Source organism: Pseudomonas sp. AK106, assembly GCF_053903055.1.
This window is the reverse complement of record NZ_CP096426.1, coordinates 3,926,720-3,984,390: the sequence shown is the minus strand read 5'-3', so window position 1 is coordinate 3,984,390 and position 57,671 is coordinate 3,926,720. Positions and strand designations below refer to the sequence as shown.

Below are 57,671 nucleotides of genomic sequence, written 5' to 3'. Positions count from 1 at the left end.
AAGCGGGCAGGGGATGTCGCGGCACGTTACGGCGGTGAAGAGTTTGTCATGCTGCTGCCCGAAACGGACCTGGCGGGTGCGTTGAGTGTGGCCGAAAAGGTCAAGTCATCCATCACGGACAACTGCATAGAGCACTCAGCCAGCCCGCTGGGCAAACTCACGATCAGCTCGGGCGTGGTGGTGATCGATGCACCCGAGAAAGAGGGCTATACAGCCGCGCTTGAAGAAGCCGATCGACTCCTTTACTTCGCTAAAACCAAGGGTCGCAACCGTGTCGAGGGACGATTGATTCAGGGGGCGTGTGCGGATAATCACCTTGCCGAGGGGTTACCCGCAACGCTGGTTATTTAAGCGCAGTCCATGGCTGCATCGCTTCACACGATAAGTGCTGCAGGCAGCGATAAAGAAAGAAAACGCATCGACAATTCCTTTCAAATAACAGCCTTTGATGAGCGGAAATCAGCGCACTCAGAGATGTTTTTTGACTTCTTTATCCAGATGCTTATCCGCTTTATGACGTTCCTCGTCGTCATGTTTAACGCCTTTATCCACTTCGCTGGCGTCGTGCTTGACGCCTTTGTCGGCTTCCTTGGCATCGTGTTCTACGCCCTTGTCCAACTCCCGATTGTCGTGACGGGTACCTTTTGCCACGTCGTCTTCGGCGAGGGCCAAAGGAACAACGGACGCAGTCATCAGTGCAGTGATGAGCGCAGACGAAACGAGCTTGTGCATGGTAATACTCCTGAACGAACGTCGAGGTCCTCATGACCCCATCGCTTTTCAGCGTAGACAAAGTTCCGCAACATGGAAGTCGTTTGGCAATGTCACGCCCACGCCCACGCGCACCAGGACAGCCGGGTATGTCACCACCGCCGCGCCCATTGCCTTTTTGTGCTCGCTGTCGATGGGCGTTGTCGTCGGAGGGCTGCTGTCGTGGCAAGTCACGGTCATTGGCCTCGCGCTTGTCTGCGCCGCCCTTGCCGGACTGGCGCTTACCTTTCCCACACCGCCTTCAGCTTCGTTGTCCTCTTCCAGAATAAGCCGAGCCATGTACAAGGAGCGCTTGACGTCGCTGTCGGCCAGTCCCGGCACCCGCCCGCTAATGGCGGCGTACTTTTGCTGGTCGATTGGCGTGTACGTTTTTCTGGGGCTGTATCCGAGCTGGCTGGTGCAGCACGGCCTGTCCTCATTCGGCGTCGATACCGTCGGCTCGGTCATCTTTATTGGCGAGGTCGGCGGACTGTTCGGCGCGATGCTTTCCGCCAGGCTTGCCAGTCGGTTCAACAATCCGTTGCGCCTGTGCGCCGTCGCCTCGATGGCGATCGCGGTGGTGATTCAGGTGATCCCATGGGGCGAGGGCTCGCCGTTTACGCAAGGCGCCGCCTACATGGCTTTCGCGTTCGGCCGAGACCTGATGCTGGCGTTGATCCTGGGCGATGCCATGGGGCTGGTTGAAGCGTCGCGCAGGGGAAGTCTTAACTCATCGCTCAACGCGGTCTACCAAACGGGCGGCACGCTGGGGGGATTGTTGAGTGCCTGGCTCTATGGCTTGAGCACCGGGTACTTTGCGAATGTCGTGGGCGCTTCGCTGGCGTTCGTGGCGTCTGCGGTTTTGCTGCACGGTATCTCGGGGGCGAGGATTCGTTCCTGAGGTCGCCACGGGAGTGTGTACTGCCATTTGTAGTCGGTGAGCCTGAAGCGGGCGCCTGACGCCCGCCCGCAGTGCTTGCATTGCCCCCACGACTATCAGGCGTTTTAAAAAAGAGCGAAAGCGCGTGATTGCATTGCTCTGTGCGCGGAACCGATCGGCCCTCCAGCGCCACACAAGGGCAACCCACTCACCACGCGAACCTCACAGCGATCGCCCCGTGACAACATCCAACACGCCTGCACCTGTGCAAGCGGCCATGAGTGGGCTTGGGGCACTGCCAACCGACCTTTCAGTTTGGAGAAAAAACGTGAAATTACCCGGAATCGGCGCCTCGTCGCCCAAGACGCCTGACATTACCCCCCATGCCTCCAAGCCGGACGCCAAACCGACGCCCGACGCGGGCAAACCGACGAATAGCCCCAATGACTCCGGTAACGGCGGCAGCCGCGCCACCGGTAACTTCAGCAACGTGGCCCAAGGTACCGGGGCTCTGGCCAGCGGCGGCGCGGCCATCTATCGGGCTGACCAAAGCACGCAGAATTCCCAATACGCCGCTCAGTCCCCCACAGGCGCGGTCAACTATGGCGGCCCTGCCGGGAGTGGCGCGCCGGCCGCTTTGCAAAACCAGTCTCTGGCTGAGCTAAGCCCGGGGCTGAGCAACAACGGTGAGGCCTCGAAGCCGTCTTCTCCCTTGATGCAGCTGCTTGATAAGTTAATCGGGGCGCTGTTGCAGCCGTTCGGTGGCGGGGCGAGTGCGCATTCCGCCGGCGATTCTGCCCGCACCCAGACCAAGGACGCCCCTGTGGCGGAGAAAGGCGATGACAAGAACGGACTGGCTTCGGCCGCTGGCGAAGTGGGCAAAGCGCTGTGGATGGTCCCCGGCTTGAGTAACGTCATGACGGGGATCGGTGAGTCTGATGGCAGCGCTGGCGGGATGATCAAAGGCGGGGTCGAAGGCGGGGTGCACACCGCCAAAGGCGCGGCCGAAGGCCTGATCGGCGGTGGCGGCAACCCGGCAGCCATGGCGGCTGGCGCCTATGCCGGCGCCTTGTCAAAAACCGAAGCTGCGCCAGAAGAGGTGCGCAACGTCGCGGGCATGCTCTAAACGATTCCTGCCGCATGTTTCTCTTATGGGGACATGCCTGGCAGGGCCTGAATCAGGGTACTGAGGATCATCTCCGACAACAGAAACCTTGTAAAAACTGGTCTTTGAGATACGCCACCAGAGCAGTGACAGCCCTGGGAATTTGTGGCGAGTAAGGTCGAACCAGATTGATCTCGTCCGAGAACGCCCCCTTGAGTTGCCAGTGCTCAAGTAGTTGAACCAGAGAACCTTCCCCCCAACGCTGCCTGAGCGTTGATGTTGTTGCCGAGCGAAAGCGACAGGTGCAGTCAACCTGAGAAGCCCACGCACAGCGCCTGCGGAGTCCCTGACGTCTAAAAAACGTTTGGCGATATGCACGTTGGCGTCGCGTACCTCTGCGATCAGTTCGCTGCCTGCATCGTCCCCTTCAATAGCAGTGTCTGTGTGGCGGAAGTCCGCGACCCTGCTTATCCCGTCAAAAAGTACCGCTCCGTGCTCGAAAAGGGCAGAGGCGTAGGGTGGACTAAAGCGAATCCATCTCCGCGCGCGTGATGCTGCACGTTTGATGGCAAATAACAGCCGGATTCAAGCTGCGAAGAAAGCTGTCGATAAGAGTGATGTCGGAATGATATCGACCAGATTGTTCACGAAAAAAACTAAAAGCCGGAGCGAAGGATGCTCCACTGTCGAAGTGCACACCTATGTTTAGCAAACTCAGTATTACCCAAAAGCTCTATCTCAGTTTCGCCGCGATCGTGGTGATTCTGGGCATTCTTGTCTTCAGTGCCTATCGTGGTTTTGGTCAGGTCGACAGCGCAATTAACAGCAACGTCCACACGTATCGTGTGTTAAATCAGTCCCAGATGGCCCTTGAACAGTTGATCAATATCGAGACCGGGATGCGCGGCTTCGTGATTACTGGCAAGGACAACTTTCTTGAGCCGCAAATTGCCGGTGAAGCCAAGTTTTCCGATGCGTTGGCAACGCTCAAATCATTGACGATTGATAACGCCGAACAACAGAAACGGCTGGCTTCATTGGCGCAGTTACAAACACGCTGGCTGGACGAAGATGTTCATTCGATCATTGCTCAGCGTCGTCAATTGGCACAAAGCGGCAACTCCGATGATTCGGTTGATCAGCGCATCGACAGTGGCGCGGACAAAGCCAAAATGGATGGCATGCGCGGGATCATTTCAGATATCTCGCAGACGGAAGAAGCCCTGCTGGCACGGCGCACTCAAGAGATGAACGACGCCAAGGATCGCGCGATCACGATCCTGATGGCCGGTGGTCTGATTGCCGCCGTTCTGGCAATCATTCTGGCTTACGCCTTGGGCCGCACGGTCCGTGCCCGCCTGCAGGTGGCTATCGACGCGGCAACCGCAGTCGCCGAGGGCAGACTGGACACGGTAATCGATACCAGTACCAGCGATGAACTGCCGAAGGCGTTTGCTCGTATGCAAGCTCGCTTGCGAGAAATGATCCAGCAGATCAATCAAGCTGCCAGCCAGTTGATCGAGTCCGTACAGAACATCTCAGGGGCGTCGCAGCAGCTTTCCGGCGCGGTGAGCGAACAATCCAACGCAGCATCAGCGATGGCGGCCACGGTTGAAGAGCTGACGGTCAGTATCAATCATGTTTCCAATAACGCGGGTGAGGCCGGTGGACTTGCCAGTCGCTCTGGTCAGCAATCGTTGGATGGATCGGCCGTTATCCAGAACACCCTTACCAGCATGAATGGTATCGCCAAGACCGTGCAGCATGCGTCGACCAAAGTGTCGGAGCTGGGTCAACACTCCGAGCAGATTTCCACCATCGTCAGTGTCATTCAGGGCATCGCAGATCAAACCAATCTGCTTGCCCTCAATGCGGCCATTGAGGCGGCGCGGGCGGGGGAGCAGGGTCGCGGCTTTGCAGTCGTGGCCGACGAGGTGAGGTTGCTGGCGCAGAACACCGGTAAATCCACCAAGGAAATTGCCGGGATGATCGACAAGATCCAGCTCGGCGTCCGCGATACCGTGGAGAGCATGCGCAGCGGCGTGATGGAAGTTAGCCAGGGCGTGGAGATGGCGGAGTCGGCAGGCAAGGCGATTACCGAAATCAGTGAAAGCTCTGGCCAGGTGCTCGTGGTCGTCGAACAGATATCGCTGGCATTGCGTGAGCAAACAGCGGCCAGTCAGGACGTCGCCCGTAACGTCGAGCGATCTGCACAGATGTCCGAGCAGAATAATCTGTCCGTGCAAGACCTTTTGCGCAGCAGCCATGATCTGAATCAGCTGGCGATAGGGCTCAAGCAGGAAGTGGGTCGGTTCCGTCTGTAGGGCTGTCAGAAATGATGTGTTCTTGAAGATGAATGCGGAAGGCTTGCCGGTATGCCGGGCAGAAGAACACTGCCCTGGCGTCCCCCGTGAGCTTCCCGGCTGGTCTATTGGCGGGCTAAGCAGTCGCGCGGGATCCGGGTGAGGTTCGGCTGGGTGCACAACCCGATCTTTACCATGCCGGTTCGAGGTGACTTTTTTCACCCTTAAAGACTCACCCTGAACAGGCCGCCCCAGCGAAGACGCTGGGTGCTGCATGAGCGCTAACCCGTGATGGCCTCATATATTTCTCTTTCGATACATAACAGGCTTGCAACTGGGTATGTATTGTCCGACACTCTCGCTATCGGCTTCGACAATATACAGGCGCCATTGCGGTGACTATCGAAGGTGCATTGGATTAAGTATTTCTATATAGCCCGCGTCGCGACAACGGTATATAAGAAAAGGTCCAAGTCGGCAGACGGGCGGCATGTATTAATCCCGGCACCCCCGGAAACACTGGGGCAAACGCCCATTAAGTTGCTCAAGAAGTTTCCACTCCCAACGAAATAAAAACCCCTAATCGACTGTTCATAACTTCAGAAGTTTCACACTGAATAATTAAACATTCTTTTTGGCCATCTGTGTTTGCAGTCATCCCTATTAGTGTTAATAATCCCGACTGCTCCGGGAAGCAAGGCAATGCGCCATCTCACAAGAAGTGAATATCAAGTCTGAATTCTGATTAAGTCCCCGGCCCAATAAACTCAATTCTCAGTTCGTTCAAGACGCAATGACGCCTTGAGCAGCGAGTAGGCGCGGAACATCCGTGTGAGGAGGGCATCATCGCTCGTAGTCATTCCGGGATTAAAATCCTGTCGATTTTCGGTACACGTCCGGAAGCCATCAAGATGGCCCCGCTGGTAAAGGCACTGGCTGCAGAGCCGGGTATTCACTCGCAGATCTGCATCACCGGCCAACACCAGAGCATGCTCAAGCAGGTGCTGGAGCTGTTCGATCTGAAAGCTGATTTCACGCTCGATGTGATGACGCCGCATCAGACCCTCAACTCGCTGACAGCCGCGCTGTACGGAGCCATTGATCCGGTGCTGGAAATCACCCGGCCGGACCGTGTGCTGGTGCATGGCGACACCACGTCCGCCATGGTCGCGTCGATGTGCGCCTTCCATCGCCGGATCCCTGTGGGGCATGTCGAAGCCGGTCTTCGCACCGGTGACATCTACAGCCCATGGCCTGAAGAGATGAACCGCCGGTGCATCGATCTGAGTGCCGACATGCTGTTCGCGCCGACCGATGAATCGCGCCGCAATCTGCTGGGCGAGCGCTTGCAAGGGCGTTCCTACGTGACCGGTAACACGGTCATCGATGCCCTGCAGTTGACGGCTCAACGCATTGATCAGAACGCTGAACTGCGTACCCGGCTGGATCAGCAATTCTCCTTCCTGCGCAACGACCGCAAAGTGCTGCTGGTGACCGGCCATCGTCGGGAAAACTTCGGTGACGGCTTCCTGGATATTTGCAAAGCCTTGCGTCAACTGGCCCAGCGCAGTGATATCCAGATCGTCTACCCGGTGCACTTGAACCCGAACGTCCTGGGCCCGGTGACCGAGCATTTAGGCGGACTGGCCAATGTGCATCTGATCGAGCCGCTGGATTACCTGGCGTTCGTGCGTCTGATGCAGCGCGCCCACGTGATCCTTACCGATTCCGGCGGCGTGCAGGAAGAGGCGCCAAGCCTGGGCAAACCGGTACTGGTCATGCGCGATGTGACCGAACGGCCTGAAGCTGTTGCGGCGGGCACCGTGCGGCTGGTCGGCACTTCTCCGGACTCGATCATCAGCGGCGTCAACGCGCTGTTTGACGACGACCTGCTGTGGCGCCGCGCGTCCCAGGCGGCCAACCCGTACGGTGACGGCAAGGCCAGTTCGCGCATCGTTGATGCCTTGATGGGCCGCCCGGTCAACGACTTCGTGGTCGGCCAGTTGCACGTGCCCAGATACCTCGAGTACGGGCACAGCGCCCCGGCACGGGACGACAACCGCCCGTCGTCCACGTACCAGTAACAAACGCCCGACCCCTCTATTAGCTTGAGATCTGCCTGAATGAAGTCTTCCGTTGCCACCCAAACGGGCGCACTTAGCGCCCTTGTCTGTGGCGTGAGCCTGCTCGCGCTCATGCCCAACTTTGCCCTGGCGGCGGACAGCCCGCTCACCGAGGCGATCAACCGACTCAATGCCGATACGCTGCAACACCGGGAGATTCGCCTGAGAGATCTGGGCATCGACGCCCCCATCGTGCTCGGCTCCACGGATTCGCGCCGCGAACTGTACCTGCCGGTTCCGGCGGGTGTGCCGTTGTCCGATGCGTCGCTGAACTTCGATGCCAGCTACCTGAATGGGGAGGGCGGTCGCAACACCCTGCTGTTGTCCCTGGATGGCTATCCGGTACGGGCCGAAGGCCTCAGCGAAGCGCAAGGCAACGCCAGCTCCACGCTCGGCGTGGACAAGGCCGCTCGCAACAGCGGTTCGGTACGTTTGGGCGTGGCCTGGTCGTCGATCGTTTCTCGCGTGCTGTGTGAAGACGAACGCGCGATTGGCAACGTGTTGCGCATCGAACCCGACACCCGCCTCAATTACAGCTACGACGCCAACCTGTTGCAGGACGTCGGCGCTGCCTGGACCGCATTGCCGGCCAAGCCGGGCATCATGGTCGCGCCGGGCAGCCTGGCAGTCGGCACGTACGACGCCGCCTGGCGCCTGGGCGTTGCACTGGAACGGATCGGCAAACACGCGCGCATCCTGTCGTTCCCTGCCGTGCAGGACAGCGTTGACCTGAGCGCACTGCGCATTCCGGCCGAACTGCAGAGCATTCCGGCCTTCGCCAGCCTCAACGGCAAGGGCCCGCATGCTCTGGCCAACCCGGCGGAAATCGGTGCATTGCTGATGCTCGGCCAGACCCCTGACGTGCAGGCCGACCTGGCGATCAACGACCCGCAATTGCTCAAGGCGATCAACGAATCCCTGGACGCCTTGCAAAGCCAGATTCAAGGTGTGGACGCCACAGCTGCCAGCGCGTTCACGCAATGGCGCGAGCGTCACGTGAACGCCGGTTTGGCCGCCAAGGGCACGGATAACGTCCGTCTGGCATTGCTCGGCACCCGTCCGGTGCTGATGATCGCCCCTGAATCGACCGGCAAGGCCATGGCCCTGTTCAGCAGCGCCTGGAACAAACTGGCCCGCAGTCGCACGCTGACCGTCAGCGAAGCGCAGATGCCATTGAGTGCCGACGGCCGTGTGGCCCTGACCAATCTGGGCGGAAACCCCGGCACCATCGACGTGCTCGCCAAGTCCGACTGGAGCGCCTCCTTCCCGCTGGGCAGCGTGGCCTACGACGGTCGCCTGCCGGTCAAGGCCGTGATGGATGTGTCCGCCGCCCCTGGCGCTTCGGACACCGCTCCTGTGGCGTCACTGTTCCTCAACGATTACCTGATCGGCGCGCAACAGTTGCTTGCCAACGGTGAGAAACAGCGCATCGAAGCGCGTATCCCGAGCTACGCCCTGGGTTCCAAGAACGTCCTGCGTGTCTCGTTCCAGCGTCAGCCCGTCAGTGATCGCTGCCTGGAAACGCCGCAAGCGTTCCCGGTTTCCGTATTGCCGACCAGCCACATCGTGCTCGACAAAATTTCACTGGATGACGGTTTCTCCGGCATGGCCGCCCGTTACGCCACGAACACGCAGATCCTCGTGCCCCAGGCTTACCTGGATCACCCGGCCAGCAGCTTGCCGCAGGTGATCTCGGTGGCTGACGGTGCGGGCGTTTCGCCGCTGCGCGCTGAACTCAAAGTCAGCAGCGATCCTAAAGCCACGGTCACGCCGGACAAAGACTTCCTGGCCTTCGAGCTGCCGCTCAAGGACAGCAAGGAATCGGTTCGCGTCGATGACCAGGGTCGCCTGCGCATCAACCACCAGGATCAGCCGCTGCTGGACCTGTCGCCGCTCAACCACCTGGCGTCATTGCAGGCCGTGGATGCCGGTGGCCAGCACGGTCTGGTCTATCGCGTCCTGGGCAGCGATGCCCCGGTATTCGCCAAGCCCGTGCTGTTGACCCGCGGCGACGTGTCAATCCTGGGCGACAACGGTGTCGTGAACACCTTCGACAGCAAGGATCCGAGCGGTAGCCAGTTCATCGACAAAGAGGAGCCCAAGGGCCTGGACGCCTGGCGCACGCCTTCGCTGTTGTGGCTGATTCCCGGCGGCATCCTGTTGGTGCTTATCCTGATGTTGGCTGGCCGTAGCGCCCGTCGCAATCGCCAGTAACGGAACCCTTCGATGACGTCGCTTTATTGGCCCTACTGGCTGGCTCATTACTACAGCTTCCTGGAAGTCGCGACCATTGTGGTCGCGGTGCTGATCCTGATTTCCAGCCTGGACGATCTGTTCATTGACTTGTGGTACTGGTCTCGCCGCCTGTTTCGCAAGTTCACCGTGGACCGCAAATACCGGCCACTGACCGCCCAGCAATTGCTGGACCGGGATGAGCAGCCACTGGCGATCATGGTTCCGGCCTGGCTGGAATACGACGTCATCGCGCCGATGATCGAGAACATGGTGTCGACCCTGGACTACCAGAACTACGTGGTCTTCGTCGGCACTTACATCAACGACCAGCGCACCATCGATGAGGTGGAGCGCATGCGTCGGCGTTACAAGCAATTGCACCGTGTGGAAGTCCCCCATGCCGGGCCGACCTGCAAGGCTGACTGCCTGAACTGGGTGATTCAGGCGATTTTCCTGCATGAACAAACCCACGGCATGACCTTCGCCGGTGTCGTGCTGCACGACAGCGAAGACGTGCTGCATCCGCTGGAACTGCGCCTGTTCAACTACCTGTTGCCACGCAAGGACATGATCCAGCTGCCGGTCGTTTCCCTGGAACGCAACTGGTACGAATGGGTGGCCGGTACGTACATGGACGAGTTTGCCGAATGGCATGGCAAGGACCTGGTGGTCCGCGAAAGCATGACCGATACCGTGCCCTCGGCCGGCGTCGGTACCTGCTTCTCGCACCGGGCCCTGAGAGTGCTGGCCGGGGAAACCCAGAACCAGCCGTTCAACACCGACAGCCTCACCGAGGACTACGACGTTGGCGCACGCCTGGCCAAGGTCGGCATGAACGCCATCTTCGTGCGCTTCCCGGTGGAATTCCGGGTGCTGCGCAAATCGTGGTTCCGCAAACCCTACGAATCAACCCTGAAGATGCCGCTGTGCGTACGCGAATTCTTCCCGGACACCTTCCGCACGGCGTTCCGCCAGAAAGCGCGCTGGACCCTGGGCATCGGCCTGCAAGGCTGGGAGCAGATGGGCTGGAACGGCTCGCTGGCCAACCGTTACCTGCTGTTTCGCGACCGCAAGGGCGTGGTCACAGCGTTTGTCAGCATCCTGGCCTACGTGATCCTGGTGCAACTGGTGGCGCTGATTATCCTGCGCCAGAGCGGGCTGTGGAACGTAAGCTTCCCGACGCCGTTCGAATCCAACGGCTGGATCAAGTACCTGCTGATTGCCAACGGCCTGGCCCTGGGCTGGCGCATCCTGCACCGCTGCTACTTCACCACGGTGCTGTACGGCTGGCAGCACGGCTTGCTGTCGCTCCCGCGCATGGTGGTGGGCAACTTCGTCAACTTCATGGCCGCCTCTCGGGCGTGGCGCATGTTTCTGGTGGGCAAGGTGCTCAACCGCAAGCTGGTCTGGGACAAGACCATGCACGACTTCCCGTCCACCGACCTGGTCGCTGCCGCACCGCGCAAGCTGGGCAGCGTGTTGTTGTCCTGGCAGGCTATCAACGACAGCAATCTGCAAACCGCACTGGACGAACAACAAACCCGCCACATGCCACTGGGCCGCATTTTGCTCAGCCACGGCTGGCTGGATGACGAAACCCTGGCGGAAGCCATCGCGTTTCAGAACGATCTGCCGCGGGTGTTCGATGTGGCCCACAAAGCCAATCCATCGCTGCTGGCCGACGAGTTCGCCCTGCGCTGGCGTGTTGTGCCACTGGGGACCAACGAGGAGGGCCGTGGGCAGATCGCCGTCGCCAGCCCGCTGTCTGCTGAAGGCCTGCAACAGATCAGCGATGAGCTGGGCAGCGAGCCGGTGCAGCTGATTGCCCGTGAAAGCGAGATCGTCGCGCAACTGCGAAACGTCTATGCGCTCGACGGCCAACCGGTGCCCAACGCCCGCGCGCCGATGCTGGGCGACTTGTTGATCGAAATGGGCCTGCTGGACCGCGACGTGTTCAACCGCACCATGCTCAATTACCGCCCGCAGCACCACGGGCGCATCGGCGACTATCTCGTCGACAGCGGCGTGCTGCCTCGGACCACCATCGAACAGGCCGTGGCCCGTCAGCACAGTCATTACCCAACGGAGCTCCCGGCATGAACCGCCCTTTCCTGACGCTCATGGCCACGGGGCTGACCCTTTTGCCTGCGCTGGTGCATGGCGAAATTCTGCCGCTGCCGTTGACCGGTCCCGCGTATCAGGCTGCCAATGAGGCCTACAGCGCCTACGATCGCAAGGACTACGACCTGGCCATCGCCAAGGCCCGCGAAGCCTTGCGTCAGCGCGCCGATGTCACCCGTCTGAACCGGCTGATCGTGCAGGCGCAACGAGACAAGGAACAACGCGACAACCCCAAGCGCTACCCGCAGTCGCCTTCGCGCCCGGCCCCCGGTTTCAGCGCGGCGGCCCAAGCGTTCAAGGCCTACGATCGCGAAAACTTCGGCGTCGCCGCGCAGGCCGCTCGCAAAGCGATCACCCAGGCACCCAGGCGCATGGATTACCGCCTGCTGCTGATCGAATCCCTGCAACGCCAACAGCATCTGGAGGAGGCCGATCAGGCCACCACCGAAGCCCTGCGGGTGTTTCCGGATGACGACACCTTGCTGATGCGTCGCGAAGCGGTTCGCCGTCAACTCGCCGCGCCACTGGCCATCGCCGGTTATCGCGCGCTGGAACAAGGCAACCTGCCGCTGGCCGTGGATCAAGCCCGCAAGGCCGTGGCCTGGGCACCGGAAATCGGCGCTCACCAGCAGTTGCTGATCAGCGCGCTGATCGCCAACAAGGATTACCGCGCCGCCGAACTGGCCGCCACCGGCGCGCTGGCCCAGGACGATGGCGAAACCGCGCCATGGATTCTGCGCAGCTACGCCCTGGATCGTCAGGGCAAGACCCAGGCGGCACAGGCTGACCTGAACCGGGCCTTGTCCATTGAAGGCTTGCTGGACTCTGAGGTGCGCGAGATTCGCTTTTTCGCCGCCGACCTGGCGCTGGCCAACAACGAGCCGCAGCAGGCTCTGGATCAATTGCAAAAACTGCCCGCCGACACGGGCGGTGAAGTCGCCCGCCGTCGCGCCGCCGCCCAGGTTGCGTTGCGCCAGAAGGACAATGGCCTGAAAACCGCGACGCGTTTTCCCGCCCCGGCCCTTAACTGCCAGGAAAGCGCATTCGGCCTGATCTGCGATATCTGGCCGGGCAACCAGCGCGATGGCGGCACGGACACGGCTGTGCAGGCTTACGCTGCGCTGGCCCGCAAGGACGCCGCTTCGGCAGCGGCCCTGGCCAGCGAAGCCATTCGCCGGGCGCCGCAGAATCCGGCATATCGCAGTCTCTTGGTCAGCGCCCTGACCGAGCAGAAGCGCCTGCCCGAAGCCATATCTGCGGCCAGCGATGGCCTGCAAGCCAATGGCGACGACGCCCGTCTGCTGGCCCAGCGCGGTCGGTTGAAGCAGCAGACCGGTGACGATGCCGGTGCCCGCAAGGACTTCACCCAGGCCCTGGCCTTGGGCAGCCTGCCCACGTATGAAGAAGCCAGTCTCTATGCTGCGCTGGGTCAACGTCGTACGGCGCGGGAACGCCTTCAGGTCGCCCGCGACGCTGGCGAACTGGATGGCATGAGCGATCTGCAAGTGGCTTACCTGTCGGTACAGGCCGGCGACGATGACAGCGCCCATGAGTCATTCCGCAAGGCTGACGCTGCCGCGCCTCTCGCGCCGACAGCGACTCAGGACGCGGCCTACAACGCGATGCGGGTCAGTGACGACGAACACGCTGTCGGCTATTTCAAGCGGGTTATCGACGCCAAAAATAGCGGCGAACTGGACATGACCGACCAGCAGCTGTTCGACACCCGTCGCGCCGTGGCCGATGTGTCGCGCACCTGGGGCCTGACCAGCACCACCAGTTATCGCGGCAACAGTTCCACCAGTGGCCTGAGCTCGGCGCCCAGCACTGGCAGCAATAATGGCAACAGCGGCAGTGGCAGTAGCAGTAGCAGCAACGACAGCCTGCAGAACAGCACCGAACTGTCGTGGCGCCCGCTGGGTTACCGCAACGCCCGTTTCGTCGAACTGTATGGCCGGGTCACCGACACGCTGTGGAGCAAAAACAGCGATTCGGACACCGGCCTGGATGCACTGCAAGGCGCTTTGGGCGTGCGGGTCAAGCCGTTCACCTCGTTGAACGTCATGGCGGCCGTGGAACGCACCTTTCCCCTGGGTTCTTCCGACGTCGACGGCGACTGGCTGTTGCGCCTGGGTTACGGCTCCAGCATCGGCACCGATTTGCGGGTTGATGTCCCCAGTTGGTGGACGTCGCAGTTGTTCGCCGAAACCGGTCATTACGTCAACGACTCGCGCAATTACATCAACAGCGAATGGCAGGGTGGTCGCAGCTACGCCATTGGCGGCGCCGGCTCGCGCTGGGTGACGTTCCCCCACGTGGTGGCCGCGTTCGACTACGACTCCAAGATGGACAGCGAAACCCGCTCCGACGGCAGCACTGACTACTCTTCCGGCCATGCGGCTGGCGTCGGCGTCGGTAACAACGTGCGCTACTGGTTCCGGGAAGACGCGTACAACGCGCCGCGCTCCTATGTGGATTTTTCGCTGCAATACCGAGTGAAAGTGTCTGGCGATGACCGCGCCAAAGGTGTTTTCGCTCGTCTGACTTACTCTTATTGAGGACGGATATGCACCCTCGTATGTATTGGCTGATGTCCCTCGGACTGAGCCTGGGCATGGCGTCGACAGCGGCTCAGGCTGCTTCGGAAATCGCTCAACTCTATGCACCGAAACTGCCGGAAGGCTCTTCCTGGGTGCGGGTGGTCAATCCCGCCGACGGCGCCGTGCAAGTGAGCGTGGATCGCAAGCCCGGCGTTGCCCTGTCTGCGCAGTCGGTGGTGGCCAGTCCTTTCCAGGTGGTGGACTCGCGGCAACCGCTGCGCATCACGATCAACGAACGTGAGCTCAAGGGCCTGAACGTCCCGAAAAACGCCTTTGTCACGGTGATTCTGGGCAGCGATCCTGCAGCGGCCCCCCGGCTGGTGATCGACCCGCAGCCGCGCGGCAAAGACTTGCGTGCCGAACTCAACGTCTACAACCTCAGCGCCGGCTGTGAGAAAGCCGATATCAAGCTGGCCAACGGCTCCAGCGTATTCAGCCAGCTGCCGCTCAACGGCCAGGCGCAGCGCACTATCAATCCGGTGCAGGCGACGCTGATTGCCAGCTGCGATCAAAGCGCCAGCCTGCCGCTCAAGCTTGAGCCATTCAAGGCCGGTGACCGTTACAGCCTGTTCCTGGTCGGCTCACGCCAGACCCCCCGCCTGATTGGCCTCGTTGACCAGACTGCCCCATGACCTCTTTAGTAAAACCTCGCCATATCCTGCGCCGCCCTCCGGTATCCGGCCTGATTGCCGGTGTGCTGCTGAGTCTGTCCGGCGCCGCTGCCCAAGCCGATTCCGCAGTGATCACCGGGCAGGGCGGTTGGTTATTTCCTGCGTGGGAAAGCCTGAACACCGTCGATCACGCCGGCATTGCCCGGGATATCGCCCTGATCAAAGACGTCCAACACCAACTTGAGCGCGAGAAAATCGAGCTCGTGGTGCTGGTGGTGCCGATGAAAGCGCCGTTCTACGCCCAGCGCCTGCCTGCCGACCACCCTCTGAGCCCGGCCGTGGTGCAGCGCTACGACCGCTTGCAAGGCGAACTGACGAAGGCTGGCCTGACGACGCTGAACATCAAGCCGATACTCCAAGCCACGGAGCAGGGCAAGCAGACGGCGTTTTACCGCGCTGATTACCACTGGACCGCGTGGAGCGCCGAAAACACGGCCGATGCCACTGCGAAACTGATCACCGGACGCTATCGCCTGCAGGGTGAACCCGGCGGCGGTGCAGTGCTGGGGGAGTGGTTCGACAAGCGTGCGTTCGGCGATCTGGCCAGCAACTTCCTGCCGTCGATCAAGCGCAAAGCCATCGGCCGAGACATTTACACCGTGCGCCATCAGGTCGAGAAAGACCTGCTGATCGACGACGCCCCGGCCCCTGTTCAGGTCATCGGCAACAGCTTCGTGCAGCCTTACCTCGGCTATACCCAAAAGCTGTCCAACGCCCTGGACCGCCCGGTCACGCTGACCTGGAACCCTGGCGACGTCGGCCCGTGGGCGACACTGCTGCAATACCTCGAATCACCGGACTTTGCTCAGCACAAGCCGCAGGTGATCGTGTGGCAATTCAACGAGGGCCAGTTCCACCTTGGCCCCGATGCAGCCGCCCAGTGGAATGCCAAGGGAGTGACGTCGTTGGGCCAGTGGCGCCAGCGCATCAACAAGGCCCTGCCTTGAAGATTCTCCCGGGGCACCTCGGGCGTGCGACTCTAGCTGTCCTGCTGTTCGCAGCGACACTGGTCACAGGCACCGCCATGTTTTACGTCACCACGCAAAAACGGCTGGACCCTGGGATCGTTGGCATCGTCTGGCAGCCCGATAACAAAACAGTGGGCATCAAGGGGCAATGGGACCAGCTCGGAGCCAAAGAATTGCTGGTGCAATGGACCGTGGTCGACGATCAGGCGTTTGTGCCTGGCACCGGTCTGCCCAGCGTGCCGGTCCTGCCCGATTGGGCACGTATCGCCAAAGAGCCCTGGGCTCAGGATGTGATCATAGGCCTGGCGGGATACTTCAGCGAAAACCGCTCCCGGGACAACATCGAGCAACTGGCGGCCGTCTCGGAGCGCATCGCCAAACTGCCGACGCCGCTGCACGTGACCGGCTACTACTTCCCGGCCGAAGTCGACCCCAGCTGGACCCGTGCCAAGGAGCTGCCTGCGCTGCTGGCCAAGCTTCCGCGTCCGTTATGGATAAGCGTCTATGACGGCGCCAACATCGGCCCGGCCGCCACAGCAGACTGGCTCAAGCAATGGCTGTCAGACGACATCGGCGTGTTTTTTCAGGACGGCGTCGGGGTCTACGCCCGTACTGCACCGGTAGCCCGCACCTACGCCGACACCCTGCGCGAACGCTTGGGCAAGGACCGCGTCCGCATCATCGTCGAAGCCTTCCGCCCTAACTACGGCGGCGGTTTCCGCTCCGCAACGGCCGCCGAACTCAAACCGCAGCTCGCCGCCTATGACGGCTACCCGCTGTACCTGTTCGATGGCCCGCATTACGTGACGCCGGCGTTGGTGAAAGCGTTGGCGAAGTAATTATTCACGTCCCGTTTCGCGCGTGGGAGACGTCACCAGACGATGGGGGTGTCGTCCCAGGCCCAAAAGGTCCCGCTGTCGGCCGGCCCATGTGCGCCCACCACCTCAAGAATACGGTCCGCCGAGAACGCCGGTTCGAACAACTGGCCCTCAGGCACGTTCCCCTGGAATGGCCGGGACAGCTCGGTGTCAGTGGTACCTGGGTGTATGGCCAGGACAGTCGACGCAGGGTTCAACCGTTTCAATTCAATGCTGGCCGTGTGCAGCAACTGGTTGAGCGCCGCTTTGCTGGCTCTGTAGCTGTACCAGCCCCCCAATCGGTTATCGCCAATAGAACCAACCCTTGCCGAGAGCGCCGCGAAGGTAGAAGGTTGTTTGCGCAATAAAGGGAGGAGGTGTTTAAGCAGCAGGATCGGCGCGAACGTGTTGGTCCCAAAGCTGGCTTGCAGGCTCGCAAGCGTCAACTGAGCCAGACCCTTTTCTGGTTTTGCGCCGTCCTGATGAAGAATGCCCAGCGCGCTGATAACCAGGTGCAGATGGTCGCATCCGGCAAGCGTCTCGCTCACGAGCGCTTCGAGGGATTGCTCATTGCGCGCGTCGCAGTCGACTCGCTTCAGGCGCTGGCCATAGCGTTCTGCAAGCGCTGCCAGTTCTGATGAGGTGCTGGCGTTTCGCGATACTCCCCATACCTGCGTCACATCATCGCGAGCCAGCAACGCCGCACACAGTGCCAGGCCAATACCCCGGCTGGCGCCGCATATCAGCACATGAGCTTCGCTGTTCAGTTCAGGTATCAAACGCATAAGGCACCTTGAGGGGCGTGGCTGAAGTGTTTTTATGACCCTGAGTCAGGTTTTGACGTTCAGGTTTCGTGGCGTTCGGTTATGGACTAGCCTCTTCGCCAACCGTGATCATGGCACAGGACATTGGCTCATTCTCATGGGCGCTCTACACGCCTTAGCCTGGAGATAAAATCATTTATGGAAAATAAACTGGCCTCCAAGACAGCCGTCGTTACCGGCGCGGCTCAAGGCATCGGTGCCGCCATTGCAAAACTCTTCGTGCAAGAAGGTTGCTTCGTTTACGTCACGGATATCAACGAAGCGCTTGGTCGTGCGGTTGTAAGCGCGTTGGGGGGGGGGCGCGCCTGTTTTCTGCGTCTGGATGTGCGGCGTGAAGAAGATTGGCAACGATTGGCCGGGCAGATTTCAAATGACGGCCGCCGTTGGGATGTTCTCGTGAATAACGCGGGCATCACCGGATTCGAGGATGGCGCTGTGCGGCATGACCCGGAACATGCACGGCTGGAAGATTGGCGTTCGGTGCATCAAACCAATCTCGACGGTGTATTCCTCGGATGCAAATACGCCATTCGCTCCATGCGCCCGTCAGGCGCCGGTTCCATCGTCAACATCTCCTCTCGCTCCGGTCTGGTGGGTATTCCAGGTGCCGCCGCGTATGCGTCGTCCAAAGCTGCCGTCCGCAATCACACTAAAACGGTGGCGCTTTACTGCGCCGAACAAGGGCTGAAGGTTAGATGCAACTCGATACACCCGGCGGCCATTCTGACCCCCATGTGGGAACCCATGTTAGGCAGCGATGCCGGTCGCGAAGCGCGAATGGCTGCGCTGGTTCGAGACACGCCGCTCAGGCGATTCGGAATGGCTGAAGAAGTGGCCGCTCTGGCCTTGTTGCTCGCGTCGGATGAAGCCACGTACATCACGGGCAGTGAGTTCAACATTGATGGTGGGCTGTTGGCCGGAACGGCTGCGACTCCCGCAATCGTAGATGACAGCGAAACCTAGGCATTAATGTCGCGGGGGCGAGAGACGGTTCTGCCCGATAACGGGCCATCGCTGGCAGCAGCCTTTGACCCCTCGGCAGTACAAAAATGTAGTACATGGCGGGGAACCGATCTGCGTGCTGGTACCACACACAGCTACGAACATGCCTTGCCTGCTTGTAACGCCCCAGGTAGCAGCTTTCCACGTGCCAGGGCGCTTTAGAAGAAGGCGCTGACGGATTGGTGATTTCATGCTCACAGACCCCAACCTGCGTTTTTCTACGCCGTCTCGCTCGCCCCGGGCCCGCAATGCGCCCGCCGACACGACGCTAAACGGCCTCCCGCCAATGGGGGACGACACCCGCTCCTGGCTGACCGAAGTGGCCCGCGCACTGGGCCTGTCGCCCCAGGCAGCCGCCACTTTCACACGCTACGGCATGCTGACGCTGTCACCCTTGAACGTGGTGATGGTCCGCCAGCAAGAGGAACCGCCCAGATGGTCCCTGCTGGGGTTCATTCAGTCGCCGACCGGGATCAGCCCTTTGCTTTGGCGCGAGGCCCTGCTGCGCGCCAACTGCGTGAGCATGGCCCTGGACACCTGCGTGTGGGCCCAGGATGCAAGCGGCGCCACGCTGCTGGTCAAGCAATTGCCCTTCTACCACCATAACGACAGCCAGGCGCTGATCAAGGCTCTCGAGCAGATGCAAGCGCTGGGGGCCAGCCTGCTGGTCACGCTGATAGCTGCCGCCAACGCCAGCGAGAATCCTCCCGAACAGCCCTCGGCGGATATGGCACCGGCCAACTCGCAATTGGCGCAGCTGGGCGAGAAGGTCGACGCCATCGCTCAGCAGCAGATCAACGACCAGTGGCACCGCCCTTTGCTTGAGCGGGCCTTCACCGCTTTGCAAGTGCCGCTGCCAGGCCAGGCGTTCGGTAGCGTGGGCTCGCTTAAGGTGAATGATCGCTACATCGACATCATCGCCGACCCCGACCAACGCCACCTGTTGCTCAGCACGCCGGTGGCGGTTGCCCTGAACGGCAATGAGCAACGCGGCGCCGCTTTGCAGAGCAATCTGTACTTGATGACCGGCGCCCAATGTGGCGTCGCCCTGGCACCGGCTGGCGCCAGTCTGCAAGCGCGCTGGGACAGCACTGGGCTCGATGGCGACGACCTGGCGAGCTGGCTGGTGCGTTTCGTGACCCTGGCCGTTGGCATTGACAGTAATCAGCGGCCCGGGGCTACCTCCGGCAGGCGTTTGAACGGGAGCAATATCTGATGGTTGGCGGCATTGGCAATAACCACGTTACGGCCCCTCTACTGCCCAGCACGCAGCCGTCTGCAGGCAACGCAGGCAATGCGGGGCATCAACCACCTACTCTGCAGGACCGCTTGCGCAACGCTGGTCACTCGGCATTAGCGACGGGTGGCATGCTCATTGACGATACGCGGAACAGCCTGCCTTCGGGCCGCACCATGGGCGCCATGGCGGGGCACGCCTTGCAACAGGCGGTGACTTGCGGGGCCACCACCTTCGCCCGCGAAGAAGTGTTCATGCATGCCTACAATGCCATGCTGCCAATACTTCAGGACCAGGGCGCCCCGGCGTTGATGGCCGCCCAAGTGGCGGTGTCCGGCACCAAGATAGCGGCGAACCTCTATCGTCATTCACGCCTGGACCACCCGGATCCGGAAGCAGGGGTGAGGGGTCACTTTGGCCTCAGCCCCGAGCAGTGGCAGAGCAAGACGCCGACCGAAAAAGCCGCGCTCACGGCCGAACATAAGAGCGACTCGCGCAATGTGACGCGCAACGAGATCGTGGCCGACGCCGCTTTCCTGGTGATGTCCGCGCTGAGCCACAGCCATGGCGATGGCGCCCTGGCTGCCCGGGTGCTGGCGACCCAGATGCGCAATCTGACCTACGCCGCCAGCCGCGAAACCTTGCAGGCGACCGTCTCCACGACCACCAGCAGCAACGGCACGAGCACCCATGGTGTCAATTCCGATCATATGAACGCCAATGCCTGGACGTACTCAGCGATGACCCTGGCCATGGGTTACCTGCAAGATGCGGTGATCGGCCATGCCTTGCCCGCCGGGCAATCGGCGGCGGGCCCAACGGTTAATGATGAGCATGGCAAACCACTGACCGGCGCGGCGCTCAACAGCGCGATCAACACGGTGGCGGGCATACGCGCCTTGGCTAACACCGCGATCGAGACAGTGGATGCCTACCGGGGCAAGCACGCCAGCCTTGCTGAAGTGGGCGATACGCAAAAGCTTCAGACCGATGCAAGCAAATTGTTACCGCTCAAGGATTATGAGCGTTTGCTTGACCATTCTCCTGCGCGCTTGAGCTGGAACAATATTTCAGGGGCCCTGCCCCTGGCGCTGGACACTCTGACCAAGGGCAAGGTCTCGCCCGCTGTGTCTCAGTTCTTTAATAACGCTGGCGCCGCTGCCATGTTTGGTTTGACCTACGAAACGGTCAACAAGACCTACAATGCCCATGCCACCAACCGGGCTGCCCGCGCCGCATTGAATACCGGTAGCCCCCAGACTACCGGCGGCCAGGCGGGTGTTACCGCCACGGTAGCACCGGCGCAAGTGCAGCCAACTCCAACTGCACCGGCGCAAGCGCAGCCAGCTCCAGTCGCGCCGGCGCAAGCGCAGCCGGCTCCAACTGCACCGGCGCAAGCGCAGCCAGCTCCAGTAGCACCGGCGCAAGCGCAGCCAGCTCCAACTGCACAGGCGCAAGCGCAGCCAACTCCAATTGCACCGGCGCCTGTCGCCCAGCCGGTTCCAGCCCAACCTGCCCAGGCCCCGCAACCAGCCGCCCAGGCCAGCACACTTGCCCCGGCAACACCGGCGAGCCGAACTGCACCCAAACCAGCGCCAGTGCCGACCTCCGCCTTGGCCCAAGCCTCTATGAGGTCTCAAGCCCGTTTTGCTAATGTGGGCGTAGGCCAATCGTCCGCGGGCCCTGCCCGTTCGCCGGCCGCCGTGGCTGCCGGTGCCGCTGCCATTGCTCGTGCCGCCGCTGCCGCTCGACCCGCGCCCATGCCCACATCGACGCCGACCGCCGCTCAAGCCGCCGCTGCCTTAGCCACACCTGTCGAGCCAAGCGATGCGGCAGCGCCTGCACCTGAGAGCATAAATATGGACTTGGCAGACAGCTCGAGCGGGAAGCCGTAATCGGCAGTGGGATGTCAGCGTGCGGTGAAGGTACCTACCCGATCCGCCGCCTCCATCATCAGCAAGATCAAGCTGGCCAAGACCGGGCAGGGCGGGGCCTCGGGGATCTGGGGCCCAATCCAAACACCGATTACCGGCAAGATGATCGACACTATCACCCACAGACCCCGGGTTATTTTGAATGTTGAGTCGGATGATGAGCAGGTAACAATGAGCAACAGCAGAACTGCGTTGGTAACAGGCGCAACCAAAGGAATCGGTTTCGCGATCAGCACCCATCTAAATCAGTTAGGGTGGAACGTGATCGGCATCGCCAGACATCCCATTGACAACTTTCCTGGGAAGCTATTGCTCTGTGATTTAGCCGACACTAAACAGACGGGTGAAATGCTTCAGCAGTTGCTAGAGCGAACGTCCATCGATGCCGTCGTCAATAATGCAGGTGTCGCTGCCCCCCAAAGCCTGGAAGATCTTGATCTCGAAACGCTTCAAAGAGTTATGGACTTGAATGTTCGAGCCTCTGTACAGGTAACACAGGCTTGCCTGCCGTCACTCAAGCAATCTCCTGCGGGACGGATAGTGAATGTATGCAGTCGGGCCATTTTTGGAGCCCGAGACAGAACTGCCTACGCTGCCGCAAAAAGCGCCTTGGTGGGTATTACTCGTACTTGGGCACTTGAGTTGGCGCCCATCGGTATCACGGTCAATGCGGTCGCGCCTGGCCCGATAGAAACCGAGCTGTTTCGAAAAACCAGGCCTGTTGGCAGTGAAGGCGAGCGTAAAATACTTTCCACGATTCCAATGCAAAGGCTGGGGACCCCGTCCGAAGTTGCCTCCTTGATTACCTTCCTTCTGAGTGACGGAGCATCCTTCGTGACGGGCCAAGTGATCAGCGTCGATGGCGGAGGAAGTCTCGGTGGCAGATAGCGTTGAGAGAGATATTTCTCGTATGTGGGCGTTTATCTATTTCTCGGAGTTTTCACACAGCCTGGGCCGAAAGCAGACGCCCATATCCCTGCTGAACCTAAACCGTTCTCGACCCAAGATCGCTAATCAATGGGCTCTTTTCAAAAGCTGACCATTTCCCACGGTAAACCGACCACTGCGGACACCTTGAAAGCGCATACCACGCGTTACCGCAGATGAAAGCTTGGTCTTCCAGTTCGCCCCGCTACGTATAACGGCAACGTATCAAGTGCCTGACTTGATCTTGGTCCAGGCCCGCGTGCGGGCGCGTTCGGCGTCACGCCCCAGAGGCTTGAGCGTATAGAGCGTGGCCATCGCGGCCTCGGTGGGGTACAGGTTGGGATTGTTGCGAATCGCCGGATCAACCTGTTCGGTAGCGTCTTTGTTGGGGTTGGGGTAGCCGACAAAATCGCTGATTGGCGCGATCACCTGCGGCTGCAGCAGGTAGTTGATAAATGTGTAGGCGTCTTGGGGGTTCTTGGCACCCTTTGGGATGGCGAGCATGTCAAACCAGATAGGTGCGCCTTCCTTAGGCAGGCGTATGTCTACGGTCACGCCGTTCTTGGCCTCTTTGGCGCGGTTGGCGGCTTGGGAAAAGCTGCCGGAGTAACCGACTGCGACGCAGATGTCGCCGTTGGCGATATCCGCCATGTATTTGGAGGAATGGAAGTAGGTGATGTAGGGGCGGATTTTCATCAACAGCGCTTCGGCCTTCACATAATCCTTGGGGTTGCTGCTGTTGGGGTCGAGGCCCAAGTGCTGCAAGGCCAGGGGCAGGATTTCGGAGGGCGAGTCCAGCAGCGCTACACCGCATGACTTGAGCTTGCTGATGTTTTCTTCCTTGAAAATCAGGTCCCAGCTGTCCACTGGCGCATCGGCACCCAGGGCGGCCTTGACTTTGTCCGGGTTGAAGCCGATCAGGATGGTGCCGTACATGTAAGGAACGGCGAATTTATTGCCCGGATCGTTGGCCTCGATCAGCTTCATCAGCTTGGGATCGAGGTGGTTCCAGTTCGGCAATTGGCTGCGGTCCAGCGGCTGGAATATACCGGCTTCGATCTGCTTGGCCAGGAACACGTTGGATGGCACTACCACGTCATACCCTGAGTTGCCGGTGAGCAACTTGGCTTCCAACGCTTCATTAGTGTCGAAGATGTCGTACACCAATTTAAGGCCGGGATTCTGCGCCTTGAAGTCCTCCAGCGCCTTGGGGGTGATGTAGTCGAACCAGTTGTAGACCCGCAGGGTTTTCTCTTCGGCATGAGCCATGCCGCTGATAACGGCAGCGCAGAGGATAAGTGACTTGAACATGGTCATTGGGCAGCCCCTTCAAAACCTTCGAGAACGTTGACGGCATTGATGCCGATTTCTTCCACCGCGTAGCCGCCTTCCATCACGAACAGCGTAGGTTTACCCAAGCGGGAGATGCGTGCGCCCATCGCCAGATAATCCTCGCTGTCGAGTTTGAATGTCGAGATCGGATCGTCCTTGAAGGTATCCACGCCCAGGGAGACGACGATGATGTCAGCGTCATAACGATCAATTTCCGTGCAGGCTTGCTCGAGCGCCGCGCTCCAGGTTTCCCAGCCGGAACCGGCCGGCAGTGGATAGTTGAAGTTAAAACCGGCACCTGCGCCTTCACCGGACTCGTCGGCATAGCCCAGGAAAAACGGAAACTCCGCTTCCGGGTGGCCGTGAATCGAGGTAAACAGCACATCGCTGCGCGCATAGAAAATCGACTGGGTGCCGTTGCCGTGGTGGTAGTCAACATCCAGAATCGCGACCTTTTTGTGGTCCTGATCAAGAAAAGCCTGGGCAGCAATAGCGGCGTTGTTTAGGTAGCAATAACCGCCCATCAAGTCGCCAGCTGCGTGGTGTCCCGGCGGACGGCACAGGGCGAAAGCACTGTGGGCACCTTGCTGTATCGCTTGTTGGGCGCTAAGCGCGACCTGCGCCGCCGAGTAGGCTGCCTGCCACGTGCCGGCGGTGATTGGCGCCCCGCCGTCGAAGCTGTAATAACCGAGTTGACCATGCAGGCTTTCGGGTAATACGCGGCGCAGCGTACGGGCAGGCCATGTGTAGGGCAGGAGGTCGCCGTCCTGACCGAATTCGGTCCAGCGCTCCCAGGCACCTTTGAAGAAATCGAGGTACTCCCGGCTATGAACGCGTTGCAGCGGTTCCAGACCAAAGTCCTGCGGCGCCTGTACCTCGCCAAGTTGACGGTCCCTGACCCGTTGTAATACATGATCGGCGCGTGAGGGCATTTCGAAGCAGGGCATCAACTGCCCGTCCATCAGCTCACAGCGGCCGTGGTGCAGGTGGTGATCATCCGAGTAGATTGTCAGCATTTGTTGTTCTCCGCGGGCTGTATCGGTCAATACAGTCTTGCCTTGGGCGCGGTTTATGAGAACGGCAAGTGCGGCCAAAAGGGGATAAATATGGCCAGATTTTCTGTCCGTAATTCGCCCCTCAATGAGGCGTCATGCGCGAAATTGGCTCGGCGCCACGCCACTCCAGCGCACGAAGGCGTGCCGAAAACTTGCGGTCTCGCTGAAGCCCAGAGCCTCGGCGATCCGGTAGATGGGCCACCGGTCTTCGGCGAGCAGTTGCTTGGCGCGTTCGAAACGAAGTTCGTCGAGCAGTTCCTGATAACTGCAGCCCAGGTCGTGCAGGTGTCGACGCAAGGTGCGCGCCGAGCAGTTCATCTGTCGGGCCAGCATGTCCAGCCTAGGTGCGGCATGCAGTTGTGCAGCCAGCGATAGCCGGATTCGCCCCAGCCAGGCCTCGCGCCCGGTGAATTCCGTGTTCTGTTTTCGGCAGCGCTCGGTCATGGCCTGATGGGTTACCGCGTCAGCCAGCGGTAAAGGCTGGGCGAGCCAGCGTTTATCAAAAGCAAATGCATTGACGGTGGCCTGGAACTGCAACGGACAGTCGAAACATTCAGCGTAGCGAGTCTGATAGTCCGGCGCATCGTGCTCAAAGCGGGCGCCCAGCAAGGGCAGTGAGTGGCCGAGCAGGTCGTCGCAAATGACCTTCAGCGACCCCAGGCACAGCTCGACATTGAAAGCGGTCAGTGCCGGATTCTCGCGGTAATCCCCCGCAGTGAACCAGATACGCTCGCCGTCTTCCTCCAGACTCAGCTCGAACAGTGTTCCCAGCAGCGCGGGATAACGCAGAGCCAGACGTAGCGCGTCACCGAAAGTGGCACTGGTAAGCAGGGCATAGCCGAGCATGCCGTAGGATGAGACATGCATACGCTGCCCCACGATCAGGCCGATGTCGCGCTGCAGAGCCACGGCGTTGGCGCACACCTGCATCTCCTGATGCGTGGCGATGCGCGTGTCGGCACGGTTCAAGTCCGCTGCGCATATGCCGCTGCCGGCCAGCAGCGCCTCGGCGGACCAGCCTTGGGCCTTGAACGTGCTCAGGACCAGTGAGACAGCATTGAGGGTGGTGAGATGGGAGTGCAGCATGGGGACTTCCAGCGAGGCGAGGAATACGAGAAGGGCAAGTTATGTGCCGGAATCCCGCCTGGTTGATTTTGCTTCGGCGACTGGCTGTTGGAGCCTGGGCCGGTTCGACCTCCATCGCCTGTTCCGGCCTTCGAGATCTCGGCGCTCTGGCATGCCGCATGGACGCTGACCCCATCCTTCGCAGCTCAGGCATGCTACCTTCACCCCGCCATTGATCACCGCATCCTCCATGGAGAATATCCCGTGCTGATTGCCCACCTTTCCGATCTGCATATCAGGCCGCAAGGCATGCTTTATCAGGGGCTGGTTGATTCAAACACGATGTGCGAGCAGGCCATTGCACACCTGAACAGGCTCATGCCGCGACCCGATGTCGTGATCATCACCGGCGACCTGGTGGATGAGGGGCTACCGCAAGAGTATGCAATGGCGCGTACATTGCTGGCCGGGATCGAGCAGCCGTTGCTGATGATTCCTGGCAATCATGATGACCGAAACTTAATGCGTACTACCTTTCCCCAGCCGTATCTCTCTTCAACGGCAGGCCCGTGGCACTTCGTCGCCGATGACCTCGGACCGGTACGGATCATTGGTGTGGATGTGACCGTACCGCAGGAACATCACGGCGACATGAGCGAGGCGGCTGGGGCCTGGCTCGATGCGGCACTTGCCCAGGAGCCGACGCGCCCTACTCTGGTCATGCTGCACCAGCCGCCGTTCCTCAGTGGCATTCCTTACATCGACACGTATGCCTGCCGGAACTCGGAGCGGCTGCGCGAGGTGGTGCAGCGCTATCCGGCGATCGAACGTGTGGTGTGCGGACACATTCACCGCTCGATGCAGTTACGTTTTGGCGGCACAGTCCTGTGCACTGCGCCCAGCACAACGACGGCCATCGGGTTGGCCCTGGATGCAGAGGCTGAAGAGGCGTCGTACGTGGAGCCGCCGGCGTTACTCCTGCATCACTGGAAGGTGGATACGGGTCTGATTACCCACTGGGTGCCAATCGGCACATTCCGCGGGCCACTGCCGTTTGCATGACCGCAGGAGTGGGGCGGGACCTGAAGAGGGGTGAGTCCCGGCATCGGTTAAGTGCGGGTGAAGGGTTGCTGCCGCCCCCAAAGGAGTCGTCTGTGCAACCAAATGCCTTGGATTCGATTTTGATGCGCAGAGTAGGGAATTTCGCTTACCTTGCACTTGATCCGGTCAGCTGTGAGCGAACCGTCGAACAGGCCTGAGAAAAGCTGATATTGGATAAGCGGCTCGGAGAGAGTCTGCTCGAACTGCGGAGTCGTATTCCCCACGCGGGAGAGACTCCTGCATCACCGTCTAAAGGAATAGGATTCATGTTTATGCGCCGCGTTGCGTTAGGTTTACTGATTCTGGGGTTCAATGTCTCGGCAGCACTGGCCGGGACTATTTGCACGATTGTCGCTGACACGAGAAGTGGTGAGCTTCTGCTTGAAGAAGGTGATTGCAGCAGCCGAGTGACCCCCGCCTCAACGTTCAAGATCGCCATTAGCCTGATGGGCTTTGACGCAGCTTTTCTGCAAAACGAGCATTCTCCTACTTTGCCGTACCGTCCCGGTGATCCTGACTGGGGCGGAGCTGCATGGCTGGAGCCGACCGATGCAGCGCGGTGGTTTCAATACTCCGTGGTGTGGTTCTCTCAACGCGTTACGCATGCGCTTGGAGAGGCTAAGGTCAAGCGATATGCCGAGTCATTCGATTACGGAAATACCGACCTGACGGGTGATCCGGGGAAAAACAACGGCCTTGATCGTGCCTGGATCAGCTCCTCGTTGAAAATCTCTCCTCGCGAACAGATCAATTTTCTGAACAGGCTGGTGAACCGTCAACTACCCGTGAGCCCCCATGCGTTCGATATGACGAGTCGGATTTCGCAAATCGCCTTGCGGCCAGACGGTTGGGACGTTCACGGTAAAACAGGCACAGCATTTCCTCGGATGGGAGACGGCACAAGCGATGAGGCTCATGGATACGGATGGTTCGTCGGTTGGGCAACGAAGGGCGAACATTCCCTGGTTTTCGCCCGTCTAGCTCAAGATGACCACGCGCAGCCGATGCCCGCAGGACTGCGAGTTCGTGATGCGTTACTGGATGAGTGGCCCGAGCTGGCCAGATCGCTGGTGAAGCGATGAAGGGAGCCCAGCAGGCCGGGCGCATCCGTCTTGACCGTTACTGAGCTGTCATCAGCGTAAAGGACCGCCTCATGCACATACCCCCTAATCTCGTCATTCACGAAACCACCCACTGGCTGATCAACCACCGCAAGGACAGCCACCTCCCAGGCTACTTGATGCTCAGCGCCAGCCAGTTAACCAATTCACTGGCAACCTTACCCAACGAAGCGCTGGCCGAGCTCGGTGTATTACAGGCCCAAATCCAGCAAGCCATCGAAACCCACCTGCTCCCCAAACGCCTCTACATCGGCCGTTTCGGCCATGACGCGGGCCATTCCATTCACTTCCATTTCATCCCGATCTACTCATGGGTCGAGGCGTTGTTCTGGAAAGACGAACGTTACAGATCGCTGCAAACCTTCGGCTCGCTTCCTGACGGCTCCAACCAAACCGACGGCGCGGAACTGACCCTCTTCGTATGGCGAGAATTCTGTGAGCGCCCTGATCCTCCGCCGATAGAAGGCCCGTCCATCGATCAAGCCATCGCGGCGCTGCGGCATGCATTCAGTCCCGACACTCGTATCTGATGGCAGGGCCAATTTCCGAAAAACGACAGCCCCGCAAAAGCGCTCGGTCAACCAACGGCTGCCAACATGAAAGCGCCAACCCACCCGCCACAAAAAAACCAAAATCCTGCCCAATTGTGTGATCCCGCCCCTCCAGCATTCGTCATGAACCCTAACCCCTGCTGCCGTCAGGGGATCAACGCCAGGACCCTCCATGCAAACGCTGTTGAACGAGATTCTCGACGAAGTGCGTCCCTTGATCGGCCAGGGCAAGGTGGCTGATTACATTCCCGCGCTGGCCGACGTGCCGGCGCAGCAATTGGGCATTGCCGTTTATGGCAACGATGGCACCTATTATTGCGCGGGCGATGCCCTGGAGCCGTTCTCGGTGCAGAGCATTTCCAAGGTGTTCAGCCTGGTTCAGGCGATCGGTCATTCTGGCGAAGCCATTTGGGAGCGCCTGGGCCATGAGCCGTCGGGTCAGCCGTTCAACTCGCTGGTGCAGCTTGAGTTCGAGCGCGGACGCCCGCGTAACCCTTTTATCAATGCCGGGGCTTTGGTGATCTGCGATATCAACCAGTCGCGGTTCGCTGCCCCGACCTTGTCCATGCGCGATTTCGTACGGCGGCTGTCGGGCAATCCCCAAGTGTTGATCGATGCCCGCGTGGCGGATTCCGAATATCAATTCCGCGCACGCAACGCGGCCATGGCCTACCTGATGCAGTCATTCGGCAACTTCCATAACGAAGTCGAAACCGTGCTGCGCAGTTATTTCAGCTGCTGCGCGCTGAAGATGAGCTGCCTGGATCTCGCCCGGGCGTTCTGCTTTCTGGCGAACAACGGGTTCTGCAAACACAGCGGTGAGCAGATCCTCACGCCGCGCCAGACCCAACAAGTGAACTCGATCATGGCCACCAGCGGGCTGTATGACGAAGCCGGCAATTTCGCCTACCGCGTGGGATTGCCGGGCAAGAGCGGGGTAGGGGGCGGAATCGTCGCGATCGTGCCCGGCCAATTCACCGTGTGCGTGTGGTCGCCGGAACTGAATGCTGCCGGGAATTCACTCGCCGGCATGGCGGCGTTGGAGTTGCTGAGTTCGCGGATTGGCTGGTCTGTTTTCTGACAGGGGTCGTGGTTGTTTGACGTTCGGTGGATCATTGAAAAAGTTTGACCGGCGGGCGCGTTGGTCGCTTTTCCGAGAAAGCCGAATCGAGCCGTGTCGAGGGCGAAGGGTTACCCGATACAATGCCGCTTTGGCCCTGTCCAGTTCGAACCAGTCTGCGGGATGTTGATGCCGTGGCGATGTCGGGAGATCCGTGTGACTACTGTTCCAGTCGACCCCAGCGGCGATGAGCGCCTGTCTCATGTGCTGAATGCCAGTGAACGGCTCGTCATGGCGGGATCCGTGGACGAAGTCATCGCCGTGCTGCGAGACGTGGCGCGTGCCACGCTCGGCGCGGATGGCATTGCGGTGGTGATTCAGGACGAAGGACGGTGCTCTTACATAGCCGAAGATGCGGTCTCTGCGCTGTGGCAGGGCCAGACCTTTCCGGCTGACCACTGTGTTTCCGGGTGGGTCATGCACCGCGGCGAGACGATTGCGATCCGTGACGTCCGGCTCGATCCACGCATCTCGCAAGACATCTACGCGCCGACCTTTGTGCGTAGCCTTGTTATGGCACCCATCGGTCGGCCTGTGCCGGTCGCGGCGCTGGGCGCCTATTGGTCCCAGGTCCGCAGTCACGATGACGACACGGTCAAACGCCTGGAAAGTCTGGCGCGGCTGGCAACCATCGCCATCGAGAATGCGCGCCTGACCCAGGCCCGCAATCGTGCGGCTGCACTCGGGGCCGCCCAGAACCGTATCCTTGAACTGGCTGTTGAAGAAACACCGCTGAACGCCGCGCTGGACGCAATCGTCCGCGAGGTGGAGGCGCTGTCGCCGTCCCGTTTCCTGGGCAGCATCCTGCTCCTGAACGAGGAGGGCAGCCAGCTGCAGCATTGCGCCGGGCCCAGCCTTCCCCTTGCATTTATCGAGGCTGCCGCACACATCACTGTCGGCGCAGGTTCAGGATCCAGCACAACCGCGACCATTCCGAACTCGCGGACGGCGGTGTCCGACATCGTGGACGACCCTCACTGGACCGAATTCAGGGCGGTTGCCGTCGGACACGGGTTGCACGTTTGTGGGGCGATTCCGATCCGTTCGGCGCAGGGCGCCATGCTCGGCACTTTTGTCATGTATCACACCGAGCGGCGCGAGCCCTTGACGGCGGATATCGAGATCGGCGATTTCGTGGTCAAAACGGTGGGACTGGTCGTGCACCGTGCGCGCGCTGAGGCCGCCATTCGCAGCAGCGAGGTGCGCTACCGCCAGATAGTCGAAGGCGCCGAGGACTTCGCGATCATCACCTTCGATGGGCGGGGGGCCGTCACCGGTTGGAACATCGGCGCCCAGCGCATCGTCGGTTACTGCGCCGATGAAGTCATGGGCCGCGACGGTGATCTCTTCTACACCGATTCGGACCAGATCGAACGGGTCTTTCAAGCCGAGCTCGAACTCGCCATGGAGCAGGGGCGCGCCGTCAACGAACGTTGGCACGTCGATAAACACGGCGCGCGCTTCTTGGGCTCGGGTTTGATGATGCCGCTGGCAACGGATCAGGGCGGCTTCGTGAAAATCTTCCGCGACCGCACGGCCGAGCATCAGGCGGAGGCGGCGCTGCAAGAGAGCGCGGCGCGGCTGAGCTTTTTTGATGAACTCGACAACCGCCTTTTCAACATCCGCCGGGCCGAAGACGCGATGCTCGCGGCGACCGAGTTGCTCGGGCGCAGGCTCAACGTGTCGCGCTGCGCCTACGCAGATGTCGACATCGACCATGACCGCTTCTGGATTCGCAGCGACTACAACGCGGCTGGCATTCAGAGCTCGGTCGGCGCCTACAGCCTCGATCTTTTCGGCCCGCGGACGGCGGCTGACATGCGCGAAGGCCGAACCCTGATCGTGCGCGACGCCGTTGCAGAACTCGGTCCCGGCGAAGGCCTGGAGACCTTCCGCGGGATTGGCATCGACGCGATCATCTGCTGCCCGCTGGTCAAGAATGGCCGGCTGACGGCCATGATGGCGGTTCATCAAGATCAGCCTCGCGACTGGTTGCCCGCTGAAGTCCTGCTGGTCAGGGAAGTAGTCGAACGCTGCTGGGCGCATGTCGAGCGTGTGGGCGCCGAGATGCGGATGCGCGAGAGCGAAGAGCGCCTGCGCCTTGCCGTCGAACACGCCGATATCGGTTTCTGGGACGTGGATATCGTCCACGACGCGTTGATCTGGCCGCCCAGAACCAAAGCAATGTTCGGCATCCCGGCTGATGTGCGGGTCACGATTCAAGACTTTTATGACGGCTTGCATCCGGAGGACCGGGACGCGACGATCGAAGCCTTTACGGCGGCCAGCGACCCCGAACGCCGCGCGCTGTATGACGTGGACTACCGCACCGTCGGCAGAGACGATGGTGTGATTCGCTGGGTGGCCGCCAAGGGGCGGGGCGTGTTCGACGCCGCCGGACGCTGCCTGCGCGTCACCGGCACGGTGGTTGAAGTGACGGCCCGCAAGGATGCCGAGGAGGGGCTGCGCGAACTCAATGCCACGCTGGAAGTGCGGATTGCCAAAGCCATCGCCGAGCGCGAAGAAGTCCAGGAGGCGTTGCGCCAGAGTCAGAAGATGGAGGCCATGGGTCAGCTGACCGGCGGCGTCGCCCATGACTTCAACAACCTGCTCACCCCGATCGTCGGCACCCTCGACATGCTCCAGCGCAAAGGCGTAGGCGGCGAACGTGAGCAGCGGTTGATCTCCGGCGCCGTGCAATCGGCCGATCGCGCCAGGACACTCGTGCAGCGGTTGTTGGCTTTTGCGCGCCGTCAGCCGCTGCAGCCGGTGTCGGTCGACGTGGCGAAACTGGTGAACGGCATGGGCGATCTCGTCGCCAGCACCACCGGGCCGCAAATCCGGGTCGTCGTCGATGCCCCGCCTGATCTGCCCGCCGCCATCGCGGACCCGAATCAGCTCGAGATGGCGCTTCTGAATCTTTCCGTGAACGCGCGGGACGCCATGCTCGAAGGCGGCACGATGAGGATCTCGGCGAGTGCCGAATGGGTGTGCACCGGCCACCGTTCCAGGCTGCCGACCGGCGACTACCTCTGTCTGTCCGTTGCGGACACCGGCATTGGCATGGATGCGTCCACGCTCGCCCGGGCGGTGGAACCGTTCTTTTCCACCAAAGGCGTCGGTAAAGGCACGGGGCTTGGGCTGTCGATGGTGCATGGCCTGGCGTCCCAGCTCAACGGCGCGCTGACGATCCAGAGCTCGCCGGGGCTCGGGACGAACGTGGAGCTGTGGCTGCCGCGTAGCATGACCGTGCCGGCGGCGTCGTTGCGTATCGACGAGGCCCCGGACCGGCGCTCCATGCGCGGGATCGCGCTGCTGGTCGACGATGAAGACCTGGTGCGCGCCAGTACGGCGTACATGCTGGCCGATCTGGGTTATCGCGTGATCGAAGCCTCGTCCGGTGAAGAAGCCTTGCAGTTGTTGGGCACCGGGCAGCCTGTCGATCTGATCGTCACCGACCACCTCATGCCGGGCATCAGTGGCACCGACCTGGCCAGACGCGTCCGAAACGCCCGGCCCGGGACGGCGATCCTGCTGGTCTCGGGGTATGCCGAACATGAAGGGCTCGACCCGGATTTGCCGCGCCTGACCAAACCGTTCCGCAAAAGCGAACTGGCGGCGAGTCTTGCTCAGTTGGGAGGGACGGCCTGAGGCGTCTGGCGGGTCTCAGGGGTATCAACACGCATCCCACGACCGTCCGAAACTTCAGCACCCCCTCACTTCTCTGCCATCATTCCCTCATCGCTTCAAACTGAGGGCAGGCAATGTCTATCGGACAGCTGAAGATCAACGCCATCCGTCTCGTCGGCGGGGCTGCGGTGCTGGATTACCTCAATACCTGTGACGGCCGTCGGCCGGGCACGGGGTTGCGGGAGGTCGTCGACAAGCTGGGCAACCTGGAGGACATCGTCCACTGGTTTCACCACGCCGGGCTGATCGACGATCAGGAGCATCAGCACTTCGTCGCGCTGCTACAGGATTCGTCCTGGCACACGATGACGGCATTTGGACAGTTAATCGATTTCCGCGAAGCGTTGTATCGGTTGCTGCTGCCCATGGCGCTGGGCCACGGGCCTGGCACGTCCAGCCTGGATGCGTTGAATCAGGCACTGGTGGACACCGCTGGCCAGCGTTTGCTGGTGCTGACGCCTGCGGGCGTGATCTGGCGCTGGCGTGTGGGCGATGATCTTGGCTCGATGACGGCCGGTTTCATCGGTCGTCTCGCGGTGCAGGCAGCAGCGCTGCTGACCACCAGTGATCTGACGCGTCTCAAGGCCTGCGCCACGCCGGATTGCGACTGGCTGTTTCTCGATACGTCGAAAAACGGCCGCCGTCGCTGGTGCCAGATGAATATTTGCGGCGCCCGGGAAAAGATCAAAAGGGCCACGGTCGAGTCATGAGCACTGGCGTCCGTGCAGCCTGTGGCAATCTGCGCCCTAACACCGGCAAAAAGCCAGGGAACCTGCCACGTTCTCAAGCTTCTTATCTCTAGTTCACAAGCGTCGGGGCAGGTGCCGCGGCGGGACATGAGAGAGCACAGGCATGGGCGACATTCGTATCGGCATTTCAGGCTGGCGTTACACGCCGTGGCGCGGGGATTTCTATCCCGTCGGCCTGACGCAGAAAAACGAGTTGAAATTCGCCTCCAGAGCCGTGAACAGTATCGAAATCAATGGCTCGTTCTATTCGCTGCAGTCTCCCGACCTGTACGCGCGCTGGTACGACGAGGCGCCGAAAGGCTTCGTCTTCAGCGTCAAGGGCCCGCGCTATATCACCCATGTCCGCCGCCTCAAAGAAATCGACGAGCCCGTCGCCAATTTCTTCGCCTCCGGTATTTTCCAGCTCAAGGAAAAGCTGGGCCCGATCCTCTGGCAGTTTGCGCCCAACTTCACATTCGACGCCGAGCGCTTCGAGCATTTTCTGAAACTGCTGCCCCACGACGGTAAAGCCGCCAAGGCCTGTGCCAGCAAGTGCGCCGAGCGGTTGCAGCAACCGGGTTATCTGGACATTCCGCCCCGCCTGAAGCTGCGGCACGCCGTTGAAATCCGCCATGAAAGCTTTAAGGTGCCGGCCTTTGTCGCGCTGCTGCGCAAGTACAAGGTCGCGCTGGTGGTCGCGGACACCGCCGGCAAGTGGCCCCACGTCGAAGACCTCGCCACCGACTTCGTCTACGTGCGACTGCATGGCGACAAGGAACTCTATGCCAGCGGCTATTCCGACGAGGCGATCAAGCACTGGGGCGACCGCATCGACGCGTGGCAGCGGGGCGCGCAGCCCAAGGATGCTCAACTCATCGTGGACAAAGCGCCCCGGGCGCGGAAATCCCGCGACGTCTATTGCTACTTCGATAACGACATCAAGGTCCGCGCGCCCTACGACGCGCGCCGGTTGCTTGAGCGTTTCAATCTCACTGAAAACCTGGAAGTTGCGCCAGGCGATTTGCATGGAGCCACGTTGTGACCAGTGCCCTGATCCCCGAAGAACTCCACGGCCGACGACAAAGCGCGTCGACGTCGGTCACGCTTAATGTGCTGACCATGAACATGCACATGGGCTTCGGTTTCCTCAATAAACGCTTCATCCTGCCGGAACTGCGCGACGCGGTGCGTACGGTATCCGCCGATATCGTGTTCCTGCAGGAAGTCCACGGCGAGCATCAGGACCACGCGCAGAACGTGAAAAACTGGCCGACCACGTCGCAGTACGAATTCCTCGCCGACAGCATGTGGAAGGATTTCGCCTACGGCCGCAATGCCGTGTACCCCCATGGTCACCACGGTAATGCACTGCTGTCCAAGTACCCGATTATTCGCCACGAAAACCTCGACATTTCCATCCACGGCACCGAAGAGCGCGGCCTGCTCCACTGCGTGCTGGACGTGCCGCATTTCGGCGAGCTGCATGCGGTGTGCGTGCACCTGGGCCTGAAAGAGGTTCATCGCCAGCAGCAGCTGAAATTGCTCGCTGATCTGGTGGGTCGGTTGCCGTCCGATGCGCCAGTGATTGTGGCGGGGGATTTTAACGATTGGCGGCAGAAGGCCGATGGCGTGTTGAATCCTGCCGGGCTGCGCGAGGTCTTTGTTGAATCATTTGGGGCGCCGGCGAAGAGTTTTCCGGCGCGCTTTCCGTTGTTGCGCCTGGACCGTATTTACGTGCGCAACGCGCACATCCGGTCGCCCAGGGTGATGTCGAATCGTCCCTGGTCGCACCTTTCCGATCATGCGCCGTTGGCGGTGGAGGTAACGCTATGAGGGGTATGAGAGCGATGGGCGCCATGTGTGGCCTTTGGCGGGACGGCAACTCGGTGGAGTTGTTGATCAATGGCGAAGACTTTTTCGCCCGGGTGTTCGACGCCATTCGTGCGGCGCGCGAAGAGGTGCTGATCGAGACCTTCATCATCTTCGAAGACCGCGTCGGCGAGGGTTTGCAGCAGGCCGTGATCGAAGCGGCCAGCCGTGGCGTTCGCGTGATTATCACGGTGGACGACTACGGCACCAGCGACCTGAGCACGGCGTTTGTCAGCAAGATGATCGAGGCCGGCGTGCAGATTCAGCTGTTCGACCCGCGCCCCAAGCTTATGGGCATGCGCACCAACCTGTTCCGGCGCCTGCACCGCAAAGTGGTGGTGATCGACGGCGAAACGTCGTTCATGGGCGGGATCAACTACAGCGTCGACCACATGGCCGACACCGGCATCACCGCCAAGCAGGACTACGCAGTGCTGGTGCGCGGGCCGATCGTCGCCGACATTTATCGCTCGACGCTGGGCATGCTCGGCCCCGCGGTGCGCAAGACCTTCACGCCGCTCAAGCCGGTGACGCGTCAGGCCGGCAGCGCGCGCATGCTTCTCGCCGAACGCGACAACCGTAATCACACCACCGACATCGAAGAGCAATACCTGCTGGCGATGCGCAACGCGACTCAGCGCATCACCATCGCCAACGCCTACTTCTTTCCCAGCTACCGGTTCCTGCGTGAACTGCGCAATGCGGCCCGACGCGGGGTGAAAGTCACGCTGATCCTCCAGGGCCAGCCGGACATGCCATTTGTGCGCGTGTGCTCGCGTCTGACCTACACCTGGCTGCTGCGCGAAGGGGTGATCATCCACGAATACAAACAGCGGGCGCTGCACGGCAAGGTCGCGTTGATCGACCACGAGTGGTCAACGGTGGGCTCGAGCAACCTCGACCCGCTGAGCCTCGCGCTGAACCTGGAAGCCAACCTGTTCATCCGCGACCATGCCTTGAACCAGCGCTTGCACGAACACCTGCGCGACCTCGCCGTGGCCCACAGCAAACAGGTCAACCTCAAGGGCCTGGCGAAAGGGCAGTGGTGGCGTGCACCGATGATCTTCCTCAGCTTCCACTTCCTTCGGCACTTCCCGGCCATTGCCGGCCTGTTCCCGGTGCACGGTCCACGCCTGAAACCCCTGCGCGCGCCTGAAACCCTGCCGGAAGCCGCCGCGCTCAAAAACGAGCTGCCGGCCGATCAGGAGAAATCCCTATGACCGGCGTCTCTCAAGCCTCCACTCACGAGCAGAAACCGGCCGACGCGGGCAAGAATCGTCCGTGGCTGACGTGGGCCAAGCGCGCCTTCACGCTGTTCTTCTTCATCGCGGTGCCGGTGCTGCTGTTCACCCTGATGAAAAACCTCGACTGGAACGAGGTGATGCACGCGCTGGAGTCCTACAAGCTCAGCACCCTGGCGCTGGGCTTTATCATCGCGGCAGGCAGCTACCTGACGTATTGCTGCTTCGACGTCCTGGCCCGGCGCTACACCGAACACAAATTGGCGGTCAAGCAGATCATCCCCGTGACCTTCGTTTGCTACGCCTTCAACCTCAACCTGAGTTCCTGGGTTGGCGGCATTGCGCTTCGCTATCGCCTGTATTCGCGCCTGGGCCTGGACGTGCCGACCATCACCCGCATCCTCAGCCTGAGCCTGATCACCAACTGGCTGGGCTACATGCTCCTGGCCGGTTTCGTGTTCGCCGGGGACTTCGTCGACCTGCCCGAAGGCTGGAAGATTGGCGACACCACGCTGCAACTGATCGGCTTTGTCTTGCTGGCCGTTTGCCTGGCGTATTTTTTGGCCTGCCGCTTCTCGAAAAAGCGCACCTGGACCGTCCGCAAGCAACAGTTTGTCCTGCCCTCGCTGAACCAGGCACTGCGCCAAGCCCTGCTGGGCGCGCTGAACTGGGGACTGATGGCGCTACTGATCTACGTGCTGCTGCCGGAAAAAGCCTTCTACCCGGCGGTGCTCGGGATCCTGCTCATCAGCAGCATCGCCGGCGTCATCGCCCACATCCCTGCGGGACTTGGCGTGCTTGAGACAGTGTTCATCACACTGATGCAACACCAATTCAGCAAAGGCCAACTGCTGGCCGCGCTGATTGGCTATCGGGTGATCTACTTCCTTATCCCGCTGATGATTGCGCTGGTGGTTTACGTCGTATTGGAAAAGCGCGCAAAGGCCATGCGCAGCAAGAACGAAGGGCAGTTATAGGAGAAGAGATCGACTACCTGGGGCAGGTCGGAGACAGATTGCAGGTCGGGGACAGATTAATTTACGGTGAAGCGTTGTAAATAAATCAGTCCCCTCAAACATCGATCTGGAAAGGTCGGGGACAGATTGCAGGTCGGGGACAGATTAATTTACGGTGAAGCGTTGTAAATAAATCAGTCCCCCTCAAACATCGGCTCTGACTGTAGGACCGGCTTCAGCCGGGAAGCTTTTGCTTTTGATCTTCATACACAGATGGTCCAGTCACCGCCAATCGCGACTTGGGTGCAGGCTGAACGCAGGTCTCGCGGAGTGGGCCGAGCCGCATGGATGCGGCGAGAGCGCCGTCAGGACATGGATGTCCGTTCGGCGCGGGCCCACGGAGCGAGACCGGAGTGAAGGAACCCCGAGGAACGAGGGGCCCAACCGAGAGCAAGCACCCTTGGTTACTTGGGGTGCTTTTCCAAGTAACTCGCCGAAGGCGAAACAGTCTGCCCCCAGGCAGACCCCCTAGATCTTGATCTTGATCTTGATCTTGATCTTGATCTTGATCTTGATCTTGATCTTGATCTTGATCTCAAAGATCAATCCCGCCCAGCGAACATTTTGACGGCATCCACCGCATCATTCGTCCCCGAACTGATCTGCACAATCGCCGCCCCCGCCTGATCCGCCAGATCCACCCCCTTCACCGCCGTACTCCGCGTATTGTCCATACTCACAATCGCCTGACGCGTCTCAGTCTGAATCACCTGAATCATCTCCGAAATCTCCTGCGTCGACCGACTCGTACGACCCGCCAGTTGCCGAACCTCATCGGCCACCACCGCAAACCCACGGCCCTGATCGCCGGCCCGGGCCGCCTCGATCGCCGCATTCAACGCCAACAGATTCGTCTGATCCGCAATACTGCGAATCGTATTCACGATCGCCGTAATCTGCTCCGAGCGCTCACCCAACTGACCGATGATCCGCGACGAATCATCGATATTCTGCGAAATCTGACGCATCTCACTGGCCGCCTGCTGAATCACCTGCGTGCCTTGCTCAGCGTATTTCTGCGTCTGCACCGAAATGTGATAGGCCTGCGCAGCACTCTGGGAATCCTCCTCGTGCTTCTGAATACGCGCGGTCACATCCGACGCAAACTTCACCACCTTCCACAGCTTGCCGCTGGCGTCATACACCGGGTTATAGGACGCCTCCAGCCAGAGCGTTCGGCCCTGCTTGCCGACGCGCTTGAACTGATCGCTGAAAAACTCACCCTTGTTCAACCGACGCCAGAAGTCCTGATAATCGGCGCTGTTGCTGAACTCAGGCGGGCAGAGCATCTTGTGGCTTTTGCCCAACAACTCCTGCCGGCTGTAGCCCAACAAACGCAGGAGGTTATCGTTGGCCGCGATGATCGTGCCGTCCAGGTCGAACTCAATCACCGCCATGGCGCGGTCGATGGCCTGCAACTTGTTGTGGGTTTCGCTCTCGGCCTGAAGCTTGGCGGTCACGTCCATGGCGTACTTGACCACCCGGATGACCTTGCCGTCCGAATCCCTGACCGGGTTGTAACTGGCCTCCAGCCACACCGTGCTGCCGTCGCCGGAGACACGCTGGAACGTCGCGGTCACAAACTCGCCGCTGCGCAAACGTGACCACAACTGAGCGTACTCAGGGCTGCGCGCGTGTTCCGGGGTGCAGAACATGCGGTGCTCTTTACCGATGACCTGCTCGGGCCGGTAGCGCATGGTGTTGAAGAAGTTGTCGTTCGCCTTGAGCACCACACCGTTCAGATCGAACTCGATGCTGGCCATCGAGCGATTGATCGCTTCCAGCAGACTGGCCTGATGGGCGACGGTCAGCTGCAGGTCCTGGATGATTTTATTCTTGGACGAGTCGAAAAACATGATGGCGGCTCACGCAGGTGGAGAGGCGAGGGTCCAGGTCCATGACCGTGCGAGCGAGAGTCAGCTCAGATGCGTGTTCCCTGTGCAGTGCAGCGGATAATTACGCAGGTGATGTTAAAAAGCTATACCGAAGTTATACAGCTCGTCGGGTTTGTACAAGGCTGCCAGTTAATCGTCGAAACCGGCCTGCTCGGAGATCTCGTCCACCTTCAGCTCCAGTCGATAGGCCACGGCAATGAACAGTGCCTGACACAAACACAACGTAGCGCTGAGCGAACGAAACGCGAACGAGCTGCCTTCGTTGACCAGCAGCACGGCGTTGGCGCGCTTGGCCAGGGGCGACAGATTGCTGTCAGTAATGATCAAGGTCTTGGCCTGATGATGCTGGGCGATGCGCAGACAGTGCTGGGTTTCTTTGCCGTAGGGCGTGAAGCTGATGGCGATTACCAGGTCATTGGCGCGCACGCTGCGCATCTGCTCGCGGTAACTGCCGCCGAGGCCGGAAATCAGGTGGATGCGCTTATTGGTGTGCTGCAGGTTGTAGACCAGATAGTCGGCGACGGCGAAGGAGCGTCGTACCCCGACCACGTAGATGTTGTCGGCGTTGACCACCAGGTCCACGGCTTTCTCGAACGCTTCGTCGTCCAGTTCCAGCGCCAGCCGTTCCAGCCCCGACAACGTAGCGTTCACGCATTCGCGGGCCAGGTCGCCGGCGCTGGCCTTCTGCGATTTGTTGGCGATCATGCTGCGAATACGTTGCTGGTAGTTCTGCACCGGGGTGGTTTTGTGGGTGTAGGCCTCGCGAAACAGCGCCTGCATTTCGCTGAACCCGCTGAAGCCGAAGCGCTGGGAGAACCGCACAATGGCCGAAGGATGCACCTCGCATTCCCGGGCGATGTCGCTGATGCGGTCGACCATGATCCGGTCGCTCTGCTGGCTCATGTAGCTGGCGATGCGTTTGAGCTGGCGCGGCAGGCTCTCGTATTCGGCCGTGATCAGCTTGAGCAGGGCATCGGCGGTCTCCGGCGCGGCGGTGACGGGCGTTTCGCCGTCGGCTCCGGTATCGGGCGCGCCTGGCTGATCGAGGCTGGACATACGTGCAAATCCTTTGGCGGGTGGTGGCGTGGCGGATTGTCCGGGAAGACAGGCGGCCAGTTTTGCAGGCTGTGACCCGCAATGCAAAGTGGAATAAATATTCCACCTGAAAATAATTTAGAAAAATTCATTGATCAAGGCCCGGCGCCGTTCTAGTCTGCATCCACGAACTCGCTTGCAAGCATCGGTTTCGCAGGCAAGGGCATCAGCACTCATATCCATAACAATAAAAGAAGAGGGGCCGGCATGGGCCAGACTCGTTTTGCCACTGGGCGTCAGCTGGACGTGATTTGTCTCGGGCGCCTGGGTGTCGATCTCTACGCGCAGCAGATCGGCGCGCGCCTGGAGGACGTCAGCAGTTTCGCCAAATACCTCGGCGGCTCCTCCGCCAACATCGCGTTTGGCACCGCACGGTTGGGTGTGAAATCCGCCATGCTGACCCGCGTTGGCGACGACCACATGGGCCGTTTTCTGGTGGAGTCCCTGGCGCGGGAAGGCTGCGACGTCAGCGGCGTCAAGGTCGACGCCGAACGCCTGACCGCCATGGTCCTGCTCGGCATCAAGGACCGCGAAACCTTTCCGCTGGTGTTCTACCGCGAGAACTGCGCCGACATGGCGCTGCAACCGGAAGACATCGACGAAGCGCAGATCGCCTCCAGCAAGGCGCTGTTGATCACCGGCACACATTTCTCCACCGATCAGGTGTTCCGCGCCAGCAGTCAGGCGCTGGACTACGCCGAAAAACACCACGTCCGACGCGTCCTCGATATCGATTACCGCCCGGTGCTCTGGGGCCTGGCCGGCAAGGCTGACGGCGAGACGCGCTTTGTCGCCAACGACACCGTCAGCCAGCACGTGCAGCGCATCCTGCCGCGCTTCGACCTGATCGTCGGCACCGAAGAAGAATTCCTCATCGCCGGTGGCACGACCGATTTGCTCAGCGCCCTGCGTCGGGTCCGCGAACTCAGTGCCGCGACCCTGGTGGTGAAGCTTGGGCCACAAGGCTGCACGGTGATTCACGGCGCGATTCCGGCAAGGCTGGAAGACGGCGCGATCTACCCCGGCGTGCGCGTGGAAGTGCTGAATGTGCTGGGCGCAGGCGATGCGTTTATGTCCGGCTTTCTCAAGGGTTGGCTCAACGACGAGAGCGATGAGCGCTGCTGCCAGTTGGCGAATGCCTGCGGCGGTCTGGTGGTGTCGCGGCATGCGTGCGCGCCGGCCATGCCGACGCTGGTCGAACTGGAATACCTGTTCAACAGCCCGGTGCCGATTACCCGACCCGATCAGGACGCGGTGCTGCAGCGCCTGCACCGGGTCAGCGTGCCCCGTCGCGAATGGCAGCCGTTGTTCATCTTCGCCTTCGATCACCGCGGGCAACTGGTGGAGCTGGCGCAAAAGGCCGGGCGCGATCCGGCCTGTATCGGCCAGCTCAAGCAGTTGTTCGTGCAAGCGGTCGCGCGGGTCGAAGCCGAGTTGCACACGCGCGGCATCGCTGCCGATGTCGGCGTGCTGGCGGATCAGCGCTTCGGTCAGGATTCACTGAATGCCGCCAGCGGGCGCGGCTGGTGGGTGGCTCGCCCGGTGGAAGTCCAGGGTTCACGCCCGTTGGCGTTCGAGCACGGGCGTTCGGTGGGCAGCACGCTGCAAAGCTGGCCTCAGGAACAGATCATCAAGTGCCTGGTGCAATACCACCCGGACGACGAGCCGATGCTGCGCCTGGAACAGGAAGCACAACTGCTGGGGCTGTATCAGGCGGCACTGGCCAGTGGTCACGAACTGCTGCTGGAGGTTATTCCGCCCAAGGATCATCCTTCGACCCATCCAGACGTTATCTACCGTTCCCTCAAGCGCCTCTACAACCTGGGCATTTACCCGGCCTGGTGGAAAATCGAGTCGCAGCCCGCCGAGGTCTGGGAGCAGCTCGACGCGCTGATCCACGAGCGCGATCCGTACTGCCGGGGCGTGGTGTTGCTGGGGCTGAACGCGCCCGCCGAAACCCTGGCGGTCGGCTTTCGTCAGGCGGCGAAAAGCACCACCTGCCGCGGTTTTGCCGTCGGCCGGACGATTTTTCATGAGCCCAGCCGAGCCTGGCTGGAAGGCGAAATCGACGACGCGGGCCTGATCACGCGGGTGCAGAGCAATTTCGGTTTCCTCATCGAATCCTGGCGCGACGCCCGGGCCTGACGTCAGCACGCCAGGCCTGTGTTTTCAGTTGAACGAGATAACAACAATAAAGGTGCAGCCATGCCCGCTTCTGCAATCCGAATTGGCATCAACCCGATTTCCTGGAGCAACGACGACCTCCCGGCCCTCGGCGGCGAAACGCCCCTGAGCACCGCGCTGAGTGAGGGCAAGGAAATCGGCTACGAAGGCTTCGAGCTCAACGGCAAATTCCCCAAGGATGCCCAAGGCGTGGCCGATGTGTTGCGCCCCTATGACCTGGCGCTGGTGTCGGGCTGGTATTCCGGTCGGCTCGCCAGCCGCTCGGCGGCCGAGGAAATCGACGCCATCGCCAGCCACGTCGAGCTGCTCAAGCACAATGGCGCCACGGTGCTGGTTTACGGCGAAGTGGCCGATTCGATTCAGGGTCAGCGCATTCGATTGGTCGAGCGACCGCGTTTCCACAGCGCCAGCGCCTGGCAGGCCTACGCCGACAAGCTCACCGAGCTGGCCCGGTTTACCCTGTCCCAGGGCGTGCGCCTGGCCTACCACCACCACATGGGCGCGTACGTGGAATCGCCGAAGGACATCGACACGCTGATGGCGCTGACGGGCGATGAAGTCGGCCTGCTGTTCGATTCCGGTCACTGCTACATGGGCGGCGGCGAACCGCTTCAAGTGCTGAGCAAACACATCGACCGCGTCTGCCATGTGCATTTCAAGGACGTGCGCAAACCGGTGGTGCAACTGGCGCGTAACCATTTGTGGAGCTTTCCGGACTGCATCGTCAACGGCACCTTCACCGTGCCCGGCGATGGCGACATCGATTTCGCCGCGCTGCTGGATGTGTTGATGCAGGCCGGTTACCAAGGCTGGCTGGTGGTCGAAGCGGAACAGGACCCGGCCGTCGCGCCGAGCTATGCCTATGCAAAGAAAGGCTACGAGACCCTGCGCGCGTTGCTGGCCGCCGCGCAGGTCAATCACTCCGCTCGACAACACCGCACGCCCCAACAACCGCCTGAACACAGGAGTCTGTGAACATGAATCTCTTGGTCAAGAGCAAGGCCGAAGGGCGCGATGTGGTCGCGCTGGCCGACGGCGTGCTGACGTACGTCGGCTTCTCCGCCCATCGATTGAGCGTCGGCGAACGTCTGCCGGTGAGTGCGGGCGACAAGGAAATCTGCCTGGTGCTGCTCAGCGGTCGCATCAGCGTCAGCGGCGAGGCGCCGGGGCAGGGCGGTTTCAACTGGGAAAACCTAGGTGATCGGCAGTCCGTGTTCGAGGACAAATCTCCCTTTGCGGTGTATCTGCCGCCGGGCAGCCAGGCCGAAGTCACGGCGTTGAGCGCGGTGCAGATTGCCGTGTGCGCGGCGCCCGGCGATGCGTCCAAAGACCTGCCGGCGCGAGTCATCACACCCGACACGATGAAACGCAGCGTGCGCGGCCGGGCGGCCAACACCCGTTACGTCTGCGACATTCTCCCTGATTCCGAGCCCGCGCATTCGTTGCTGGTGGTGGAGGTGCGCACGCCCTCGGGCCACTCGTCCAGCTACCCGCCGCACAAGCACGACACAGATGATTTACCGCACCAGAGCTTTCTCGAAGAAACCTATTACCATCAGGTCAACCCGCCCCAGGGCTATGTGTTCCAGCGCGTGTACACCGACGATCGCAGCATCGATCAGGCCATGGCCGTGGAGAACAACGACCTGGTCACGGTGCCCAAGGGGTATCACCCGGTCACCGTGCCGTACGGCTACGAATCCTATTACCTGAACGTGATGGCCGGCCCCAAACGCGCCTGGCAATTTCATAACGATCCGCAGCATAGCTGGCTGCTCGATTTGTAAATCTATTGGAAGGAGCCCCTCAATGAGCACTGCCCCGATCATCGGCCACTACATCAACGGCCAGATTCACGACAGCGCCGAGCGTTTCAGCGATGTGTTCAATCCGGCCACCGGCGCCGTGCAGGCCCGGGTCGCGCTGGCGGAACTGAAGACCGTCGATGAAGCCGTCGCCGCTGCCCAGGCGGCGTTTCCCGCCTGGGCGGACCAGTCGTCCCTGCGCCGTGCGCGGGTCATGTTCAAGTTCAAGGAATTGCTCGACCAGCACCATGACGAGCTGGCGGCCATCATCTGCCGCGAGCACGGCAAGGTGTTTTCCGATGCCAAGGGCGAGGTGGTGCGCGGCATTGAAATCGTCGAGTTCGCCTGCGGCGCGCCGAGCCTGTTGAAGAGCGACTACAGCGACAACATCGGTGGCGGCATCGACAACTGGAACCTGCGTCAGCCGCTGGGGGTTTGCGCCGGCGTCACGCCGTTCAATTTCCCGGTGATGGTGCCGCTGTGGATGATCCCCATGGCGCTGGTCACCGGCAACTGCTTCATCCTCAAGCCGTCCGAACGCGACCCGTCGGCGAGTCTGCTGATGGCGCAACTGTTGAAACAGGCGGGCCTGCCGGATGGCGTGTTCAACGTGGTGCAGGGCGACAAAGTGGCCGTGGACGCGCTGTTGCAGCACAAGGGCATCGAGGCGATTTCCTTTGTCGGCTCCACGCCCATCGCCGAATACATTCATCAGCAGGGCACGGCCCACGGCAAGCGCGTGCAGGCCCTCGGCGGTGCGAAAAACCACATGATCGTCATGCCCGATGCCGACCTGGATCAGGCGGCCGACGCATTGATCGGCGCGGCTTACGGTTCGGCGGGCGAGCGCTGCATGGCGATTTCCATCGCCGTGGTGGTGGGCGACGTGGGGCAGAAACTCATCGACAAGCTGCTGCCGCGCATCGATGCCCTCAAGGTCGGCAACGGCATGAACGCCGACTCGGACATGGGCCCGCTGGTCACGGCCGTGCACAAGGCCAAGGTCGAGGGCTACATCGCCCAGGGCGTGCAAGAGGGCGCGAAGCTGATTGTCGACGGGCGCAACTTCACCGTGCCGGGGGCGGAACAGGGCTTCTTCGTCGGCGCCACGCTGTTCGATGAGGTGACGCCGGAGATGACTATCTATAAGGAGGAAATATTCGGACCGGTGCTGGGCATCGTCCACGTGCCCGATTTTGCCTCGGCGGTGGAGCTGATCAACGCCCACGAATTCGGCAACGGCGTGTCGTGCTTCACCAGCGACGGCGGCATTGCCCGGGCCTTTGCGCGCAACATCAAGGTCGGCATGGTGGGCATCAACGTTCCGATCCCGGTGCCGATGGCCTGGCATTCGTTCGGCGGCTGGAAACGCTCGCTGTTCGGCGATCACCATGCCTACGGCGAAGAAGGCCTGCGGTTCTACAGCCGCTACAAGAGCGTCATGCAGCGCTGGCCGGACAGCATCGCCAAGGGCGCGGAATTCAGCATGCCGACGGCGAAGTAGGGGAACAACGTTAATCGTTTGCTGAACGCGGTCAATGTGGGAGCGAGCTTGCTCGCGAAGGCGGCTGTATGGCTACTGGGGATGTGCCAGACGGACCGGCCCCTTCGTGAGCAAGCTCACTCCCACAGGGATCATCGCTGAGTCTGAATATTCAGCCCAGTCAGCCAAGTCCGCTAACCATTCCCAGGGCTTTCATCACCGCCAATAACAACAAGGTGCAAGCATGACCACGACTCGATTGACCATGGCCCAGGCCCTGGTGAAGTTTCTCGATAACCAGTACGTCGAAGTCGACGGCGTGCAGAGCAAGTTCGTCGCCGGGGTGTTCACCATTTTCGGTCACGGCAACGTGCTCGGCCTGGGCCAGGCGCTGGAGCAGGACAGCGGCGAGCTCATCGTCCACCAAGGCCGCAACGAACAAGGCATGTGCCACGCCGCCATGGGTTTTGCCAAGCAGCACCTGCGGCGCAAGGTCTACGCCTGTAGCTCGTCGGTCGGCCCCGGCGCCGCCAACATGATCACTGCCGCGGCCACCGCGTCGGCCAATCGCATTCCGCTGTTGTTGCTGCCCGGCGATGTCTACGCCAGTCGCCAGCCCGATCCGGTGCTGCAACAGATCGAACAGTTCCACGACCTCAGCATCAGCACCAACGACGCCTTCAAGGCCGTGAGCAAATACTGGGACCGCATCAACCGCCCCGAGCAGCTGATGAGCGCGGCCCTCAACGCCATGCGCGTGCTCACGGACCCTGCCGAAACCGGCGCCGTCACCCTGGCACTGCCCCAAGATGTTCAGGCCGAAGCCTACGACTACCCCGATTCATTCCTGCAAAAGCGCGTGCACCGCATCGACCGCCGTCCGCCCACGGAAGCGATGCTCAACGATGCCGTGACGCTGCTCAAAGGCAAACGCAAGCCGCTGCTGATCTGTGGTGGCGGCGTGCGTTATTCCGGTGCGGCCGCCGAGTTGCAGGCGTTCGCCGAGCGCTTCGGCATCCCGTTCAGCGAGACCCAGGCAGGCAAGAGCGCCATCGTCTCCGCCCATCCACTGAACATGGGCGGCATCGGCGAGACCGGCACCCTGGCGGCGAATACCCTGGCCCGGGAGGCGGACCTGATCATCGGCGTCGGCACCCGTTACAGCGATTTCACCACCGGCTCCAAATCCCTGTTCCAGAACCCTGACGTGCAATTCCTCAACCTCAACGTTGGCGCTTTCGATGTGCAGAAACTCGATGGCGTGCAGGTACTGGCCGATGCGCGCCTCGCGCTTCTCTCCCTGTCGGATCAGTTGGGGGACTACCGCGCGCAGTGGGGCACTCAGCCGCGCGAGGGAAGGGCTGCTCTGGATGCGGAAGTGGATCGGCTGTACGCCGTGGAATACCAGACCGAGGCTTTCGAGCCGGAAGTCAGCGGCCATCTCGACCCCCAAGTGCTGCGCGATTTCATCGAGATGACCGGTTCGTGCCTGACCCAGAGCCGGGTATTGGGCGTGCTCAATCAGCAATTGCCCTCAGACGCGGTCATCGTCGCGGCGGCCGGCAGTCTGCCCGGCGATTTGCAGCGGGCGTGGCGCAGCACCAGTGTCGACAGTTACCACGTCGAGTACGGCTATTCCTGCATGGGCTATGAGGTCAACGCCGCGTTGGGCGTGAAGATGGCGGCGCCGGAGCGTGAGGTGTACGCGCTGGTGGGCGACGGTTCCTACATGATGCTGCACTCGGAACTCGCCACCTCGATTCAGGAACGGCGCAAGATCAACGTGATACTGCTCGACAACATGGCCTTTGGTTGCATCAACAATTTGCAGATGGGCAACGGCATGGGCAGTTTCGGCACCGAGTTCCGCTACCGCAATCCCGAGACCGGTCAGCTGGATGGCGACTTAGTGCCGGTGGATTTCGCCATGAATGCTGCGGCTTATGGCTGCAAGACCTACAAGGTCAGCAACGCCCAAGAGCTGGAAGCGGCACTGGCCGATGCGCGCCTGCAGACCGTTTCGACGCTGATCGACATCAAGGTGCTGCCGAAAACCATGATCCACGGCTACCTGTCGTGGTGGCGCGTGGGCGTGGCGCAGGTGTCGACCACGGGAACAACGGCCGAGGCGTACGAGCGGCAAAAAGCGGCGTTGGCCAAGGCCCGCCAGTATTGAACACAGTCCCTGTAGGAGCGTGGCTTGTCCCGCGATCTGCCGGGAACCGGCAGCACATTCAGGTAATGCGGTGTGTCTGATACACCGCATTGGCTGGATTGACGACGACTGCGTCGCCGATCGCGGGACAAGCCACGCTCCTACAGGGCAAGGAGATTACACATGAAAATCGGACTCATCGGCTACGGCAAGGGCGGGCGTTACTTTCACGCGCCGCTGATTGCCAGCCAGCCCGGCATGACGTTTGCCGGCGTGGTCACCCGTTCGCCGGAACGCCGCCAGGACCTGCGCAACGATTACCCCAAAGTCCCGGCTTTCGACAGCCTGGCCGATCTGGTCGCGGCCGGTGTCGATGCGGTGGTGATCTCGACGCCGCTGGCCTCCCGCCGTGCCTTGATTCTCGAAGCCATCGAACTCGGCGTCCCGGTCGTCAGCGACAAACCGTTCGCGCCGGATGCCCAGGCGGCGCAGGCGCTGGTAGACGCCGCCGAACGCCGAGGCGTCCTGCTGGGCGTGTACCAGAACCGTCGCTGGGACTCGGATTTCCTCACCGTGCGCAAGCTGATCGATCAGGGCGTTCTCGGCGACATCAGCCGCTTCGAGTCCCGGGTCGAGCGCTATTCGCCGTCCTCGGTTGGCAAGGAAAGCGGCGGCGGCATTCTCCGCGATCTCGGCAGCCATCTGGTGGATCAGGCACTGCTGCTGTTCGGGCCGGTGAAGCGGGTGTACGCCGAGCTTGAGTTCGCGACGCCGGAGCAAAAGGTCGATCACGGCTTCTTTATTTCACTGACCCATGCCAACGGCGTGGTTTCGCACCTCTGGGGCAACTGCCTGCAAAACGCCCAGGGCCCGCGTTTTCGAGTCAACGGTTCACAGGGCTGCTATACCGTGGAGGGGCTCGACGGTCAGGAAGCTGCCGCACTGGCCGGGTTGTCCCCCCGATCCGAAGGCGATCGCTGGGGCGTGGAAGAACACCGACGCTGGGGTTGGTTCGAGCAGGGCGAGCACCGCGAGCGGGTCCCGTCGGAGCGTGGCTGCTGGACCGAGTTTTACCGGCAGTGGCAGGAAGCGGTGACGAATCAGGGGCGTAATCCTGTGGATGCAAACGATGCGGTGGCCTCGGCCCGCGTGCTGGATGCCGCGAGGATCAGCGCGATGGAGGGCAGGGTGGTTGTGCTGTAGGACGTGCACCCGGATGTCCCGCGAGGGAGTGCGCTGCACCCACCGGATTGTCCGAACGAGGCGCATCAAACCGAAAATAGAAATTAATTCTAAAAGCTGTTGAAGTAGAAATTATTTTCCAATAGAGTCATTTCCAGGTTGCCGACGATCGCCGTCAGCGCCTGGTGCCGGGTTTCCCGGCAGCAGGCCGAACGAGCGACACAAAAACAAGAAAGCCAATCGCAGACAGGTACCGCCAATGAATATCTTCAGATCAGCCGCCAAGGCTTGCCGTCCCTTCTTACTCGCGCTTCCTGCTATTCCCCGCGCTGTTTCCCACAGATTGATCAACGCCGCCCCCGCTGTCGAATCCGCCCTCGAAACCATCGCCCATGTGCTCTGCGTCCAACGCCGCGGCGTTGTGGTATGCGGCGCATCGGGTGGTTCGGTCGCGCACCTTTCAGACACGGCGCGCACTGCTCCGCGCTGAGTGTCAGTACCTCCAGCCGTCATCATCCCTGTCATTACAACAACAAGAATCTGGAGAAAGACCGTTCATGAATACCCCGCTCCGTTTCACCTCACTCGCTCTAGCCCTCATGCTGAGCAGCGGCGCCACCTTGGCCGCCGACCTGAAGATCGGCGTGTCCATGTCGCAGTTCGATGACACGTACCTGACCTACATGCGCGAGGACATGGACAAAAAAGTCAAAGCCATGGGCGGCGTCGATTTGCAGTTTGTCGATGGCCGCAATGACGTGAACAAACAGCTCGATCAGGTGCAAGAGCTGATTGGCAAGAAGGTTGACGCACTGATCGTCAACCCCGTCGACACCGAAGCCACCGTGAAGATCACCAAGGCTGCCACGGATGCCGGCATTCCGCTGGTCTACGTCAACCGCCGTCCGGACGATCCGAAGCTGCCCGCAGGCGTTGCCTCTGTGACCTCCGACGACAAGGAAGCAGGGCGCATGCAAATGGAATACCTGGCCAAGAAAATGGACGGCAAGGGCAACGTCGTCATCTTGCTCGGTGAGCTGGCCAATAACTCGACCCGCGACCGCACGGCGGGCGTCAAGGAAGTCCTGAAAAACTACCCCGACATCAAGGTCACTCAGGAGCAGACCGGCGCTTGGCAGCGGCAGAAAGGCATGGACGTCACCAATGACTGGCTGACCCAGGGCCGCGACTTCAAGGCGGTCATCTCCAACAACGACGAAATGGCCATCGGTGCGGCCATGGCCCTGAAGCAGGCGGGCAAAAAAGGTGAGGTATTTGTGGCCGGTGTCGACGGCACGCCGGACGGTCTGAGCGCGGTCAAGAAAGGCGACCTCTCGGTCTCGGTGTTTCAGGACGCCAAGGGGCAGGGCGAGGGCGCAATCGATGCGGCGGTGAAATTGGCGAAGAAGGAAACGCTGCCCGAACAGGCCATCGTGATTCCTTTCAAGCTGATCACCCCGGAAAACGTCAACACCTTCAAATAACCGCTCATCTCAGACCGACTGACACCCGGCAGAGCACCGCCTGGCCGTGCCTCTGCCGACCCTGTCAACCGAGGAGCCTGTGACCATGTTCGCTTCCACAACCGCTTCGGCTTCAACCCTCTCGCCTGTCTCCGGGACGACGAACGACGCCGAGCACCCTTATCTGCTGGAAATCACCAACATCAGCAAGGGCTTCCCCGGGGTGGTGGCGCTGGACAACGTGCAACTGCGCGTGCGGCCCGGCAGCGTGCTGGCGCTGATGGGCGAGAACGGCGCGGGCAAGTCCACGCTGATGAAAATCATCGCCGGCATCTACCAGCCCGACACCGGTGAAATCCGCCTGCGTGGCGAGCCGGTGGTGTTTCAGTCCCCGCTGGCGGCGCTGCAATCGGGCATTGCCATGATCCATCAGGAGCTCAACCTGATGCCCCACATGAGCATCGCCGAGAACATCTGGATCGGCCGCGAGCAGCTTAACGGCCTGCACATGGTTGACCACCGTGCGATGCACCGCTGCACGGCGCAATTGCTCGGACGCCTGCGCATCAACCTCGATCCAGAGGAGATGGTCGGCAACCTGAGCATCGCCGAGCGTCAGATGGTCGAGATCGCCAAGGCCGTTTCCTACGACTCCGACGTACTGATCATGGACGAGCCGACCTCCGCCATTACCGAGACGGAGGTCGCCCACCTGTTTTCGATCATTGCCGACCTGCGGGCCCAGGGTAAGGGCATCATCTACATCACCCACAAGATGAACGAAGTGTTCGCCATCGCCGATGAGGTGGCGGTGTTCCGGGACGGCGCCTATATCGGTCTGCAGCGGGCCGACAGCATGAACGGCGACAGCCTGATTTCGATGATGGTTGGCCGTGAACTCACCCAGCTGTTTCCCGAACGCGACCAGCCCGTGGGCAAGTTGCTGCTGTCGGTTCGCGACCTGTCGCTCAACGGCGTGTTCGAAGGCGTGTCGTTCGACCTGCACGCCGGCGAAGTGTTGGGCATCGCCGGGCTGATGGGCTCGGGGCGCACCAATGTCGCTGAAACGATCTTCGGCATCACCCCCAGTACACGCGGGGAAATCCTCCTGGATGGCACGCCGATCCGTGTCAGCGACCCACACTTCGCCATCGAGAAAGGCTTTGCGTTGCTCACCGAGGATCGCAAGCTCAGCGGCCTGTTTCCGTGCCTGTCGGTGCTGGAAAACATGGAGATGGCGGTGCTGCCCCATTACGCTGGCAACGGTTTTGTCCACCAGAAAGCCTTGCGCGTGCTGTGCGAAGACATGTGCAAAAAGCTGCGGGTGAAGACGCCGTCCCTTGAGCAGTGCATCGACACGCTGTCCGGCGGCAATCAGCAGAAGGCGCTGCTGGCGCGCTGGCTGATGACCAACCCGCGGGTGCTGATCCTCGATGAGCCCACCCGCGGCATCGACGTCGGCGCCAAGGCCGAGATCTATCGGCTGATTTCCCTGCTCGCCAGCGAGGGCATGGCGGTGATCATGATTTCTTCCGAACTGCCGGAAGTGCTGGGGATGAGCGACCGGGTCATGGTCATGCACGAAGGCGAAATGATGGGCACCCTCGACCGCGCCGAGGCCACCCAGGAGCGGGTCATGCACCTGGCGTCCGGAAACCCGGTCCACTGAATCTCGGGCTATTGACGCTCCGATTCAAGCACTGCACCACGCCCCAGTCACACTGCCCCAGTCGGGTCGCACAAGAACAAGAGGCACACATGAAGATGAACGCGATGCTGGAAAACAAACCCGCACTGGCGCCCCGCAAGCACAAGCGCCGGCTGCCCACCGAATTGAGCATCTTTCTGGTGCTGATCGGCATTGGTCTGATCTTCGAGTTGTTCGGGTGGATCGTCCGCGATCAGAGCTTTCTGATGAATTCCCAGCGGCTGGTGCTGATGATTCTGCAGGTGTCGATCATCGGCCTGCTGGCCATCGGCGTGACCCAGGTCATCATCACCACCGGCATCGACTTGTCGTCAGGTTCGGTGCTGGCGCTGTCGGCGATGATTGCCGCCAGCCTGGCGCAATCGTCGGACTACACCCGCGCCGTGTTTCCGTCGCTGACCGATCTGCCGGTGTGGGCGCCCGTCATCGCCGGCCTTGGGGTGGGGCTGCTCGCCGGGGCGATCAACGGCAGCATCATCGCCATCACCGGCATCCCGCCGTTCATTGCCACGCTGGGCATGATGGTCTCGGCGCGGGGGCTGGCGCGCTATTACACCGGCGGCCAACCCGTGAGCATGCTGAATGACTCCTACACCGCGATCGGCCAGGGCGCCATGCCGGTGATCATCTTTCTGGTCGTCGCGGTGATCTTTCACATCGCCCTGCGCTACACCAAGTACGGCAAATACACCTACGCCATCGGCGGCAACATGCAGGCGGCGCGCACCTCGGGGATCAACGTCAAGCGGCATCTGGTGATCGTCTACAGCATCGCGGGTCTGCTGGCCGGGCTGGCCGGGGTGGTGGCGTCGGCACGGGCGGCCACCGGACAGGCCGGCATGGGCGTTTCCTACGAGCTGGACGCCATCGCGGCGGCGGTGATCGGCGGCACGAGCCTGGCCGGTGGCGTCGGGCGGATCACCGGCACGGTGATCGGCGCGCTGATCCTCGGGGTCATGGCCAGCGGCTTTACCTTCGTCGGCGTCGATGCCTACGTGCAGGACATCATCAAGGGCCTGATCATTGTCGTCGCCGTGGTCATCGATCAGTACCGCAACAAGCGCAAGCTCAAGCGCTGAGTCGTTCAGGCGTCATCAAAGAGGGCCTCATTGCAGGCCCTTTTCGTTTTTCATCGGTTTGAACCGATCACGCCACGGTCGGTCAGACACCATCTGCCTCGTTTCGAGGACGCCTGGGCCGGGTGAAGGGTGCGATCAAATCCCCGGCGCGACCCAATGCCACCGGGTATTGCGGCCCTTGTTGGACGAATCCTGATCAATTATGTTGCCGAGTACCGAACCCGGCCTTAGACTGCCGCCCCTCGTAAATTGAGTGCCAAGCGGCGCTTCGAGACTACGGCGCGTTTAATGCCAGGTTGAGGCGCACCTTTGAGATCGCCTTAATGCACGTTTTTTTATAGAGAAATCAATGACCAAGGAAAAGTTGCTGGCGATGCCGGCCGATGACTACATGAACGCCGAGCAGCACGCGTTCTTCGTCGGCCTGTTGCAAGCCATGAAAGTCGAAATCCACGAGCGCATCGAGCAGAGCCGTATCGCGATCGAAAGCCTGGACACCCCGGCTGACCCTGCCGACGCCGCTTCCGTGGAAGAAGAGCGCCACTGGCTGGTGAACGTGATTGACCGCGATCAGCGCATGCTGCCTCAGCTGGAAATGGCCTTGAGCCGCATCGCTGACGACAGCTTTGGCTGGTGTGAAGACAGCGGCGAGCCGATTGGCCTCAAGCGCCTGCTGATCAGCCCGACCACCAAGTACTGCATCGAAGCTCAGGAACGTCACGAGCAGATCGACCGCCACCAGCGTCAGGCGTGATCCATCGGGTTCGACCGCCCGCAACGGGTGGTCGAGCCGTTCCCTTGCGCACCGTTCAACCGCCTACTGTATAGCCCCCCGTCGCAGCACATTCCGACCGACTACCACCAATGACTCATGGCGCATGGCCGCTATTTGGGCGTTTAATGCTTTCACAATAATGAAAGCAGGGCAGGTCCCGGACATGGATGCGAAAGGTCGTCACGCAGCAACACCCTCCCACCCCGCGCACGCGGCCGTCGACAGTCAGGTCGTCACCGGTTCGCGCTGGCTGACGCCCGCCCTGCAAAGCCTTGGCTTGTGCCTGCTGTTTGCGGCGATGGCGTGGGGCCATGTGTCCGTTTACGTGTGCCTGCCCGTCGCGCTGTTGATTCTGTGGTTGCCGCCGCTGTTCGCCGGCCGAACGCCGGTGGCGGCGGGAGAGGCGGGCGAAGACACCATGACGCGTCTGACCCGGGACCTGTCCCGAAGCACCAGTCACAACGCGTTGTCTGCTGCGGCCGTGGCGTTTTCGGTCAGGCAACTGGCGGGCAAGCTGCAGTCTCAGGTCAACGCGGCCGAGCAGATCGTCAGCAGCGCCGATGTGATGATCGCTACCGAGCGCGCCACGTCGACCCTCAGCCAGTAAGCGCTGACGGCCGCCAGCCAGGCGCGGGAGAGCAGCGGCGCCGGGCTCAACGTCCTCAACGCTTCCATCGGCCTGATGCACCAACTCAGTGAGCGGGCCGACAGCAGCCGTGAACTGATCGAAGCGCTCAGCCAGCGCAGCGAAGACATTCAGCGTGTGACGGCGGTGATTCAGTCCATCGCCAGCCAGACCAATCTGCTCGCCCTCAACGCCGCCATCGAAGCCGCGCGGGCCGGCGAACACGGCCGTGGCTTTGCGGTGGTGGCCGATGAAGTGCGCGGGCTGGCCGGGCGTACGGCGACGGCGACCAGTGAAGTCGGGGAGATGGTCGTTGATATCCAGCAGCGCACCCGTCAGGTGGTCGAGCAGATCCGGCAGTTGTCGGGCGACCTGAGTGGCGGCGTGGCGCAGGTCGAATCCACCGGTCAGCAACTGGCGAGCATCGCTCAGCTGGCGGTTGGCGTAGAGCAGCAAGTGGGTGAGATCGCGCGGGGCGCCCAGACCAATCAGGCGCAATTGAGCAGCCTGTTCGTGGCCGTCGAGCAAATGCGCAGCGACCTGGCCGTCAGCGATGACCAGACCCGGCGTCTGGCGCAATCGGCGTTGCAGATGGAGGAGCAGGCGGAAACCATCAGCGAACGCCTGGCCCAGGTCGGTCTGGATGACTATCACCAGCGCATTTACGACCTCGCCCGCGAAGGCGCCAGCCAGATCGCCGCCACGTTCGAAGAGGACATCGATCAGGGCCGGGTCAGCCTGACCGATCTGTTCGACCGCACCTATCAGCCCATCGCCAACACCTCGCCGGCCAAGTACCAGACGCGCTTCGACCGCTACACCGACCAGACGCTGCCGGCGATTCAGGAACCGCTGCTGACCCGTCATGAGGGGCTGGTGTTCGCCATCGCCTGCACCCAGCAAGGCTACGTGCCGACCCACAATAAGGCGTTCAGCCGACCTTTGACGGGCGACACGGCAGTCGACGCGGTCAACAACCGCACTAAGCGCAAGTTCGACGACCGCACCGGGATTCGCTGCGGCAGTCACCAGCAGCCGGTTCTGTTGCAGACCTACACCCGCGATACCGGCGAACTGATGCACGATCTTTCCGTGCCTGTCATGGTCAAGGGCCGGCATTGGGGCGGGCTGCGACTGGGCTATAGGCCGGAGAAAAGCTGAGGACTGAGTTGCAAGCGACAAGCTTCAAGTGAAGAGCAGTGAGCAGTGATCGGGCGTCTTGTGGCTTGCCGCTTGAAGCTTGCAGCTCTTCGCGGAGCGTTAGTTGTGAGACTAAGGCCCTTCAATTATTTAAACGTCCGATATTGAAGTAGGAAGCGTCTGAAGTGCAGTTCCATCGGTTGACGGGACGTTAACTGCGATCATCCTGTGAGTATATGTCCGAATATGTAAATGCCTGTTCGGGACTCATGTCAGTACTCACGGATGAATCAAATGACAAAGAAAACTATCACTCACGCGTCGGCCGATTCCCGCACCGACGCGCCGGAAGTCACCGTTCGCCTCGGTGTGTTCTTCGACGGGACCGGTAATAATCGCGTCAATAGCCAGATAGGCGCCGACTGCCAGGCCATGGCGGAAGTCTACGGCGGCGTGCATATAAAAGAATGTGGTGGCCGACACACTGACCCCGGCAGCAGTTACAGCAACAGCCCCACCAATATCGCGAGACTGGCCGGCTTATATAAGCAACAGCGCAAGGCGATCATTAAAGCCGACGGCCTGTATGTATATGGTGCGGTGTATGTCAGCGGCGTTGGCACTACCTCTGGCGGGCGCGATTCACGCGTGTCGGG

Annotated in this window: 44 protein-coding genes and 2 pseudogenes (2 of these 46 running past the window's edge); 38 read left to right on the top strand and 8 right to left on the bottom strand. The window is 61.2% G+C overall.

Features of this window, described 5'->3' with window-relative positions; genetic code table 11:
• Positions 1 to 351: the 3' end of a sensor domain-containing diguanylate cyclase gene (locus M1E04_RS17570; protein ID WP_456291794.1), read on the top strand. Its footprint begins 1,227 nt before the window's first position; only the last 351 of its 1,578 coding nucleotides appear in the window; the start codon falls outside the window, past its left edge; it ends in the stop codon at positions 349 to 351.
• 117 nt (positions 352 to 468) lie between these two features.
• On the opposite strand, the gene M1E04_RS17565 is transcribed toward M1E04_RS17570, so the two are convergent.
• Positions 469 to 732, bottom strand: coding sequence for a hypothetical protein (locus tag M1E04_RS17565; RefSeq protein WP_456291793.1), 264 nt, complete (start codon positions 730 to 732; stop codon positions 469 to 471).
• Between M1E04_RS17565 and M1E04_RS17560 the strand changes: the two genes are divergently transcribed.
• The 10 genes from M1E04_RS17560 to M1E04_RS17515 all read left to right on the top strand — a co-directional run bounded on the left by M1E04_RS17560 (position 731) and on the right by M1E04_RS17515 (position 16,595).
• Positions 731 to 1,651 (top strand): MFS transporter, encoded by a 921-nt coding sequence (locus M1E04_RS17560; protein WP_456291792.1) that lies wholly within the window; start codon positions 731 to 733, stop codon positions 1,649 to 1,651. The genes M1E04_RS17565 and M1E04_RS17560 overlap by 2 nt on opposite strands.
• 307 nt (positions 1,652 to 1,958) lie before the next feature.
• Positions 1,959 to 2,756 carry a hypothetical protein gene (locus M1E04_RS17555; RefSeq protein ID WP_456291791.1) on the top strand — a complete coding sequence of 266 codons (798 nt, stop codon included), beginning with the start codon at positions 1,959 to 1,961 and terminating at the stop codon, positions 2,754 to 2,756.
• Between the two features lie 680 nt (positions 2,757 to 3,436).
• The gene (locus M1E04_RS17550; RefSeq protein WP_456291790.1) at positions 3,437 to 5,059 is read left to right on the top strand and encodes a methyl-accepting chemotaxis protein; all 1,623 of its coding nucleotides are present in this window, start codon (positions 3,437 to 3,439) and stop codon (positions 5,057 to 5,059) included.
• Positions 5,060 to 5,949: 890 nt separating this feature from the next.
• Positions 5,950 to 7,122: a non-hydrolyzing UDP-N-acetylglucosamine 2-epimerase gene (gene wecB, locus M1E04_RS17545; protein WP_065986502.1), complete on the top strand. Its 1,173-nt coding sequence runs from the start codon at positions 5,950 to 5,952 to the stop codon at positions 7,120 to 7,122.
• Between the two features lie 39 nt (positions 7,123 to 7,161).
• A complete protein-coding gene (locus M1E04_RS17540) occupies positions 7,162 to 9,375 on the top strand; it encodes a hypothetical protein (RefSeq protein ID WP_192134719.1) in 2,214 nt (737 codons plus the stop codon).
• A gap of 12 nt (positions 9,376 to 9,387) precedes the next feature.
• Positions 9,388 to 11,496 (top strand): glycosyl transferase family protein, encoded by a 2,109-nt coding sequence (locus M1E04_RS17535; protein WP_065986506.1) that lies wholly within the window; start codon positions 9,388 to 9,390, stop codon positions 11,494 to 11,496.
• Positions 11,493 to 14,075, top strand: a complete 2,583-nt coding sequence (locus M1E04_RS17530; protein ID WP_456291789.1) for an NfrA family protein — start codon at positions 11,493 to 11,495, stop codon at positions 14,073 to 14,075. The genes M1E04_RS17535 and M1E04_RS17530 overlap by 4 nt, the downstream gene beginning before the upstream one ends.
• An 8-nt stretch (positions 14,076 to 14,083) precedes the next feature.
• The gene (locus M1E04_RS17525) at positions 14,084 to 14,749 is read left to right on the top strand and encodes an alginate O-acetyltransferase AlgF (protein WP_141695097.1); all 666 of its coding nucleotides are present in this window, start codon (positions 14,084 to 14,086) and stop codon (positions 14,747 to 14,749) included.
• The gene (locus M1E04_RS17520; RefSeq protein WP_456291788.1) at positions 14,746 to 15,735 is read left to right on the top strand and encodes an alginate O-acetyltransferase AlgX-related protein; all 990 of its coding nucleotides are present in this window, start codon (positions 14,746 to 14,748) and stop codon (positions 15,733 to 15,735) included. The genes M1E04_RS17525 and M1E04_RS17520 overlap by 4 nt, the downstream gene beginning before the upstream one ends.
• Positions 15,732 to 16,595, top strand: coding sequence for a hypothetical protein (locus M1E04_RS17515; protein ID WP_456291787.1), 864 nt, complete (start codon positions 15,732 to 15,734; stop codon positions 16,593 to 16,595). Before M1E04_RS17520 ends, M1E04_RS17515 begins: the two co-directional genes overlap by 4 nt.
• 32 nt (positions 16,596 to 16,627) lie before the next feature.
• Here M1E04_RS17515 and M1E04_RS17510 read toward each other — a convergent pair whose 3' ends face one another.
• Positions 16,628 to 17,398 (bottom strand): SDR family NAD(P)-dependent oxidoreductase, encoded by a 771-nt coding sequence (locus M1E04_RS17510; RefSeq protein WP_192134729.1) that lies wholly within the window; start codon positions 17,396 to 17,398, stop codon positions 16,628 to 16,630.
• Positions 17,399 to 17,575: 177 nt separating this feature from the next.
• Between M1E04_RS17510 and M1E04_RS17505 the strand changes: the two genes are divergently transcribed.
• From M1E04_RS17505 to M1E04_RS17490, 4 genes are all read left to right on the top strand, one after another.
• Positions 17,576 to 18,400 carry an SDR family oxidoreductase gene (locus M1E04_RS17505; protein ID WP_456291786.1) on the top strand — a complete coding sequence of 275 codons (825 nt, stop codon included), beginning with the start codon at positions 17,576 to 17,578 and terminating at the stop codon, positions 18,398 to 18,400.
• A gap of 229 nt (positions 18,401 to 18,629) precedes the next feature.
• Positions 18,630 to 19,655: a type III secretion system chaperone gene (locus tag M1E04_RS17500; protein ID WP_369306357.1), complete on the top strand. Its 1,026-nt coding sequence runs from the start codon at positions 18,630 to 18,632 to the stop codon at positions 19,653 to 19,655.
• 152 nt (positions 19,656 to 19,807) lie between these two features.
• Positions 19,808 to 21,571, top strand: a complete 1,764-nt coding sequence (locus M1E04_RS17495; RefSeq protein WP_456291785.1) for a hypothetical protein — start codon at positions 19,808 to 19,810, stop codon at positions 21,569 to 21,571.
• Between the two features lie 210 nt (positions 21,572 to 21,781).
• On the top strand, positions 21,782 to 22,498 hold the full coding sequence (locus M1E04_RS17490) for an SDR family oxidoreductase (protein WP_192134838.1): 717 nt from the start codon (positions 21,782 to 21,784) through the stop codon (positions 22,496 to 22,498).
• 264 nt (positions 22,499 to 22,762) lie between these two features.
• On the opposite strand, the gene M1E04_RS17485 is transcribed toward M1E04_RS17490, so the two are convergent.
• From M1E04_RS17485 to M1E04_RS17475, 3 genes are all read right to left on the bottom strand, one after another.
• Positions 22,763 to 23,854: a polyamine ABC transporter substrate-binding protein gene (locus M1E04_RS17485; RefSeq protein ID WP_456291784.1), complete on the bottom strand. Its 1,092-nt coding sequence runs from the start codon at positions 23,852 to 23,854 to the stop codon at positions 22,763 to 22,765.
• Complete coding sequence (locus tag M1E04_RS17480) at positions 23,851 to 24,885, bottom strand: histone deacetylase family protein (RefSeq protein ID WP_456293210.1); 1,035 nt, start codon at positions 24,883 to 24,885, stop codon at positions 23,851 to 23,853. The genes M1E04_RS17485 and M1E04_RS17480 overlap by 4 nt, the downstream gene beginning before the upstream one ends.
• Before the next feature lie 132 nt (positions 24,886 to 25,017).
• On the bottom strand, positions 25,018 to 26,010 hold the full coding sequence (locus M1E04_RS17475) for an AraC family transcriptional regulator (RefSeq protein ID WP_456291783.1): 993 nt from the start codon (positions 26,008 to 26,010) through the stop codon (positions 25,018 to 25,020).
• 243 nt (positions 26,011 to 26,253) lie between these two features.
• Here M1E04_RS17475 and M1E04_RS17470 point away from each other — a divergent pair, with 243 nt between their 5' ends.
• From M1E04_RS17470 to M1E04_RS17425, 10 genes are all read left to right on the top strand, one after another.
• Positions 26,254 to 27,051, top strand: coding sequence for a phosphodiesterase (locus tag M1E04_RS17470; protein WP_108120492.1), 798 nt, complete (start codon positions 26,254 to 26,256; stop codon positions 27,049 to 27,051).
• 305 nt (positions 27,052 to 27,356) lie between these two features.
• Positions 27,357 to 28,172 carry a class D beta-lactamase gene (gene blaOXA / locus M1E04_RS17465; RefSeq protein ID WP_456291782.1) on the top strand — a complete coding sequence of 272 codons (816 nt, stop codon included), beginning with the start codon at positions 27,357 to 27,359 and terminating at the stop codon, positions 28,170 to 28,172.
• A 71-nt stretch (positions 28,173 to 28,243) separates the two neighbouring features.
• Positions 28,244 to 28,741: an HIT family protein gene (locus tag M1E04_RS17460; protein ID WP_456291781.1), complete on the top strand. Its 498-nt coding sequence runs from the start codon at positions 28,244 to 28,246 to the stop codon at positions 28,739 to 28,741.
• A gap of 193 nt (positions 28,742 to 28,934) precedes the next feature.
• Positions 28,935 to 29,843: a glutaminase B gene (gene glsB, locus M1E04_RS17455; protein WP_065986527.1), complete on the top strand. Its 909-nt coding sequence runs from the start codon at positions 28,935 to 28,937 to the stop codon at positions 29,841 to 29,843.
• Between the two features lie 282 nt (positions 29,844 to 30,125).
• On the top strand, positions 30,126 to 33,533 hold the full coding sequence (locus M1E04_RS17450; RefSeq protein WP_456291780.1) for a GAF domain-containing protein: 3,408 nt from the start codon (positions 30,126 to 30,128) through the stop codon (positions 33,531 to 33,533).
• Positions 33,534 to 33,646: 113 nt separating this feature from the next.
• The gene (locus M1E04_RS17445; RefSeq protein WP_456291779.1) at positions 33,647 to 34,282 is read left to right on the top strand and encodes a CGNR zinc finger domain-containing protein; all 636 of its coding nucleotides are present in this window, start codon (positions 33,647 to 33,649) and stop codon (positions 34,280 to 34,282) included.
• Between the two features lie 142 nt (positions 34,283 to 34,424).
• Entirely contained in the window at positions 34,425 to 35,342 is a 918-nt protein-coding gene (locus tag M1E04_RS17440) for a DUF72 domain-containing protein (RefSeq protein ID WP_296308662.1), read from the top strand.
• Complete coding sequence (locus tag M1E04_RS17435; RefSeq protein WP_410934646.1) at positions 35,339 to 36,133, top strand: endonuclease/exonuclease/phosphatase family protein; 795 nt, start codon at positions 35,339 to 35,341, stop codon at positions 36,131 to 36,133. The genes M1E04_RS17440 and M1E04_RS17435 overlap by 4 nt, the downstream gene beginning before the upstream one ends.
• A gap of 23 nt (positions 36,134 to 36,156) precedes the next feature.
• Entirely contained in the window at positions 36,157 to 37,389 is a 1,233-nt protein-coding gene (clsB, locus tag M1E04_RS17430; RefSeq protein ID WP_410929339.1) for a cardiolipin synthase ClsB, read from the top strand.
• A complete protein-coding gene (locus M1E04_RS17425) occupies positions 37,386 to 38,387 on the top strand; it encodes a lysylphosphatidylglycerol synthase domain-containing protein (RefSeq protein WP_296308660.1) in 1,002 nt (333 codons plus the stop codon). Before clsB ends, M1E04_RS17425 begins: the two co-directional genes overlap by 4 nt.
• A gap of 581 nt (positions 38,388 to 38,968) precedes the next feature.
• On the opposite strand, the pseudogene M1E04_RS17420 reads toward M1E04_RS17425, so the two are convergent.
• From M1E04_RS17420 to M1E04_RS17410, 3 genes and pseudogenes are all read right to left on the bottom strand, one after another.
• Positions 38,969 to 39,400 (bottom strand): annotated as a pseudogene (locus M1E04_RS17420) (methyl-accepting chemotaxis protein); the annotation flags it as partial.
• Positions 39,401 to 39,553: 153 nt separating this feature from the next.
• Positions 39,554 to 40,189 (bottom strand): annotated as a pseudogene (locus tag M1E04_RS17415) (PAS domain-containing protein); the annotation flags it as partial.
• A 261-nt stretch (positions 40,190 to 40,450) separates the two neighbouring features.
• Positions 40,451 to 41,377 carry a MurR/RpiR family transcriptional regulator gene (locus M1E04_RS17410; RefSeq protein WP_065986208.1) on the bottom strand — a complete coding sequence of 309 codons (927 nt, stop codon included), beginning with the start codon at positions 41,375 to 41,377 and terminating at the stop codon, positions 40,451 to 40,453.
• Positions 41,378 to 41,623: 246 nt separating this feature from the next.
• Between M1E04_RS17410 and M1E04_RS17405 the strand changes: the two genes are divergently transcribed.
• The 13 genes from M1E04_RS17405 to M1E04_RS17345 form a co-directional block, all read left to right on the top strand.
• On the top strand, positions 41,624 to 43,561 hold the full coding sequence (locus M1E04_RS17405; protein WP_296311102.1) for a bifunctional 5-dehydro-2-deoxygluconokinase/5-dehydro-2-deoxyphosphogluconate aldolase: 1,938 nt from the start codon (positions 41,624 to 41,626) through the stop codon (positions 43,559 to 43,561).
• Between the two features lie 60 nt (positions 43,562 to 43,621).
• Positions 43,622 to 44,575 carry a myo-inosose-2 dehydratase gene (gene iolE, locus M1E04_RS17400; protein WP_065986210.1) on the top strand — a complete coding sequence of 318 codons (954 nt, stop codon included), beginning with the start codon at positions 43,622 to 43,624 and terminating at the stop codon, positions 44,573 to 44,575.
• A gap of 2 nt (positions 44,576 to 44,577) precedes the next feature.
• Complete coding sequence (gene iolB, locus M1E04_RS17395) at positions 44,578 to 45,387, top strand: 5-deoxy-glucuronate isomerase (RefSeq protein ID WP_065986211.1); 810 nt, start codon at positions 44,578 to 44,580, stop codon at positions 45,385 to 45,387.
• A 22-nt stretch (positions 45,388 to 45,409) separates the two neighbouring features.
• The gene (locus M1E04_RS17390; protein WP_065986212.1) at positions 45,410 to 46,909 is read left to right on the top strand and encodes a CoA-acylating methylmalonate-semialdehyde dehydrogenase; all 1,500 of its coding nucleotides are present in this window, start codon (positions 45,410 to 45,412) and stop codon (positions 46,907 to 46,909) included.
• 223 nt (positions 46,910 to 47,132) lie between these two features.
• Positions 47,133 to 49,064 carry a 3D-(3,5/4)-trihydroxycyclohexane-1,2-dione acylhydrolase (decyclizing) gene (iolD, locus tag M1E04_RS17385; protein ID WP_456291778.1) on the top strand — a complete coding sequence of 644 codons (1,932 nt, stop codon included), beginning with the start codon at positions 47,133 to 47,135 and terminating at the stop codon, positions 49,062 to 49,064.
• A 162-nt stretch (positions 49,065 to 49,226) separates the two neighbouring features.
• A complete protein-coding gene (locus M1E04_RS17380; protein WP_456291777.1) occupies positions 49,227 to 50,246 on the top strand; it encodes a Gfo/Idh/MocA family protein in 1,020 nt (339 codons plus the stop codon).
• 536 nt (positions 50,247 to 50,782) lie between these two features.
• Positions 50,783 to 51,709, top strand: a complete 927-nt coding sequence (locus M1E04_RS17375) for a sugar ABC transporter substrate-binding protein (RefSeq protein ID WP_065986215.1) — start codon at positions 50,783 to 50,785, stop codon at positions 51,707 to 51,709.
• Positions 51,710 to 51,794: 85 nt separating this feature from the next.
• Entirely contained in the window at positions 51,795 to 53,357 is a 1,563-nt protein-coding gene (locus M1E04_RS17370) for a sugar ABC transporter ATP-binding protein (RefSeq protein WP_369318724.1), read from the top strand.
• Between the two features lie 95 nt (positions 53,358 to 53,452).
• Entirely contained in the window at positions 53,453 to 54,475 is a 1,023-nt protein-coding gene (locus M1E04_RS17365; protein ID WP_065986264.1) for an ABC transporter permease, read from the top strand.
• Between the two features lie 349 nt (positions 54,476 to 54,824).
• Positions 54,825 to 55,229, top strand: a complete 405-nt coding sequence (locus M1E04_RS17360) for a TraR/DksA family transcriptional regulator (RefSeq protein WP_065986217.1) — start codon at positions 54,825 to 54,827, stop codon at positions 55,227 to 55,229.
• Positions 55,230 to 55,413: 184 nt separating this feature from the next.
• Positions 55,414 to 55,857 (top strand): hypothetical protein, encoded by a 444-nt coding sequence (locus M1E04_RS17355; RefSeq protein ID WP_456291776.1) that lies wholly within the window; start codon positions 55,414 to 55,416, stop codon positions 55,855 to 55,857.
• Positions 55,858 to 55,932: 75 nt separating this feature from the next.
• The gene (locus M1E04_RS17350) at positions 55,933 to 57,036 is read left to right on the top strand and encodes a methyl-accepting chemotaxis protein (protein WP_446731150.1); all 1,104 of its coding nucleotides are present in this window, start codon (positions 55,933 to 55,935) and stop codon (positions 57,034 to 57,036) included.
• 273 nt (positions 57,037 to 57,309) lie between these two features.
• Positions 57,310 to 57,671 carry the beginning of a T6SS phospholipase effector Tle1-like catalytic domain-containing protein gene (locus M1E04_RS17345; RefSeq protein WP_192134771.1) on the top strand. The gene runs 1,102 nt beyond the window's last position, so 362 of the gene's 1,464 nt are visible here — the first part of the coding sequence; the start codon lies at positions 57,310 to 57,312; its stop codon lies beyond the right edge, outside the window.

Excerpts from the sequence above, each read along its gene's own strand:
- M1E04_RS17550 (WP_456291790.1), top strand. The coding sequence starts at position 3,437 with ATGTTTAGCAAACTCAGTATTACCCAAAAGCTCTATCTCAGTTTCGCC.
- M1E04_RS17355 (WP_456291776.1), top strand. The coding sequence starts at position 55,414 with ATGGATGCGAAAGGTCGTCACGCAGCAACACCCTCCCACCCCGCGCAC.
- M1E04_RS17365 (WP_065986264.1), top strand. The coding sequence starts at position 53,453 with ATGAACGCGATGCTGGAAAACAAACCCGCACTGGCGCCCCGCAAGCAC.
- M1E04_RS17405 (WP_296311102.1), top strand. The coding sequence starts at position 41,624 with ATGGGCCAGACTCGTTTTGCCACTGGGCGTCAGCTGGACGTGATTTGT.
- M1E04_RS17520 (WP_456291788.1), top strand. The coding sequence starts at position 14,746 with ATGACCTCTTTAGTAAAACCTCGCCATATCCTGCGCCGCCCTCCGGTA.
- iolD (WP_456291778.1), top strand. The coding sequence starts at position 47,133 with ATGACCACGACTCGATTGACCATGGCCCAGGCCCTGGTGAAGTTTCTC.
- blaOXA (WP_456291782.1), top strand. The coding sequence starts at position 27,357 with ATGTTTATGCGCCGCGTTGCGTTAGGTTTACTGATTCTGGGGTTCAAT.
- iolE (WP_065986210.1), top strand. The coding sequence starts at position 43,622 with ATGCCCGCTTCTGCAATCCGAATTGGCATCAACCCGATTTCCTGGAGC.
- M1E04_RS17510 (WP_192134729.1), bottom strand. The coding sequence starts at position 17,398 with ATGCGTTTGATACCTGAACTGAACAGCGAAGCTCATGTGCTGATATGC.
- M1E04_RS17485 (WP_456291784.1), bottom strand. The coding sequence starts at position 23,854 with ATGACCATGTTCAAGTCACTTATCCTCTGCGCTGCCGTTATCAGCGGC.
- M1E04_RS17375 (WP_065986215.1), top strand. The coding sequence starts at position 50,783 with ATGAATACCCCGCTCCGTTTCACCTCACTCGCTCTAGCCCTCATGCTG.
- M1E04_RS17390 (WP_065986212.1), top strand. The coding sequence starts at position 45,410 with ATGAGCACTGCCCCGATCATCGGCCACTACATCAACGGCCAGATTCAC.
- M1E04_RS17505 (WP_456291786.1), top strand. The coding sequence starts at position 17,576 with ATGGAAAATAAACTGGCCTCCAAGACAGCCGTCGTTACCGGCGCGGCT.
- M1E04_RS17475 (WP_456291783.1), bottom strand. The coding sequence starts at position 26,010 with ATGCTGCACTCCCATCTCACCACCCTCAATGCTGTCTCACTGGTCCTG.
- M1E04_RS17535 (WP_065986506.1), top strand. The coding sequence starts at position 9,388 with ATGACGTCGCTTTATTGGCCCTACTGGCTGGCTCATTACTACAGCTTC.
- wecB (WP_065986502.1), top strand. The coding sequence starts at position 5,950 with ATGGCCCCGCTGGTAAAGGCACTGGCTGCAGAGCCGGGTATTCACTCG.
- M1E04_RS17410 (WP_065986208.1), bottom strand. The coding sequence starts at position 41,377 with ATGTCCAGCCTCGATCAGCCAGGCGCGCCCGATACCGGAGCCGACGGC.
- M1E04_RS17495 (WP_456291785.1), top strand. The coding sequence starts at position 19,808 with ATGCTCATTGACGATACGCGGAACAGCCTGCCTTCGGGCCGCACCATG.
- glsB (WP_065986527.1), top strand. The coding sequence starts at position 28,935 with ATGCAAACGCTGTTGAACGAGATTCTCGACGAAGTGCGTCCCTTGATC.
- M1E04_RS17440 (WP_296308662.1), top strand. The coding sequence starts at position 34,425 with ATGGGCGACATTCGTATCGGCATTTCAGGCTGGCGTTACACGCCGTGG.
- M1E04_RS17560 (WP_456291792.1), top strand. The coding sequence starts at position 731 with ATGGTAATACTCCTGAACGAACGTCGAGGTCCTCATGACCCCATCGCT.
- M1E04_RS17540 (WP_192134719.1), top strand. The coding sequence starts at position 7,162 with ATGAAGTCTTCCGTTGCCACCCAAACGGGCGCACTTAGCGCCCTTGTC.
- M1E04_RS17370 (WP_369318724.1), top strand. The coding sequence starts at position 51,795 with ATGTTCGCTTCCACAACCGCTTCGGCTTCAACCCTCTCGCCTGTCTCC.
- M1E04_RS17480 (WP_456293210.1), bottom strand. The coding sequence starts at position 24,885 with ATGCTGACAATCTACTCGGATGATCACCACCTGCACCACGGCCGCTGT.
- M1E04_RS17565 (WP_456291793.1), bottom strand. The coding sequence starts at position 732 with ATGCACAAGCTCGTTTCGTCTGCGCTCATCACTGCACTGATGACTGCG.
- M1E04_RS17460 (WP_456291781.1), top strand. The coding sequence starts at position 28,244 with ATGCACATACCCCCTAATCTCGTCATTCACGAAACCACCCACTGGCTG.
- clsB (WP_410929339.1), top strand. The coding sequence starts at position 36,157 with ATGTGTGGCCTTTGGCGGGACGGCAACTCGGTGGAGTTGTTGATCAAT.
- M1E04_RS17490 (WP_192134838.1), top strand. The coding sequence starts at position 21,782 with ATGAGCAACAGCAGAACTGCGTTGGTAACAGGCGCAACCAAAGGAATC.
- iolB (WP_065986211.1), top strand. The coding sequence starts at position 44,578 with ATGAATCTCTTGGTCAAGAGCAAGGCCGAAGGGCGCGATGTGGTCGCG.
- M1E04_RS17525 (WP_141695097.1), top strand. The coding sequence starts at position 14,084 with ATGCACCCTCGTATGTATTGGCTGATGTCCCTCGGACTGAGCCTGGGC.
- M1E04_RS17500 (WP_369306357.1), top strand. The coding sequence starts at position 18,630 with ATGCTCACAGACCCCAACCTGCGTTTTTCTACGCCGTCTCGCTCGCCC.
- M1E04_RS17350 (WP_446731150.1), top strand. The coding sequence starts at position 55,933 with ATGCACCAACTCAGTGAGCGGGCCGACAGCAGCCGTGAACTGATCGAA.
- M1E04_RS17530 (WP_456291789.1), top strand. The coding sequence starts at position 11,493 with ATGAACCGCCCTTTCCTGACGCTCATGGCCACGGGGCTGACCCTTTTG.
- M1E04_RS17425 (WP_296308660.1), top strand. The coding sequence starts at position 37,386 with ATGACCGGCGTCTCTCAAGCCTCCACTCACGAGCAGAAACCGGCCGAC.
- M1E04_RS17380 (WP_456291777.1), top strand. The coding sequence starts at position 49,227 with ATGAAAATCGGACTCATCGGCTACGGCAAGGGCGGGCGTTACTTTCAC.
- M1E04_RS17445 (WP_456291779.1), top strand. The coding sequence starts at position 33,647 with ATGTCTATCGGACAGCTGAAGATCAACGCCATCCGTCTCGTCGGCGGG.
- M1E04_RS17360 (WP_065986217.1), top strand. The coding sequence starts at position 54,825 with ATGACCAAGGAAAAGTTGCTGGCGATGCCGGCCGATGACTACATGAAC.